Below are 49,829 nucleotides of genomic sequence, written 5' to 3' on the forward strand. Positions count from 1 at the left end.
CTCTTAGTCCACCATCTTCGTGAAAAAGACGGTACAGGCTTGCTCTCGACATGCCGACCTCGGTGCACATCTGTTCAACATCTAGCGCTTGAGACAAAGGGTGCGAGAAAATGAATTGCTCAGCACGAATGCGCTTTGCCTTAAGGGTGTGGGGATCACTTGCCTGAAGCGCCTTTTGATCACTCGTCGCATTGACGAGAAGCGAAGAGAACAGGTCGACTGCGGCGGAGGCCTGTCCATCTTGTTCGTGCGTGATTTCATTTGCCAAATGATGAAAATTCGCAAGCATCAATCTTCCGACTGACGTTTTGCTATCGAAATGTGTCATTGGTCGCATCTGATGACCGGCAGACTGCAAGTCTGACTTCTTGAATGCGAGATAGGTGATCTTCGATTGATCACCAATGGAGTAACGTGTCGCTGAAAGGTCCATCACAGTAAGTGAGCCGGGTCGAATACTCGTCCGTTCACCGTTAACAATCGCTGTCGAGTTCCCTTCGTTTTGATAGCGGACAACAAAGCAGTCGAATTCGTGATTGTTGCCTACCAGTTCGGCAGGGGACATATTTATCTGACAGAATACGGCGCCATCCAGTTGGCGGGAAGCTACACTCAACTCCAGTTCCTGATTCGCGACCAAGGGTCGTCCGTCACGCCAGAAATCGGCCATGAAGTCGCTCCAGGCATCACGACGGAGATTTTCCGGAAGCTCAACAATGTTCAGGTCTGGGGTGAGACTGGACGACTTCAACCCCGCCGTTGAGTTTAAATCCATCAACTTTTTCCCGTCACGCTCTTACAAAAAGTCCTTTCAAAATAGGACGATAGTACACACTGGTTTTTGAGCAGCACCCAATTGCAGGAAACCATCCTGAATTGCGAAGTCAGGACTTCGGTTGCGCCAACTCCCAACTCTCCTCTTCTTGCCTGTTGCTTGGTTGCGAAGGCAGAGCTCGCTCCAAATCTGTGTAACTCCGTGGCACAAGCAACCCTGAGCCGTCAAGCACTCGCAATCGCGCCCAGCGATGACTTTCTGGGCCACGATTGAGGCTTACTCGGGAAACATCTCAAACGTTCACTTGGCCCCTTCGCGGGCTGCTGAAAGGCAGCAGGGCTTTGCTGATTGGGAACTCTCGACACACGTTCGATCGCAGGCTTTTTAGCGAAAATGTCGATCCACCCGGCGCAAAAGGTGGCCAAACTTTCCATTCGAGGGATCGACACATTCTAGCGACCGCTCGCCTGATGTAGGCGGCCCACGGTTTTTGAGACTGTATGACAACGAACTTGAGACACGCAGATGATTTTCGAACCGCAAGTACTTGTTAGTTTTATCAAATCAGCGTCGTTGTAGGCCTTCTCGGCGCTCACCCTTTGTACAATGTGTTTGGCTACAGCTGAGAAAAGGAAGTTGTCGAGTGTGTTTTGGCATTAACAGACTGGTCCAAGGCCTCAGACTTTCCCTGTTGACGACATCCAGCGTAGCCGCAGCGCGGGTAACGCAGACCCACACTCATCAGGCACAGGGTGCCTGGCTTCCAGTCAGTCGGATTTTGAACGATGCTGCCGTCAGTTTCGATGAGATGAACGGGCTGACTTTCACCGGATCTTTCGCCCTATCGCTCGCTGCGCTCACAGGGCCCGGTCTGACCGGATCAGTGCGCGAGAGGCGGCGTTCAATCGCTGTGCCTTCTACGCTTCCAAGTTGAGAGTAACTTTACCCTCCTCAAATCCAAACTATACGCACTCAGGAGATGAATTATATGATGAAGCGGATATTGCTTGCCGCAGTACTAAGCCTCGCTGGCCTTAGCGCCAACGCGGCAACACTGGATATCAAAGCGAAACAAATTGGCAGCGACGTCTATTTTTTTGGAACCGGATCGATTGACCTGACCGGGCTAGGAACACCTGCTCAAATTGGCCTGGGTTTCAACGAGAGTCGCCCCGGTCGACAGGCATTCGGTGTTATCAATGGCGCATTGGTTGATCGCTACACAGTTACAGATCTGTTCACGAGTTTCACGCCGCTGAGTAATGTGCGTTTCGATCTGGAAAGCTATTCGCCGACCGAAACGGGAGACGCTTTCTACATAAACGGACCCCGCCCATTTACCCGCAACTATATCCGCATTACACGGGGATACTCGTCGCTTGATCCGTTCAGTTTCACCTGGGTTGCATCCGACAGCATCCTGGCCGATCTTGATCTCAACTTCGGAACGCTCGCCGAATTCGGGAACAACACGATCACCCTTACCGGCACGCCCGTTACACCTGTACCGATTCCTGCTTCTTTCGGCTTTTTGGCAGTCGCGCTCATGGCATTTTGGCCGTTTCACAGAAGGTTTCGCGAAGCACTCGGCTAGAAGTCTTGCGGTGTGTGGAACACCACAAGTTGCTTTTGGACTTCAGGTGACAGGGGCATAGCATCACCCCCAGAGACGTGTTTCACTCCGCCCACACATTTGAGTGGATCCTTCTCGTGTCCAGTTGCTACCGTTCTGAAATGCTTGAGCTGATCTGCGGTGGCAATGAAGTCTGGGCGGGATGTCTGCGAAGGCATCCCGCTAAGCAATCAAGTCTCAAATTGCTTTGGCATTGTAAGGCCGATCTGCCAAACACTTGCCCTAGTAGCTAGCTCACACACAAAAGCGGCCTGACTTGGTGACCCTCACTCGGCTTGCCCCACGCTCGAGTTCAGTTGGATCTGCAAGCCAGAAGTGTCCACGCGTGCTTGTGGCTTTCCATCACCTCTCATTCGTTGCGATTGCGGTGAATGTCGGCTTTGCGGAGTGAAGCGAAGACGAACGAACGACCAAAATGAAATCGCCGGAATTCCAAACAAAAACGTAACAAATACAGGATCCTAACCGCGCTTCTTTTGGCCGCTCCAGCGCTGGAGCAGCAACTACCTCTGCTTGCTGGCTCCAAGTTGCTGTTCGCTCAGGACTTTTTTTTCAGAAGATATGATCGCAACCGCCCAGCTTGTTCCTCGGATGCGGGGGTATGGATCATCAATTTGAGATCGGATCGACCCTCTACCGAAAAGGTCGAAAAATCCATCTCGATCGTGCCAAGCTCTTGATGAAACAGCCGCTTGGTCCCTTCGCCGCGTCCGGTGATTTCGTTTTCGCTCCAAAGGCTCTTGAACTCCGGACTGGCCACCGACAGGTCCTCTACAAGCTTTGCGATATCCACATTCGCGCCTGCGCGCGCAGCATCTGCCCGAAACCTCGCAACTACGTAGCGGGCAACACTGTTCCAATCTTCCCGATTGCTGGTGTGGCCGGTCCGAGAAAACAATATCCGCAGAACATTGCGCTGTTCGGGCCTGAGCTTTCCGTAGTCTGTCAGGATGAGCGCTGCCGCCCGGTTCCAGGCATGAACGTTCCAGGTGGCATCTAGTATGATGGCGGGACAGTCGACGATAGCGTCGAGGACGCGTTGCAGCCGCGGTGTGATTGCCTTCTCGGGCCTGTGCCGCACCTCGGGAACATGTCCGAAGGCGAGGATATGCAGATGCTCCCTTTCAGCCTCTGTGAGCATCAGCCCGGCTGCGATGCGGTCAAGTACGTTGGCCGAAGGTGCACCGCCCCGCCCTTGCTCAAGCCACGTGTACCAAGTCGGGCTGATGTTCGCCCGCAGCGCCACTTCTTCACGGCGCAGGCCTGGCGTGCGCCGTCGGCCGACGGGAAAACCGAATGCTGCGGGATCCAGACGCGCGCGCCGGTTCTTCAAAAACTGTCCGAGACTTTTTTCATTCTGAGGCATGATGATCCGGTTATTAATTATACCAGGATAAAGTCACTACTTTAACATGATAAGATTTTGTTCGAAATGCCTCTCCGGACAACAATGGAGAGTTTAGAATGCGCGTATTTCTGACAGGAGCCAGCGGATTCATTGGATCTCGGATATTGCCAGAGCTGCTTGCCCATGGGCATGACGTGATTGGCATGACAAGGTCCGACGCTGGTGCCAAATTGGTTGCAGCAGCAGGCGCGACACCTTTTCTTGCCTCGCTGGAGGACCCCGCCAGCGTCGCCGCCGGTGCCGAGGAAGCTGACGCGGTGATCCACACGGCGTTCGACCACGATTTCACGAAGTTCGCTCAAAACTGCGAGAAGGATAGGCGGGCCATTTTGGCACTCGGGGCGGCACTTAAGGGCTCTCACCGACCATTGATGGTCACGTCCGGCACCGGAATGGGAGACCCAGGAGACGGCGGCCCGGCAACCGAGGCGCATTTCAACGCCCAAAATCCAAATCCGCGTGTGCTCTCGGAACTCGCTGTCGAGCAATTGCTCGACGATGGTGTGAATGTCAGGGTCATGCGTCTGCCGCAGGTCCACGATACGACCCGCCAGGGGCTGGTTTCACCCTATATCCAGATCTCGGTGCAAACAGGATCGGTCGCCTATACCGGCCCTGGCCTCAATCGCTGGCCCGCGGCACATGTCCAGGACGTTGCGGCGCTCTTTGCTTGCGCATTCGACAAAGGCGACCCCGGCACGCGCTATCATGCCGTCGCCGAGGACGGCATCACGATCCGTCAGATCGCAGAAACCCTCGGCGCAAAGTTAAAGCTGCCTGCTGTCTCAATTCCTATGGAGCAATTGGAGACCCATCTTGGCTGGCTTGCACCTTTTGCCGGCCTCGACATGCCAGCCAGCAGCGAATGGACACGTGCGCAGCTGAATTGGAACCCCAACGGCCCGGATCTGATAACAGACCTTCATAACCTGGACATCACGTGATCGTAGTTGCCCGGAGAATAGACACCCTGCCCGGGAATTCCGCGAGCGTTAGGCACCTGGGCAGCTTTTCTCGCGACGCAAGTGCGAGTTGCCTTTGACCTTGGTCTGAGCCAGTGTCCGAAATGGGTCAGGAAGAGATTGTCAGGATTAAGTCACTGCGACGATAGTGCGAATGTTCATGCAACCTGGATGCTCGATCGCTAGCGTTCCTTTGCTGACTTTCCGGCGAGCCAATGCGAATTGGCGACCGTGGAAAGATGAAGGAACCGCGCACCGTCTGACGCGCGGGCATGAAAACGCCGAATTTGCGCCGATTGACCCAAGTACTCTCAGCAGCGTTCTGAATTTCAAATGCGGATGACTGCAAGCAGCTCGCTCCGGATAGCTGGATTGCAACACGCAGTGCCGATAAACTCCCGGCAATCGAAGATCTCGGCTCTCCCGATTTTGTCAGAATATTCCCATGTTAAGAAGCTCACTTGCTTCCCTTAAGTAAAGCAGTTTAAATCGAGATGCTGGCCATCCGGCGTCCCGTGACAACAGGCCTCGAGAACTTATTTTCGCCAGCGCACTTGTTTGTAGAGATTATCAACGGATCCCTTCCGAAGGAGTGGTCAGGTGTATTTTAATAGCGGCAACGCATTACGATCCTTTTGCCTTTTTTTCACATTCCTGCTTTTCACGGTCTCTGCACAAGCCGAAAAGCGTGTTGCACTGATCGTCGGCAATGGGTCGTATACTTGGGCAGGAACGCTCGAAAACCCGGTCAACGACGCCCGGAAACTGGGCGACATCCTAAGGGGTCTCGATTTTGAAGTTCAGCTAGAGGAAAATCTGCAGCGCTCCACATTTGTGGAAGCGATCCGGACGTTTTCCAAGTCCCTTGAAGGGGCCGATGTTGCACTGTTTTTTTATGCCGGACACGGTATTCAGGTGGCCGGTGAAAACTATCTGGTACCTGCTGATGCCAATCTCCAGGAAGAAAGCGATATCAATGTTGAGCTGATCGCCGTCAAGTCGCTTTTGAAACAGATGGAAGGCTCGGCGAAAACCAAGATCATTCTGCTCGACGCCTGCCGAAATAACCCCTTCACAACGGGTCTCGCCCGCTCGATGGGCACGAGATCGGTCGAAGTCGGACAAGGCCTTGCGCGGGTTGATTCCGGACCTGGCACGTTGATCGCCTACGCAACGGAGCCGGGAAATGTCGCGCTTGATGGAACGGACGGAAACAGCCCTTTCACCAAAGCACTTCTGAACCATATCTCCACACCCAATCTGGACGTTGCCCGTATGCTGCGGCGGGTCAGGACGGATGTGATTGAAACCACCGAAGGCGCCCAGATCCCATGGGAAAACTCATCTTTGCTCCTGGATTTCACCTTCAAGCCAGCCAGTCAGGACGCGGTGGAACTTGCGTCGAGCGAAGAAGCCCTATGGGAAGCGGTCAGATATGGAGACAATCCGGATGAAGTCCGCCTTTACCTGGAACGTTTTCCAAACGGCCAATTTGCAGTGAGCGCATTGGAGCTGCTGAACAATACCCTTGGACACAAACATCCCTCCATTTCGGACAACCAGGACGCCAAGGCCCTTCAGTCAACGTCGTCACCGGTGAAGACGTGCCTGACGGTTGAGAACACTGACCTCGGGCTTGGCGTGCCCGATGGCGTGGTGCAAGCCTGTTATGACGCGGTTGCGCTGTTTCCCAACTCTGCAATGCTCCGATTGCTTTACGGCAAGGTTCTCGATCGCTCGGGCAACGAACCGGAGGCTGCGCGCCAATACAGGCAATCAGCGGAACTCAACAATACGAATGCCATGATTGAACTGGCCATTGCCTATGACCTTGGAAAGGGCGTCGAATGGCAGCCGGAAGAAACGCTGCGGCTGCTAAACAAGTCCGCCCGCCGGGGCAACGCCGAAGCCATGACCCATCTCGCGCATTTGTATACTGAAGGAAATCTCGTCGACTATGATGAAATCAAGGCATTCCAGTGGTTTCAAAAGGCGGCCGAGGCCGGAAATCCGGAGGCGGCGTTTTATGTCGCCGGAGCCTATGACAGGGGCGAAGGCGTTGCACAGAACGATATCAAAGCGCGCTTCTGGTACCAAAGCGCCCTGACATCGGACGACGACGGATTGGCGGCGACCAACCTTGCATGGATGTATCTTGAAGGGCGCGGTGGAGACAAAGACACCGAGCGGGCCCGCGAGCTGTTGGAACAGGCCGCAGCGGCAGACGATGTGATTGCGATGCGGGAACTGGCCCGTCAATACCTCGCCGGTACGTTCCAGAGCGATCAGAAGGAAATCGCCGTCGACTGGCTCATGAAGGCGCTCAAGTCCGGCGGCAGGATCGAGGCAGAGTACTGGTTTCTGACCAATTCCGGCGACTACCCGCGTTCCTTCAACAAAGCGGTTCAACGCCGGCTGAAGGAGGCCGGAACCTATCACGGCAAAATTGACGGCAAAATCGGGGACCAATCGCTTCAGGCGCTTTTCCAATACGCGGATCGGTGACGCACTCAACAGCCATGACGGTGGTGGGGTGGTGCCGCGCTTGCCATGTCTGGCCTTTTGGTCCGTCGCATGTGGCAAACCCGAACAAACGGCATGATGCCGGATGACCAACACGACCTATTTCGGTCGGCATATTGCACAAAAAGATTTGATACCGGGCGCGCAAAAAACTTTTCAAGGGAGGCTTAAGACAATGAGCGCATTTCATACATATCGAGATTCCTACGGTGAGCGTTGGCAGTATGATCCAGAGACGGTCGAGCGCGTCATAATGGCCTACGAGTTTATGAGCGCGTTGCCTTCCAAGTCGGATTTGCGCCACGAGAAGCTTGGACTACTGAGCGGCACAATGCCGGTAATCGATTGCGACGTTAAGAAAGTAAAGGAGCTGGCAAAGAACGAGTTCAAAGATTCTTTGAACTTCTTTCATGTAACCCGCAAATCAAGTGGGCGTAGAGCTTTCGATGATCTTGTTTATTATCTGTCATCAACAAGGCAGATGCGCGGCATACATCAAGATTATGTCGCTACGATACAGAAGTACCAGAAAATGGCCATCGATCGAACAACCCGAAACGCGGAAATGGCGAAATTTGCCCGAGACACCGGTTTTACAATCGTGATGATCTACGCCAATTGCTGCGGGGCGTCCTTGGTTGGCGCTGGTGCTGCAGCGATTGGAGCAGGTGGCAAAGGCGTTGCCAAGTATCAGGATACCGGCAAGTTTGACGCGGCCGCGATTGAGTCACTCGGTCAGCTAGTCGGATTTGGCTGGGGTGCTGCGGCCAGTGTAGGGAATGTAGAAGGCATAGGTAAGGGCATTATGGTCGGCCTTGGCATGATTCAGGGGGCAGCATTTACGGTTGGCGCGGGATCTGTTGAAAAAATGCCCGCCTCTGAAACTCTCACCAAGATCGGCCTTGATGTACTGGCAGGTCTTGTCGGCGAGGGAGTGAGCCACTATGCGGGGAAGAGCCTTCAACAATACAGAGAGGCCTATCAACAGGCCAAGAAGACAATCGACCCTGATCAGATGGAACAGATTGTCGGTACGACGAGCGGCGTTTTGATAGATACCGCCAAGGGCCAGGTGGAACGAGCCGTGTCAGCAAAAAAGAAACAAAACCGGGCCAACCCCGCACTCATCGCTGCAAGGAGCAATGCTCAACGCGACGTAATAATGAACGTAATGCGAAAGTGCTGATTATCACGAGCAGGAATCATCAGGCGGATATCAAAGGCTTCAATCGTTCCAAAGCCAGCTTTGACTCTCGCAACAGGATCCGCGTGAATGTGGTTCGTTCAGGCGCGGACCTAACTGCAGACGCCGCCACTCTGGGACGCTGCCAGCAGCGTTCTGTTTCCGGGCTCGAAAGAACCACAATTCATCACGGGAACAATGCTCAATCTGGATGCCGGCTCCTACCGCAAGGCTAAAACGGTACCAAACCAAAGCACTAAAGGCAGGATATGCTTTTTTTGCGTTGCAGGCATTGATGCAGGATGCAGCAAACAACTGCTCTCAGTCTATCCCAGCGCTTCGCTGTGTCCTGATTAAATGTCAGCTTTCGGGCAGTCGCAATTAATAGCTTGATGTCCGATTTGGGAGCGCAAAGCGGTCATCGACTTCAATCGCAGCGCGGAAAACACGGCGACAGCAACGGCCAGACGCGATTTGGCTGAAAATGAGGGCAGATTGGCGGGGTTGACCAAAAATTAACTGTTACTCTACCGGTAAGCAACGCTGCGTGGTTGCTCTCTATTGTTTGAAGAATGCGCGGTTTCGATTCACTGCGAAGCCGCCTGGTCTATTTCGTTCGAAGATTAATGGAGAGGCGGTTTCAACGAAACTTTAAAGATCCAGATTCGGACCTGAGGCGTGTCAGGCCGATGATCCGTTGAACCTGATCAAAAGGCGTTTTGCTTTAAATCTTCGCAAGAATTTACTTAGGGGTAAAAATTCAAATGCAGAAATTACTTCTAGTGGCTGCGGTTTCAATTCTGATACCGACGATTTCACAAGCGGCCCCCGTCGACCTTTCCGGCTGGACGGAAAACGGACGACCGAACAACAATGCGGGTACCTGGACTGTGCAAGGTGTCAATAATGACTCTGTCGTGCAGTCAAGCAATGGCAATCCTACGGTCTTCTTTGACCCCACCGCCAATTCCCAAGGTACCTCGCTTGGGGGCAGCATCACGGTCGAAACAACCGGTGACGATGATTTCATCGGCTTCGTCCTGGGTTATCAGAGCAATGAGATAAATAGTACGAACGCTGACTTTTGGCTCATCGACTGGAAACAGAATGACCAGAGCCCGGCTGTAGACGGGTTGGCTTTAAGTAAAGTCAGTGGCGATCTCACGACGACGTCAGGTTCGTCAAACGGAGGTTGGTGGAATCACGCCGGCCCGATTTCCGAAGTGCAGAGAGCCGCGAATCTGGGCAGCACTGGATGGAACGACAATCAGACCTATCTATTTGATATCATTTTCACATCGGCATTGATCGAAGTGAAGGTCGATGGTGTGACCGAACTGAGTTATGCAGGCTCTTTCACGGACGGCTCATTCGGATTTTACAATTTCTCCCAAAGCCAGGTGCGATATGCCGGGATAACGCAAGATGTCGTAACAACCCCAGTGCCATTGCCAGCTGCCTTGCCGTTGCTTGCGGGCGGGTTGGGGATACTCGGGTTCGCCGGTTGGCGCCGGCGCAAGTCAGTCTGAGCGAGCGCTCGCTCCATGAATTAGAAAGCGGCTTACGAGCCGCTTTTTGCACTTTGGTTCGCTAAATGCGCGTTTCGAACGAACAGAATCAGGAAAGATCGTGCCGATCCCGGCGCTGAGAGATCCATTTCGCGAGCGGACGGAAAATCAAACTTTACGCGCAACGACGAACCTGCTGTGCGGCTCCGGATAGGTGCCAGTCTCGATAATGTCGAAGCCAGCCCGGCCGATCATCAATTCAACCGACTCGAAAGAATGAATGCGCACATAGGGTGCCTTTCCAAACAACTGCATCAACTTGATCAACGGCAGAAACAGCCAGGCCTTGCTTTTCAGACAGACGGTTTTCGAGATAAACAGGCCACCCGGCTTCAACAGGCTGTTGACACGGGCCAATACACTCTCCGGGTCTTCGACGAGATGGAGATAGTTGTATCCCAGGATGGCATCATAACCTCCGTTCTTGTCGACCTCCTCGCCGAAGGCATCGGCAACGGCGAAACTCAATCCCGCCGGAGCCTCTCCTTTTTCGCGTGCGGCCTGAAGTTTTTCGTCGGCAATGCCGATCATACCCGGAGCAAAATCGGTTCCCAGGTAAGATCCGACATCACCTGCCAGCAACAGCGCCGTCGACCCGGTTCCACACCCAAGCTCGAGCACATTGTCGTTTGGTCCAAGATGCTCGAGCGTGCGTTCAAGTGTCTTTTCGTAGGCCGCCTGGTTCTTGATCGGCTGCGCGGAATACTTGCGCGCCAGACGGTCCCAGAACACCGTATTCAGGTTTTCATTTTGCGTCATCGTCATGGTCATTGGTCTTGCTTTCAAACAGTCTCGATGGGGTGATAAGGGCCGGCAACCTCGTGCAAGTCAGAGTTCCCGCAACTTGCCTTGCGGCCTACAATGGCCCGGCTCAGGTTTCGTGTCCAAACACCTGTGCCGACCCTCAGGTTTTGCGCATCAGTCAAACCTTCGTTCTTGAGCCATTCCAAGACACTTGAAGATGAAAGCTGTTGCGTACGCCATTTCAGGTGCACATATGCGCCGAACAGGGATTTCCGTGTCAGCACAAGAAGGAGCGTGCCCCCCGGCTTCAGCACTCTGAGCGCTTCGGCAAGCGCTGTTTCTGGGTCCGGCAGGTGTTCAATCGTATGCGCGCACATCACAAGATCGAACTCTTCGTCCCTGAAGGGAAGCGTCCGGATATCGGCCAGTTCCAGGCGGCATGGCACGCCTTCGGCCTGCAATGCCCTCTCCGCCAAAGTCAGCATACGGGGGGAAATATCCACGACTGACAAGTCGAATGGACGCTTCATTTCAACAGCGAAGGCCTTGGAAAGCGCTCCGCTTCCTGCACCGCAATCGAGCACCTTGATGCCAGGTGCTGGCCCCATCTGCTGCAAGTCAGGCATAATCCGGCGCACCAGGCTGCGATAGGCGGATGGGAAGCCCAGCCGCGACACCTTTCGGTCCCAACCGGGGGCAATCGCATCGTATCTGCGCTGCAGCTGATGTATCGGATAGGCCTTTCTGTTGACTGATATGTTCCAGGTTCCAAACCAACGATCGAAAACCGGAATGCGCTGGTCACGCGCGTCTAGCGTCATTTCCGTTTCCCGTTCCTTCTTCGCAGTCCAACCTGTTGCAGGAGCGATCGACCGATATCCAGGCCGCCCGCGGGTGAAGAAATCATCTCCAGAACCGAAAGCGTCATGTTGAACAATTGCAGCAAAATCCAGTGTGGGCTCATCGGCAGCACTCCTTCCACCGCGTAGTTAAGCCTTAAAAATTCGAATGGGAATTGCCGAAATTTCACTGGCTGATATACAAATTTGTATGAATTGGAAGAGCATCTCCTTTGACTGGAATCAGGCGCGCGCCTTTCTGGTAACGGCGGAAGAAGGGTCGCTGTCGGCGGCTGCCCGCGCACTCGGGCTGACGCAGCCAACGCTGAGCCGTCAGGTCGCAGCGCTGGAGGAAGCACTCGGCGTCACGCTTTTCGAGCGTGTTTCCAAAAGTCTGATCCTGACAGACGCCGGAATTGAGCTTGCCGAACATGTGCGTGCGATGGGAGAGGCCGCCAGCCGGATTTCGCTGACCGCATCCGGGCAATCCCAGCAGATCGAAGGACTGGTGACGATTTCAGCAACGGATCTCACCGCTGCTCTGATCTTGCCGGAAATACTGCGTGACCTGCGGGCCAAGGCGCCTTCCATCGAGCTCAAGATCCTGTGCACCAACAGTCTCAGCGATTTGCGCCGGCGCGAGGCCGACATCGCGATCCGTCACATTGAACCTGACCATCCGGACCTTTACGCACGCAAACTGCGCGAGGCACCTGCCAGGATTTATGCGGCCCGATCCTATCTAGAAAAGTTCGGCCGGAAACTGTCAAAGAAAGACGCACCCGGCCTCGATTTTGTCGGTTATGACAACAATGCCGAACTGGTCGGTTACCTGCGCGCCTTTGGCCTTGATGTGAGCGAAGCCAACATAAAGCTGGGGTCACCGAGCGGGATTGTCGCCTGGCAATATGTGCGCGAGGGCTTCGGTCTGTCGATCATGGCGGACGAAATCGCAGCAAGATGCCCTGAAATCCAAAGGGCCTTTGACGATGTCGAGCCGGTCACCTTTCCGATCTGGCTGGTGACCCACCGGGAACTTCACACAAGCCGCAGGATAAGAATGGTCTTCGATCATCTGGCCGATGGCTTGCTGAAGGTGAAGCGTGAGGCCGGTGCCGGATGCCGCTAAGAACTCAAGCGCCAGTTACGACACGATGAAGGCCCGACGATGCAGGCAAGGTATCACGCGGGTGAATATCCGCGAAAATCTCAATCACGTTGTTCTCCGGATCCCGAAAGAACAAGGTACGGTGCGGAAAGTCCTGGTTGGTAGGTGGTTCTATGACATCAATGCCTTTGTCGGTCAGCGCCTGATAGGCCAGATCAACATCGGCCGGTGGGACCCGGAAACTCAGCTGAATACCGGCAGAACCGTCCGATTTCCGCGGACCGTCGTAGGCGCGACCGCGCGGGCGAAGCGCCAGGAACAAAGTACCGACCCTGAAGGCGATGAAATGCCCCTCCTCCTCCTGTTCGATTTCGAAATTGAAAATGTCGATGAAGAAAGCTCTCATTTTCTTCCAATCGTCACAAAGCACGATCACGTAGTCGATGCTGCGGATCGCGCGAAGCCCGCTTCGGTCATTTATGGTCAAATCTCCCATCACGTTCAGACGAAAACTGCCTTGCCGGGTGGAAGCCCTCAACTCAGACCTTCTCACGCGGAGGGATAGAAATTCTCGGTCTAGATGCCGGGCGCTTCATGTTAAACGGACCTGGGAAAACGAATGACTTACAGGCTTCCATCACTGAACACGTTGCGAGCCTTTGAGGCTGCCGCCCGGCATCTCAGCTTCAAGACCGCCGCCGACGAACTGGGCGTTACTGCCGGCGCCGTGAGCCAGCAGGTGAAGAAGCTCGAAAACTCGCTGGGTGTGCTGTTGTTCCGCCGTCTGCCGAACGGTCTTTTACTGACAAGTGAAGGTGAAACCTATTTGCCGGCAATAACGCAGGTTTTTGAGGACCTGACGCACGCGACCGAACAGATCGCACCGGACATAAACAGCCGGAAATTTCGGGTCGGCCTGTGTCCGGCCGTGCGTGGTCTTCTTCCGGCAAACTGGCCACATCACAATGAGAACCTGCGCCGACACGTGCGCGAATGCATCGAGACCTCAGACATCGATTTGCTATTCGACAATGAACTGGATTGCCTGATCAGACCCGGAGGCGGACCGTATCGTGACCTCACGCTCGTTGTCGTCACATGCCCGCAGCGCGCTCACGACCTGCACTTTGTCTGCAGGCCAGGGACCGCCGAATGCGCACAATCCAGGGCGATTTTGGCCGATCTAGCGCAGCATTTGGCCTGTTGCGGGAAGTAGGATCGCGGTCGTCCGGACATCTTCGAAGCCTCGCATCACCGGGGCACGCTGGCGCATCGGACGAAAAACCTTGGTCGCGCCAGGGTGCAGCAAGCACGTCAATCGTCATCATCGTCTTTGTCCAGGTCAGTCGGCGTATAAGTATTGCCCTCGCCGCGCAGAAACGCACTTCCAACCGGCGATGACAGGAGATCTACAAAACTGTCGTCCTTGTTGAGAACCACCCCGATCGCAACATAGGAGGGACTTGGATCTTCGTTGTATTCCTCGTCGGAAAGTTCATCGACATCGGCCCTGATGCGCCAACCCGTATCGGGGTATTTGTCACTTTCCTCATGTTCGGGCGGTTCGCGGTACAGGAACCCGATGCGCGCGCGACCCTCAAGGACCGCGTCATCCACAAAGCAACGGGCAAACCAGCGGTTAAAGCCACTCTTGAAGCGTTCCTTTTGGGCCGGGTCCTCCCAATCGACGCTGATAATGTGAAAGAGGCTGAAATCGATGTTGGCGCCGCATTCCAAACCTGGAATGTCCGCCGGATCGTTGTCCAGGGTTCCAGTCAACCGATCTTCCTCTCTTCTTTCCACCTTCACCCACATGCGCTCCGCGCCATAGGTTTCTGTCGGCGGAACAGCCCTGAAGATCAGTTGCACCAGCTGGCCGGGCGCAATCTCGGAGAGCTCCTCTTCACTCGGCAGGTAAAACGTGTAGGGCGCTTCCCGCTGGTTGGGCCGGGGATCAAGCAATTCGTAGACGTCAGCAGCCATTTTTCCGAAGGTCCCAGAACATTGACGGGCGACATCCCGTCCTTCCTTGCCCAGACCGGCCCTGTCTCACCGCGGCTTGGCAAACGATGCGTCTTCGGTGCCCTTCAGGCAGGCCACGATCCAGGGGTAACTGTCGGTCACGTAGTAGGCATAGGCACCGTTGACGGTCATGCCGTTGCACTCATCCAGATCACCAGCTCCCGTGAATTCGTAGTTGGAGCGGTAGAGGCCATTATAGGCGCCTCCCGGGTTACCATCACCTGACGGCCGGTTTCCGGTTTTCAGTGTATATCCGGGGATAGGTTTGTGTACTGTCTCCCCAATCACAATCACACGCTACGACACTAACAAACAGCTTAGTTTCGAACCCCGTCTTTTGAAACCTCTTTAGTGAACGAATAGCGCTTTATCTCAGCATCCAGTTGAGCACGAGGCGCCAGTCGGTCATGCGGATCGGTGTGCCGTGTGTGCCGGTGTCGAAAAGCGTGAACTTGATCGGATACCCCGGAGCGCGGGATTTGATCTGCTTGTAGAAATTGGCCTGCGTCTCCCAATTGTAGACACGGTCCAGAGTCCCCTGCCCCATGTAGATGGGAACATTGCGCGAGAGCGCGCCAGAGCCAAGGAAATTCGGATCCTTCGGCGAGCCCAGGAGCATGATGCCGCTCAGAAGCCGGGAGTAATTGGCGTTGCGCACCAGGTTCCAGCAGATGATCCCGCCCATCGAGCCGCAGGCGACAACCACTTTTGCTCCGGGAGAAAGCTGTTTCTGATACTGGATCAACGCGGCAACATCCGCGGTCCCGCGCTTGTCGAAATTCTTGATGTCGACAGTGAGGTAGGCGCCGCCGTTGCGCACCATCAGGTTCTGGACCCGGTTGAAGTTGCCGCCGAATGAGACGTCGTTCATGCCCTGGAAACGGTTGCCTCCCTGGCCGTGAATGTAGATGACGATCGCCCTGGCACCGCCTTTCCACTTGCCCGTTCCCATATAGGAGATCGTGCGGCCATTCGCCTGCAGTTCGGCGCTGCCCCTACCGCGCTTCGGCTTGTAGGAGACATAATTGCCGAACACCTTGCGTTCATCGACCTCGTCGCGGTCCCGCAAGTCGCGCTGCTTGGAGTATTCGACGACGATAAAGTCGCCGTCATAAAGCGTTTCGGTGATCTTCTTGTACTTGAACAGGCGATCCTTGTACGGCTTCAGGACATCCGCCTGAGCCACGCCGGAAAATGCAACGGCGGCTCCCACCATCAATCCGCCGACCAGCGGGGCCAGGCGAACAGACATCAATCGTTGCAGCATTAAGCGTCCTTTGTTCCGAAAAGGCGTTTCAACATGGTGAGCATTAACCTACGCGTCGCGCATTTCCAGCGCAATTGCCTGCACGGCAAAAACCGGCTCCCGTTCACATGTGACGACACAAGACCCTTTTCGTCCGCAAGCATGCGACTGTCCGTTGCCGGCATCGATGAATGGCCGCAAGGCCAGGGTGCCGTTTTATGCCAATGGAAGAACTACCGAGAAAACCCCGAAGGTTATCCACACTGCCTCTGACAGGCTGAATAACTTCCTCGCAAATTGCGAATTTAAGGAATTGGTAACCATAAAAACCCAAGACTTTTCAAGAGATAGGTCCGAAAGAGACCGAACCGCAAGACGATGCACGGCAAGTTCAGGAGAACCCAGATGCCAGTCATTTCCTTCGCAAACGCAAAAGGCGGCGCCGGCAAGACCACAGCTGCGCTGTTGCTGGCGACAGAAGTCGCGGCACGGGGAAAGCGCGTGACCATCTTCGATGCCGATCCGCAAAAGTGGATTACGAAGTGGTACGAGCTGCCGGAGAATAACCCCGGCATTTCGGTCGTCAGCGAAATGTCACCGGCCTCCGTTACCGAACAGATCACCCACGCGGCCGAGTACTCGGATTATGTGATTGTCGACCTGGAAGGCACGGAGAACCTCATTGTTGCCAATGCGCTTTCGGTCTCGGATCTGGTCGTCATCCCAATCCAGGGGTCTTCGATGGACGCACGCGGCGGCGCCAAGATCCTGACCCTGATCAAGAAGCTTGAAAAAATCGTGCGGCAGGACATCAAACACTGTGTTGTCCTGACACGCACGAATGCCGCCGTGACCACCCGCGCCATGAAGGCCGTCCAGGACTTCCTCGCGGCTCAGAACATCGATGTCCTTATGACACCGATCGTCGAGCGGGCCGCCTTCCGCGACCTGTTCGAATTCGGCGGCGGATTATCGACACTCGACGCGTCGGTCGTTTCGGGCGTTGCCAAGGCACGGGAAAATGCATCGCTTTATGCAGCCGAGATCCTGGAACGCGCCATCAAGGTTCCCAGAAAACGCTGGTACAACATTTTCAAACGCGCCAGCTGACCCTTAGCTAGCCGCGTTTCCTGAAGCCGGGCACTGCCCGGCTTTTTGCGTTCCCCGCTTGTTTGCTACAAACGCCCGATTAAAGTGAGATGATTCCAGATGCCGGAAATCAACCGGCTGCCGACTTGGGAGGAAATCATGTTCTTGTCTCAGCTCCGTGCAGCCCTGGCCTGCGCCGCCTGTATATTGCTGGCAGGCTGCTTCGGCGAAGACGGAGACGTTGCGCTCGGCACACTTGAACGGGACAGGGTCGCACTGACCGCAACCGCCAACGAAGTGCTGATAGATCTGCCGGTTCCGCAGGGCACATTTGTTCAAAGAGGCACCGTTCTTGCGCAATTGAACCCGGCCGAACAACAGGCCATCGTCAACCAGGCCCGCGCCGAAGTGCAAAAGGCCGGCGCCAACCTGGACAAGCTGGAAAACGGTGCGCGCGAAGAGGAAATCGCCAAAGCGCGCGCAAGCGTCGCCGGAGCCAATGCGGAGCTGGTTGATGCCGAGGCCTCGTTCCAGCGCTACAACGACCTGACCGGACGCGGGACAACCAGCCAGGCCCAGCTTGACAGCGCCAGGGCAAGCCGTGATGCCGCCGTGGCAAGCCTTGAGAGCGCCGAAGAAGAGCTGAAAGAACTCGTCACCGGGTCCCGCCCCGAGGATATTGCAATCGCAAAGGCAGAGCTTTCCGCTGCACAAGCCAGTCTCGCCACGCAAGAGACGATCCTCTCCGACCTGACAATCGTCGCCTCCCGCGACGGGGTTCTCGACAGCCTGCCCTGGAATCTTGGCGAACGGGTCACCGTTGGAAGCCCCGTAGTGGTGCTGCTTGCAGGCGATGCGCCCTATGCGCGGGTCTACGTTCCTGAACCGCACCGGGTGAAAATCAAGGAAGGCGACAGGCTCGAAGTCAGGGTCGATGGGCTCGACGGTGCCATCGAAGGCCGCGTCCGATGGATCAGCTCGGACCCATCCTTCACGCCTTACTATGCGCTCAATCAGTCGGAACGTGCTCGTCTCATGTATGTTGCCGAAATTCAGCTTCCCGAAAGCGCCTCTGATCTTCCGAACGGGGTGCCCGCGCAGGTGGTTCTGCCGTGAGCCGTCACGACGCGGATATCGTCGTGCGCGCCGAAGGGCTGGTCAAATCATTCAAGGGCTTTCGCGCGGTAGACGGGCTCGACCTGACCATCGAACGCGGCATGATCTACGGATTTCTGGGGCCTAATGGCTGTGGCAAAACCACGGCCATGCGGATGCTGACGGGGCTGCTCACCCCGACGGAGGGCTCTGTCGAAGTGCTCGGCCTGTCGGTTCCCAAAGACGCTGAAACCCTCAAGTACAAAATCGGCTACATGACCCAGGCCTTCTCGCTCTATGGCGACCTGACCGTTCAGGAAAACCTCGATTTCATGTCGACGATCTATGGACTAACGGGCCAAAGACGGAAGGACCGGGTTCGGGAAGTCATGAGGCGATATGAACTTACGGACCTCAAGGACAGGTTTGCTGGCAAGATGAGCGGCGGGCAGAGACAGCGTCTCGCCCTCGCCACCGCTGTCCTGCACGAGCCTCAACTGTTGTTTTTGGACGAACCGACATCCGCCGTGGATCCTGAGTCGCGGCGCCATTTCTGGGAGCAGCTTTTCGACCTGGTCGATGACGGGACGTCGATCGTCGTCACGACCCACTTCATGGACGAGGCCGAGCGATGTCACAAGATCGCGATCCTGGAAGCGGGGCAAAAGCGGGCGGACGGTGCTCCGAAGGACCTGATGGCGGCCATGGGTGCAAATGTCATCGAAATCGAAGGCCCGAACCTGCGGGACATCCGCCGTCAACTGCTCGGTTCAAAGGGCATTATGGCAGCAGCACAGCTTGGGGCGCGGTTACGGGTGCTCGTGGCAGACGACATTGCGGATCCGGAAGCATTTTTGAAAGCAAAGCCGGAAACCGACGGCGCTACACTGATCGAACGCGTGCGGCCAAACCTTGAAGACGTTTTCGTCACCGCGACGGGGGAAGGCCGCCAATGAGATCGCTGTCGCGCATATCGGCGATCTTTTTCAAGGAGCTGGCCCAGCTGCGCCGCGACCGGATGACCTTCGGCATGGTGATCATGATCCCGCTGATCCAGCTGATCCTGTTCGGGTACGCTATCAATACAAACATTCGCGACATCCCGGTCGCCGTCGTCGACCAGAGCCAGACAGGCCTCAGCCGTATTCTGATCCAGATGGTCGAGGCGACGCGGGTCGTCAAAGTGACCGAACGCCTGTCGACACCGGAAGAAGCGGAAGCAGCGATCAAGGCGGCACGTGTCAGAGCCGCCTTCATCCTGCCTGAAGATCTTTCCAAGCGCATCGTGCGGTCGCCCGCCGTCGGTCTCGGAACCCCGCCGTCAACAGACGAGGAGACAAGCCGGCCTGTGGCTCAATGGATCGTCGACGGATCAGATACGATGATCGCAGGTGCTATCAAGTCCTTGCGGTCAATGCCACTTTCGGAACTTAACCGCCAGGCGCCGAACCGGTCGACACCGACATTCGAAGTCGCCCTCTTTTTCAATCCAGAACAGATAACGGCAATTAACATCGTTCCCGGTCTGGTCGGTATCATTCTCACGATGACAATGATCATGTTCACGTCCGCCGCGATCGTTCGCGAGCGTGAACGCGGCAACATGGAAATGCTGATCAACACACCGGTGCGGCCGATGGAGCTGATGATCGGCAAGATCATCCCCTACATCTTCATCGGTCTGTTGCAGACTGTGATCATACTTGGCCTCGGACACATTCTGTTCAATGTGCCGTTCGGGTCAAAAACCTTCGACCTCCTGGTTGGAACGCTGCTTTTCATCGGCGCCAGCCTGTCGCTGGGGCTGGTCCTGTCGACCATTGCACAGAGCCAGCTGCAGGCAACCCAGATGACCGTCTTCGTGCTGCTGCCCTCAATCCTTTTGTCCGGTTTCATGTTTCCCTATGAAGGCATGCCGGTGATCGCGCAATACATCGCCGAAGCGTTTCCGGCGACCCATTTCATGCGCATGGTCCGGGGTTTTGTCCTGCGCGATGCAGGCCTCATCGAGCTGCACAAGGACGTTCTGTGGATGATCGGTTTCTTTGTGCTCGGCATGTTCGTTGCCGCGATGCGTTTCAAGAAACGGCTGGATTGAACACCACAGACTATGCCGTTTCACGGTGGCATAGGACGCTCCAAGGCAAATCTCCAGCTACCGAACACAAGTTGCGATAGCATCCTGATCAGTGCCGAGGAACGCAAAACCTCATCCTGAGGAGCCGCTGAAGCGGCGTCTCGAAGGATCGGCCGCGAGTTTCGAAAGCTGCGGCCCATCCTTCGTGGCTTCGCTTTGCTACGCACCTCAGGATGAGGGTTGGGTTGCCAGTACAGCTGAGCGACACACTTGCCCTGTTGGTGTCGCCGCCCCCTATTTCGGTTGCGGCCCCGTGTCCACGCGAGGGTTTGCGGTTCTCAGAACGGGTGTCTGCTCCGAGACGTTCTCGCGGCTTTCGCGCCAGACTACGAAGATGCCCGACAGGATGATGACAGACGAGCCTATGGCGACATAACGATCCGGTGTTTCGGCGAAAAACAATGCGCCGAACAAGGTCGCCCAGAGGATCTGGCTGTATTGAAGCGGTGCAACGAAGGCCGCCGGTGCGGCCCGGTAAGCGCCCAGAATGCAAAGCTGGGCGAGTACCGAGAGGAAACCGACAATCGCCATGAGACCGAGATCCGGAAGTGTTACCGGCACATAGACAATGGGCAAAGTCATCGACATCACCAGCATCGACAGGAGCATCGGAAAAAGGATCAGTACGGCGGGGCGTTCCTTACCGCCGAGCTTTCTGGCCAATATGGACGACATGGCGCTCGCCGCAGCGGCGATCAGGCCCGCAATGTGTCCTGGCGTCAATTCTGTCACACCGGGCCGGAGGACAATCAGGACTCCGATGAGACCGACCAGAACCGCCCCCCAGCGCTGCATTCTGACTGTTTCGCCGAGAAGCGGGACCGACAGGGCTGTCACGAGAAGCGGCGTTGCAAAGAGCAGGGAATAAACTTCCGCCAGAGGCAGAACCGTAAAGGCGTAGAAAGCGCAAGACATGGCGATGATGCTCAATCCCGCACGGCACAGGACCAGAACCGGGAAATGCGGACGGAAATTGTCGATCGCCTTGTCGGCAAGCATGATGATCGACATTGGCACAAACGCGAACAACATCGAAAAGAAGATGATCTGGAAGACCTGATAAGTCGCACCGAGGGACTTGATGACGGCGTCATGGGTCGAGAACAGAGCGAAGGCGCCGAGCGCTGCGAGGAGGCCCTTGAGCGTAGCTGTCATAGCTGAAGCCTTGTACGGGTTTTCAGATCTGCATGCATGTCGCGCAATTGCCGCACCCTGAACCGCCCGCACGTGGGAATGTGCCTTCAGTTCAGCAACTCACCGGTCAAGCGATGCGCGCAACACTGTCATTACCAGAAAGAGGCCCTTCACCAAAGACCTGCCCCAGACCGGCGAGGGCGTTAATTCACATCAGAAAACCATCAACGCCGGGTTCCGGGCGTAATTCAGACGAATACCCGGGCCAACGTTGCAACGGCCAGCGCCGTGGCAGCCCGCTTCGGCCCGTCAAATTCAGAAGCAGCCTGTCCTGGTACCGTCAGGCTGACACGATTGAGATCGGTTGCCTCGAGCTGATCCAGATCAGCCGACTTGGCCGCCTCTTCCGCAGATACGCGGATCTCGTCCAGCATCCGGACCAGACCCTGCCAAATATGAAGGGGTGGCGCCTCGTTTGTTTCGCACCAGCGAATAATTTCGTCCGTCGATACGTCCAAAGCGGCTGCGGCCTCTTCCATCGAGAGGCCGATATACCTTACCATATCACTGAAATTACTCATATTTTAACCCCAGACGAGAAACGCCGGAACACATCCGACTTCCTATAGTGCGCTGCAATATGGCGAAATTCCAGCATTTTACGCGAATTTAGTTAAATCCTGCTCCGGCGAAGCAATTTCACGCGGAAAAACACGTGTGATTCTCGTCGCGGTTCTTGGCAATTCTCGCGAGCATCAACAGCGGCAAATCATCGTCAGGATTGGTTGATCCGTCAATTGTCTGAAATTGTTCAAAAAAATCGATATCGGTGGAAAACGGACCGCCTCTGCTATGTAAGGTGCGGTTAATGCTAGGTTTATCCGACCAAATCAATCAACCAGACAATGCCGCCGGAACTCTTAGATGAAGTTCAAGGGAAAATCCTTTATCGCAATCGTTCTGTCACCGGAACTGCCCTTTGACGACTGGCTCAGGGAAGTCGACAGAATCATTGCGCGCTCTCCAGGGTTTTTTATCGACCGTCCGATCATTCTCGATGTGCGGGGCAGCAATATCGCGATTGAGGATCTGGAGCAGCTTCTTGCGGATCTGCGTGAAAGATCGATACGTGTGATGGGCATAGACGGCGTGGCCGGAACCCGTCTGAAAGACGGAATGCCGCCGAGTTTTGGCGGCGGGCGCCTGACTTCGGATGTGGACGTGCCCGGACCAGCCGCGCAGCCAAATGGCGGTGGTGACGATACTTCGACCGACGCCAAAACCTCAAAGGCCGCGAACGGAAACGCCAGTTCCCCGGAGAAATCGGTTGAAGGAAACGACCAGGCCGCGAACGGCCATTCTTTTGCCAAGTCTCTCGAAGAGCTTGAGAATCAGCAGGCAAAGGAAGGAAACTCATCAATCGTGATCTCAGAACCCGTTCGCTCCGGCCAGAGCATTCTCCATCCGGACGGTGACGTGACCGTGATCGGATCCGTCAGTTCCGGTGCGGAGATCATCGCCGGCGGTTCCATTCACATCTATGGCGCGCTCCGCGGGCGCGCCCTTGCCGGCGTCGCGGGCAAGGGCAACGCGAGAATATTCTGCACCAAGCTTGATGCCGAGCTGGTTTCCATCAACGGGCTTTACAAGGTCGCGGACGATTTCGACGGAACCTTGCGCAATTCTCCGGCGCAAATCCGCTTCGAAAACGAAACGCTGGTCTTTGAAGAATTGAACTAACCAAGTTTCACGTGCAAAGCGTTGGGACTTAAGACAGATACAGGACGGACACCATGAGCAACGCCACAGTCGTTGTGGTCACGTCGGGCAAAGGCGGGGTCGGCAAGACCACTACTACCGCTGCAATTGCCTCGGCGCTTGCCAAAGAAGGCTATCAGGTCTGCGCGATCGATTTCGATGTCGGACTGCGCAATCTCGACCTGATCATGGGCGCCGAGCGCCGCGTCGTGTTCGACCTTGTCAACGTGGTTCGTGGCGAAGCATCGATCAAGCAGGCCCTGGTCCGCGACAAGAAACTCAGCAATCTCTTTCTGCTGCCGGCGTCGCAAACGAGGGACAAGGATGCCTTGACGGAGGAAGGCGTCGCCAGCGTGATCAGCGAATTGCGCACATATTTCGATTGGGTCATCTGCGACAGCCCGGCCGGGATCGAGCGTGGAGCCACACTGGCAATGCGCCACGCCGACGAGGCGATCATCGTTTCAAACCCGGAAGTGTCCTCGGTCAGGGACTGCGACCGCATCATCGGTCTGCTCGACGCAAAGACAAAGATTGCGGAAGACGGCGGCAGGATGCCAAAGCACCTGATGATCACGCGCTATGACTCCGACCGCGCCAAGACAGGCGACATGCTGGCGACTGAAGATGTTGTCGACATTCTCTCCGTTCCGCTTATTGGCGTCGTTCCTGAGAGCAAAGACGTCCTGAAGGCGTCAAACGTCGGCCTTCCCGTAACCCTTTCCGATGAGACCTCGCCGCCGGCTAAAGCTTATATGGAGGCCGTCCGCCGCCTGCTTGGGGAGAACATCCCGGTTACGATCCCGGAAGAGAAAAAGAGCTTCTTCGGCAAGCTCTTCAAAGGGAGGGCGGCATGAACATCCTGAGCCTCTTTGGCAAAAGAGGCGAAAGCGCCTCGGTTGCCAAAAACCGGCTGCAAATCCTTCTTGCACACGAAAGAGCCGATGACGGTTCCGATGCGGTGCTTATCTCAAGTCTCCGCGAAGACATTCTCGCAGTCGTTGCCAAACGTGTCGAAATCAACCCGGATTCCGTTCGTCTGGAAATGGACAGGTCAGGCGATGTGACAACGCTCGGCATCGATATCGAGTTGCCGGCCGCGAAAGCATCCTAGGCCCGCATCTGCATCGCTCCAAGCGCCAAAGCCGCCGGATCTTCCGGCGGCTTTTTGGTTCTCGGTTTTAACGAGCAAGATTGCTAGAGTGCTGAAAGCAGTCCGGTTCAGATATGGGAGCCTTCAATGTTTCGGCGAAATTTCGTTGTGCCGCTTGCGGTGTCCTTCTTCGCACTTCCCGGTTCGAACTCGCTTGCCGCGGAGGCTGCGAACATAAGCGGCTGCCTCGACGCCGTCGGAACCTATATGACCAGCCGTTCTTCGGTGATCGACGGGAACACCAGGATCGACCGCGGCCTGATTGCGCTGACCAATGGCGGTCACGCCCTGGTCACCGATTCAGCCGAGGGCGGTGTCAACGGCTATCAGCCCTTCTCCAGCGGCAGTGGCGCCTGGCGATGCTTGGGCAATGAGGCCGGCGAGAACAAGATCAAGATCGTGACATTCGACTTTACGACCACGCCGGATGCTGAGACTGACCGCTACATTGCGCGTGTCACTGTCTCGGCGACAGCCGATCCGGCGTCGAACTCCATTTCAGGAAATTCGCTGGTTGAGTTTCTTGCAATCGATGCCGCGCCCGATACAGCAGAAATCGTTCGCCCTTCGGTCTCCTACGACTTTACCGGCGTCAAGCTTGAGGTCAGCGAATAAGGCCGACCTGTTTCACCATCGTAATCCTGAGGGAGGCAGCACGCTGCCTTAAGCGGCTATGTCGTTGCGGACCATGTTCTCACCCCAGCTTTTTTGATCAGGTCCGGCAATCGCCAGATCACCGGGATCGAAATGAGTGTCGCCAGGATGACGTAGTAGACCGGTGCGTAGTCGTCACCGGTCCGGTTGACCAGATAAGTCGCCAGTATCGGCGTCGTTCCGCCGAAAACCGCCATGCAGATGTTGTAGCCAAGCGCTACCGTGCTGCACCTCAGGTGTGGCGCAGCGGTAAGTGTCAGCGCAGTGACTGACAGCGCCCAACCTGCCGTGCTCGCGAGGGTCAGTCCGAATTGGCCCAGGAAGACTGAAGCGGTATCGGGACGGTGCATCAGCCACCAGCATGGCGCAGCGAGCACCAGGGTTGCGATTGCGGCAACGAGCAAGACCGGGCGCAGACCGAACCTGTCCGCAGCCCAGCCGCAAACCGGAACGAACAATGCCATCACAATCAGATTGACCGTGGTGATATCCAGCGCCTTTGTTGATGAAAATCCGGCTTCGGAACTTAAGTAAGAAACCGCATAAACGAAGATCACGAAATAGATGACGGCCGTCGGGATCAACAACAGGACCATCTGTCCGATCAGACGCCAGTGATCGCGCAGGCTTTGCCAGACCGGTGATGTGTCTTCATCCGGATCGTCTGCGCGCGCGGTTTCTGTCAGGCTCAGGCGCAGGATCGCGCTGAAGACGGCAACAACGCCGCCCAGTGCAAAGGGTATGCGCCATCCCCAATCGGTCATCTGTTCGGCGCTAAGGAACGAGCTGAAGCCGGCCGGCACGGCGGATCCGAGAACGCACCCCCACATCATGGCAAAGGCAACCCAGGCGCCGGTCATTGCCCTGCGGTTTTCCCCCGACTGCTCGACCAGCAAAACGCCGGACGCCGTATATTCGCCGGCTACCGAAACGCCCTGGACGACCCGAATGGCCACAAGGAGAACCGCGGCTGTCACGCCAACCTGCTCGTAGGTCGGCAGCGACGCGATGGCAAAAGAGCCCCCCCCCATCAACAGGACTGAAATCATCAATGCAGACTTGCGTCCGATGCGATCCCCAATATGGCCGAATATCACGCTGCCTAGAGGGCGTGCGGCATAGCCGACAGCAAGGACGGCAAAGGCCGACAGCAGGGAAGCCAACTTGTCATCGGATGGAAAAAACAGGGTCGCCAGTGTCGGCGCGAGAAATCCATAGACCGTAAAGTCATACCACTCGAGAACGTTGCCGCTTGATGCAGCGGCAATCGCCTTGGGTGTCAGCTTCGTTTTCGGCTCAGACATGACACCCTCTCTTCGTCATTCGATCGCGACGGTTTTCGTTGGTCTTGAGCTTAGAGACTTTCGCGCGGAAATTGAAACACCAAACACGGCTTTTGCAGATTGTATCAAGGATGAAAGCAGCACCAATGATGTGCTCCATCGAAGCAGCGCCTTTTGGAAAGCTGCGCCTGTTTTTCGTTCAACGCTGCGGGCCGAGAAGCGTCATGTCCTTTTCAGCCAGGAGAAGATTGGAATAAAGATTGGCGATCCACTGACGGCCGGACGCCGTGACTTTCAGATATTCAATCGCTTTTTGAACATAGGGAGCAACGCTGTTCCGATAGAACTGCGGATACCGATGCACAAGGTCCGCCGGCGTTTCGTAGCCGAGTTGCTTGTTGAGGCCGGCTTCCTCGAACTCGTAGTAAAGCGCATTCGCCTTGCGGATGTAGTGCGGGTCGCCAAGCTGTCCGATAAAATCTGCCGCGCGCAGCAGATTGGCCTCCTCGCAGGCAGGCTCATCATCGTCGGGAAAGCGGCCCGGAAACCGCGTTCCTTCAATGGCTTCCGCGATGCGCGCAGGATCGAGCAAGTCTGTGCCTGCGAGCCTTTGAAACACATAAAGCTTTGACCTGTCGACATGATACGGCGTTAGCGCTGCATCCGAGGCTCCGCGCGCCAGTTTTACCTTCCTGCCATCGCTATCGACAACAAAACCGTCCTCATCATCACCCGGTAAAATGCCGCGTACGTAGCCGATATCGTGTGTGAGACAGGCGGCAATCATATGTGCGTAGTCCGTCGGCGCCATGTGCATGTGAAGCGCGCGCCCCCGAAGAATGTCATGCCCGGCCAGGGTGACCAGCATCGTATGCTCGATATTGTGATAGAGCGCATCGCTGTTGCCAATGCATTCCAAAGCGATCCGGGCAAATGAGGGAACCAGTTCCGCCAGTTCCGGATCGGACTGGCCGAAACGACGCTGTACGTAGGCTGTCAGGAAGTCACCGAGCGCATCGGCCGCTAGTTCCGGCACCGTAATCATTATTCAAAAAGTTCCCGAGCTGGTCGTGGAATTAAAAACAAATTCTGCCTGATTGTACAAACTTGCGAAGTTTTGTGTCAGGCAAATGTCGTCAGGTATTTGAAAGAGCTGCCAATGATCGTTGCAAAGTCATTGGACGACATAGCGGAACATCCGGCTTACCCCGCCTTTTCCGCCGACAGGACGATGCAGCTCGGGTTGTCGAGATACCACGCCCAGCCGACCACGTGATGGCGCTGGTCCGGCGGGAAGCGCAGCGGATGCCAGCGGATGTTCGATAGTCCGGCAAGTTCCAGCGCCTGTTCGTGTTGCAACCGGCTCCATTGCCAGATCGGCACCTCGAAATCCTTGATAACAAGCGCATGGGCGGGCGGGTCGATGGTCCGATATCGAAATCCGATGCGTGCTTCCATGTCGTCGGGCGCGCTGGTGAAATCGTAATCCGGGTTGATTGTATAGGTGACAAAGCGTCCGCCCGGCGCAAGGTTCCGGCCGATCAGGGCGCACATGCGGTTGAGTTCATCCACGCTTTGCGCGTAGTGAAACAGATACATCGCCGTGACGATGTCGGCCGGCGGTGTCATTTCGAACATGTCATCCGCTGCGCTGACCTGCGCATAGGTGATCCGGTCCGGGAAGGCTTCGGGCTGGCCGACGGCATTCTGTTCCTTCGCCCGATCCAGCATTTCTTCCGAAACATCAAGCCCCAGAACCTCAGCCGCGCCGCCATGCGCCAGAACGCGCGTCAGGCGGCCATCGCCACAAGCAAGATCCAGAACGCGCTTGCCTTTGACGGATCCCAGCTCGTTGAGAAAACTGGTCCATTCCAGCAGCCTGTAAGGATTGTCGGCGACCGATTGCTGCAGATACGGCGAGGGATTCTTGTCATAGTCTGCCATTGCGGTTCCCTTGTCCGAGAGGGCAACTGGTCCCACAACTTAAACATCTGTGCGTGGGGCATCCAGTCTGGAGACCAAGAGCCAGCAAAGGCAAGGCATTACGCTTTTGAGATTGTCTTGTTTACACCTCTCAAAACCGGACGCTTCGCCAGTGTGTTTCCTATCCGGGCGAGGACCCGATCTGCCTTGCCATTTCCGACGTCTGTTTCCAACCGGACTTCTCGTAAAGTAGCCGTCCCTGATCAGTGGCATGAAGAATGGCATAGGAAAGACCGCGAGAGCGCAGTTCCGTTTCCACGGCACGCATGAGATCACTTGCAATCCCCTGACCGCGCCAGCCCGGCTCGACAAAGAGATTGAGGATATATCCTCTTTTGCTGCTTTGCGGGTGAAGCGGATGCGGCGGCCAGTCGAGCGTCATTCCGCCGATACCGCCAATGGCTGTTCCGTCACTTTCCGCGATAAAGCCAAAATAGGAGCCGTCTTCGAGTGAGGCCCGCTGCCATGCACGGTATGGGCCGGCCATCTCGGCCAACACCTCTTCCAGGTGCCCGGACGTGCGGAACATTTCTTCCCTGTGGCGGCAGACAAGATCGCAGTCGGATTTCACCACAGGCCGAATGGTTACAGTCATCTCGCGCCCTCCGGCGGTTCGACGCCTACGCCTCGTATACGATCTCGCGCGTCTCGCGGAAAGTCACATCGGGGAATTTCTCGGTAACATGACCGACTTCCCAGGCGTTCTTGAATAGAAACACGGGCTTGTCGTCCCGATCGTTGGCGACAGAGATGCGGTGCGCCTCGATGATTTTCTGCAGCGTCTGGCTGTCGGTCTCGATCCAGCGAGCCGTGTTATAGGGAACGGCCTCAAAGCCGATCTCGGTGCCGTATTCCGCCTTCAGGCGATCAACGACAACATCGAGCTGAAGCGCTCCGACCACGCCGACGATCCAGTTGGAGCCGAGATCCGGTTTGAAGATCTGGACTAGACCTTCCTCCGCGAGATCCTGCAGGCCCTGACGCATCTGCTTGACGCGCATGGTGTCGGAAAGGCGCACGCGGCGCAGGATTTCCGGCGCAAAGGCCGGAAGGCCAGTTACGTGAATGTTCTCGCCTTCGGTCAATGTGTCGCCGACGCGCAGCTGGCCGTGGTTCGGGACGCCGATGACATCGCCCGGATAGGCCAGATCGGCGATCTCGCGTTCCTCGGCGAAAAAGAAGATCGGTGCGGAAACGGCGATCTGCTTGTTCGCGCGCACATGCTTCAGTTTCATACCGCGTTTGAAGGTGCCCGAGCACAGACGTACGAAGGCGATGCGGTCCCGGTGCTTGGGATCCATGTTGGCCTGCACCTTGAAGACGAAGCCGGTGACCTTGTCTTCTTCCGGCATGATCGTGCGCCCGCCGGTGGCAGGCTGCGAGTGGGGCGCAGGAGCATTGTCGGCAATGAAATCGAGCACTTCCTCGATGCCGTAATCGCGCAGCGCCGACCCGAAAAAGACCGGTGTCAGGTGGCCTTCGAGAAAGCTCTCCTTGTCAAACTCCGCGTAGCCTTCCGCGCCGAGTTCCACATTCTCGGTGAGTTCTTCCATGATCCGGTCGAACACGGTTCCGGTCAGAGTCTCGTCTTCCAGGCCCGACACTTCTTTTGTTTGCGCATAAGGCCCGCCGCGCTCACCCTCAGACGTGTGAAACTTCTTTTGCTGCCAGTCATAGACGCCGAAGAAGTCAGAGCCCATGCCGACCGGCCAGGTCTGCGGCGAGACGTCAAGCGCCAGGGCTTCCTGAACCTCATCGAGGATTTCCAGGGCGTGGCGGCCTTCCCGGTCGATCTTGTTGACGAAGGTGATGATAGGAATGTCGCGCAGGCGGCAGACTTCGAAAAGTTTGCGCGTCTGGGTCTCGATGCCCTTGGCGGCGTCAATCACCATGATCGCCGCGTCAACGGCCGTCAGCGTGCGATAGGTATCTTCAGAAAAGTCCTCGTGACCCGGCGTGTCGAGCAGATTGTAGATGATGCCCTTGCGTTCGAAGGTCATGACAGAGGACGAGACGGAAATCCCGCGTTCCTGCTCGATCTTCATCCAGTCGGAGCGGGCCCGGCGGCGCTCACCGCGCGCCCTCACCTGCCCGGCCGCCCGAATCGCACCACCCGACAGGAGCAGTTTTTCGGTCAGGGTCGTCTTGCCCGCATCCGGGTGGGAAATGATCGCAAACGTGCGCCGTGCTTGAAACGGCGCCGCGCCATTGAGGCCAGCCATGAAAGTCTCCTGGTCCGTTGTTCCGGCAGGGGCTGCGCAATCGCGACGGTTGAAACCGGTGCGCAACAACACTCTCAAGGGCCGGACGGATTGATGTTTCGTTGGCGCAAGGTCATAGAGGGAATATGAGGAAAATTCCAGAGTGAAGTGAAACCTGCTTCCAGACTTTCTCTATATGGGTCGAAAGGTAAGATTTTGCGCTGCCAAGAACAAAGGATGTTCGTGGAGCATCATCCTGTTCAGAATTGACATGTCGAAAATCTCTACATGAGATGGATCGAAGACGTGCCGCTACGAGCTTGGAAGCATTCCTCTCACAAGTGGCCCATCCTTCGAGACGCCGCAGAGGCGGCTCCTCAGGATGAGGGTGTCTGCTGTAGAAACGGCGAGTTCTCGGTTCGCGAACACCGCGAAGAGTGTTTTCGCCGATTTGTCTTAATCCAAAAAACACCCTCATCCTGAGGAAGATCGCAAGATCTGTCTCGAAGGATGGGCAACACACTCGACAAAACTGGCCGGTCCTTTGAGATCCAAAACAGCTCACCAGTTTGAGATTTGTTCAGTCGCCGAATTTTCCAATGCAGTGCTTTTGTTTCAGCAATGCGGAACCAGATCATTCGCCGGCTCGGGAAGCTGCTAAGCTGGATTGAGCGAATCAAATCTGAATGCCGCACAGAGGATAAATCGCTTGAGCCACAAGAAATGCCTGATCATCGGCCTGCTGATGATCGCCGGAACCGCCGCCATACTCTTTGCGATGGGCCGCATTCCGATCTGTGACTGTGGTTATGTCCTGTTCTGGACGCCGGCAGATGATCTGGCCGGCTCGTCCCAGCACATCGCCGACTGGTACACGTTCTCGCATATCATCCACGGCTTCATCTTCTACTGGGTGCTTTGGCTCCTATTCCGGCGCAACTCGGTTTGCGAACGCGCACTCGGGGCGATTTTTCTAGAAGCGGCGTGGGAGGTTGCCGAAAACAGCCCGTGGATCATCGACCGCTACCGGGAGGCAACGATTGCCGTCGGCTACACCGGTGACAGCGTTCTGAACTCCGTCTTCGACATCATCTGGATGCTGGCCGGTTTCTTCTTTGCCTGGCGCGTGCCGGTCTGGGTGACAATCCTCGTCGCCATAGTCTTTGAACTGCTGGCGCTTTGGGTGATCCGGGACAATCTCACTTTGAATGTGATTATGCTTCTTTATCCCATCGAGGCCATCAAGACCTGGCAAGGCGGATAACAACCAACGCACACTTTGTCATCCCGGACGCATAGGAGATCGGGGAGCCGGTGCCCCTCAGTTGGGGTGCCGAAACACTGCTAGGCCTGCGCCTCTCCGATCCCGGCTCGCGCTGCGCTTGGCCGGGATGACGATGGAAAAGCGGTGCCAACATGGCGGTTGAGAAAGTAATCGTAAGGAGTTCACTCCCAATCTCGTCATCCCGGACGCAGCGAAGAGGAGATCCGGGAACCAGTAACCCTAGGCTACAATGGCTTCGACACAGGCCAGGTGTTTCCTGGTTTCGCAGGAATGACAAGATTGCGAGGTTTTCTGGAAGATGAGACGATGAGAATTCGCCTCGACTTTCATTTTTACCGACTGCCAACTGGGCCAGAGCATTAATGCGGAACCACGCTGCATCACACCAATGATGTTCAGCTCTTCGCCCCTTTCTCTTTTACGTCATCCCGGACGTAGTGAAATGAAGATCCGGGATCGGGGAGCCGGTGCACCTCAATAGGGGCGCAGAAACGCTGCTAGGCCTGCGCCTCTCCGATCCCGGCTCGCGCTACGCTTGGCCGGGATGACGATGGCAAAGTGGGTTCAACATGGCGGTTGAGAAAGTATTCGTAAGGAATTCACTCCCAATCTCGTCATCCCGGACGTAGTGAAACGAAGATCCGGGACCGGGGAGCCGGTGCCCCTCAGTTATGGTGCAGAAACGCTGCTAGGCCTGCGCTTCTCCGATCCCGGCTCGCGCTGCGCTTGGCCGGGATGACGATGGATGGGTTATTTGACTTAAAAATCCCCGCTCAGGGCTGCGGAGACAAAGTGGCCCGGGAGCGAGCCATCTGGCAAGATACCTATAACTGAAACAGTTTGTGCTTCTTGAGCAACTCGATCAGCACCTGGCGGGCGTCGCGGCGGTGGTTGCGGTGCCGTTCGCGGGCTTGCGCCGCGTCTCCCAGCCGGATCGCGTCGTAAACGGCGCGGTGGTCCTCATTCGACTTGACCGGCAAGGGACGAATGAAAAGGGTCATGGCGCGGGCGCGCCTCACCTGGTTTGCCATCATCGACACGATCGTCTGCACGCGCGAATTACCGCCGAGGCGCACCAGTTCTTCGTGAAACGCATTATCGGCGACTGCCCATGCTTCCCTGTCCTGCCGGGCAAGGGCGTCTTCCATCGCCTCGATTGACTGTTGGAGCGCGGCAAGATCGTCTTCCGAATAGCCCTTGTCCGCCGCCTCTTCCGCAGCAAGGCTTTCAAGCTCCGTCAGGACGGCATAAATGTCTTCCATGTCCTTTAATGAGAGCGTCGCGATCCGCACACCCTTGCGTGGCCGTACTTCCAGCAGGCCCTGCTGCGCCAGCATCAATGTCGCTTCGCGAACAGGCGTGCGTGACATGCCGAGACGATCGGCCAGTTCGCTCTCAAGATGATCGGAGCCGGCTGCCAGTTCACCGTCGAAGATCAGCTGACGGATCTGCTCCATCGCCTGTGTCGTGATCGTCTTGGGTTTCGGCGCCTCAAGCACGTTCAAACTCCCGGATTTTCTGCCCCAAGCGGTCAGACTGATAAATCGCCTTTTCGATTGCAATCACCTTGAGATAGTCCCTCGCCGCGTTTTCCAAGGGTTTGCCATCAAGCAAACCGTCAACGACGTGACATATCAGATTCTTGACGCAGTCACCGCCAAAGCCCTCCCATTGCCGTGACGCGAGCAGAACCTTGTCGTCCTGCGCGCCGAAATGCCTCAAACGGACAGAACCGTCTCCCGCGAGCGAGAGCGTTCCGCGCGTTCCCTCAACCAGAGCCTCGCCGAGTGTCGTGCGGCAGTTTTCAGCGGAATGGTCGAGCAAGCGATTCCCGTCGAAAAGCGCCCGGACCCCGTCCGGATAGTCGAAAATGAAATAGCCCGCATCTTCACCGGCAATGACGGGGTTCATTTTTCTCAAGTCCGCATAAACAGCCTCAGGCTCGCCGATCAGGTAGCGAAACGTATCGATCCAGTGCACGCCGGTCTCGTGAATAAGCAGCTGCGGCATCGTCTGGAAATAAGGCTGGCGGTCCAGATACGCGTCAGGCCCCTGCCCGTCACCCGTACGCAACCGAAAAGTAACCTGCTGGAGATCGCCAATCAGCTGCTCATCGATCGCCTGCTTTAGCGTTCTGTACCAGGGCTGAAACCGGAAGTTTTCGTGGACGACCAGCACGACGCCCGCTGCCTCGGCAAGCTCGGTGGCGTGTTTCGCCTCTTCCAGCGAATTGCAGAACGGTTTCTGGCAAATGACCGCCCTGACGCCAAATTCGATCGCTGCCTTGATCGCGGCGAGATGTGTCGGTGGCGGTGTGATGATATCGAGCAGATCAGGCGTTGCCATCCTGAGCATCGTGTCCAGCTCATCAAAAGATGACAGACCCGTTGCCCGTGCCTTTTCCAGGTCCCGATCGCAAGCACCGACCAACCTGACGCGCTGCAGCTTTCGCCACGCTTCGTAATGAAACCGGGCGAAATAACCGGCTCCCAGACAGGCAACACGCAAAGTTTCGCGCCCCTCCAGCATAGGTTCTTCTCCCCTTCTATTGAGATGCGCAACCGCCATCCGTTGATGCGGGCAGGACCCATTCGGCCGCCGCCCTTTTCTTTTTGTGATAGTGGACATCGGTCGAGTTGACAAGGGATTGATTTACGTATACGCAAACAAATGTGCAATTTGATACGATCACTAATCCGATCGTGGGAGGAGACCCAAATGCTTGATAAGAAATCCCTGCAACGCCTTTTTTTGAGTGCCGCAATCGTTGTCGCCGGCGCTGGCAGCGCCCTTGCTGCCGAGACGCTCAGGTTCAGTCACACCGACAATCCGGGCGGTTCCCGCCAGGCGGCGGCTGAGCTGTTTGCCGAGAAGGTTGCCGAATACACAGACGGTCGCTACGAAGTTCAGATCTTCCCGTCAGGGCAGCTGGCAAACGACCCGAAGGCCATCGAACTGCTTCAACTGGGCGGTATCGACTTCACCGTTTCCGCAACAGGAAGCTATGCAACGCACCTCCCGACCCTGAACCTCACAGCCATGCCATTCCTTGTCGATACGTACGAGCAGGGCTGGGAGCTTTATGACAATTCCGAGTGGCTGCAGGGCGAATTCGAAAAGCTGCCCGAAAAAGGTTTCCGCGTCCTGTCGACCTGGGAAGCAGGCTTCCGCAGTTTCACCACCAATGAGCCGCTCGCGTCTCCGACGGATGCGGAATCGATGAAAATGCGCGTTTTCCCGAACGACATGATCCGCTGGTCCATGGAAGCAATCGGCTTCCAGACTGTGGTCATGCCGATCACGGATGTTTACCTGTCGATCCAGCAGGGTATCGTCAACGGTCAGGAAAACCCGGTCGACACGATCAAGTCTCTGCGCTTCTACGAAGTTGCGCCGAACATTACTCTGACACGTCACGTCTACAGCCCGCTGCCGCTGACAATCGCGGAAAAAACCTGGCAGGGCTTTTCCGACGAAGACAAGGAAGCCGTTCTGAAAGCAGCAGCAGAATCAGCCGCCTTCAGCCGTGATCTCGTCAAGAGTTCGGTCGACAGCCAGTTGACGGAAATGGAAGAAGCCGGCGCAAAGGTCAGCGTTCCTGAAATCGGCCCATTCCGTGAAGCGGTACAACCGGTCTACGCCAAGGCGAAGGATGTTTATGGCGCAGAAGCCGTCGACAACATTCTTTCTGATGCCGCGGCGATTAGAGAGGCGCTCCCGGCACAGAACTGATCGAGCAACGTGAGCGTCAACTGGCCGGAGCCCTGAGGGTTCCGGCCCTTTTCAAAAAGAGAAGACCGTTGGATTACCGAGATCATTATCCGGCTGTGCTGCGCTGGCTCAGCCACCTGGTGGACGTGTGCCTCATGATTGGTGGCTTTTCGATCGTCACACTGGTGTTCTGCAATGCCTCCTTGAGAGGATTTGCTGGCTTTGACCTTGCCTGGTCGCTTGAGGTGACGAGCTTTCTGCTGCTGTGGAGCACATTTATCGGCTGCGCTGCTGCCGTTGCGCGCGGCGCGCATATGCGGGTCACCGAAATAGTGGAACGGCTGATGCCATACAAGGGTCAGCGGATCCTGTCGATCGCGATCGATGTGATCATCGCGATCCTTCTGATCAGTCTGATTTACACCGGATACAACATTTCGGTTCACACCTGGGCGCAGAAAACCACCGTTCTTTATTGGCCTGTCGGACTTCTTTACGCCTCCATGCCCGTCGGCATGACCCTGACCCTGATTTTCCATCTCTTCAACATGGTGTTCGACATCAAAAACCCCGTTGTTCCCCATGCTGCCCACTCTGACGGTGGAGAGGCCCTCTCATGATCCTGCTTTTCGTCGTGGCGGTCTTTCTGACCACAGTCTTTCTTGGAATTCCCCTCGTCTGGGCCATCTTGTTGACGGCAGTGCTGCCGATTATCGTCTTCGATCTTGGCTATCCGCTGCAGGCACTGTTCCTCAACTTTATCGGCGGTGTCGAACCCAACCACTTTCTTGCAATCCCGCTCTTCATCGTTGCCGGTGAAATGATGAGCCGTGGGGGCGTGGGCCTTCGCATTATCGGTTTCGCACGCGCCGCATTCGGTTTCATGGCGGGTGGCCTCGGCATGGTTGTCGTCGGTGCATCGATGATCTTCGGCGGTATATCCGGTTCGGCGATCGCCGACAGTGCCGCCATCGGCTCGGTCATGATCAAGAACATGTCGAGGGAAGGTTACAACACCGCGTTCGCGGCCGGGCTTGTCGCAGCCGCCGGCACGATCGGCATCATTATACCTCCCTCTATCCCAATGCTGATCTACGGCTTCGTCGGCAACGTCTCGGTCGCGGACCTGTTTCTTGCGGGCATGGTTCCCGGCATCCTGTTCGGCGCCATGTTCATGGCGGTGTGCTACTATGTCGGAAAGACCACCAACTGCGATCCGGGCGGCCGGACGACAACTCTGAAGGAACTCACCAGTTCCTTCATCGGCACCGCACCGGCTCTGTTCATGCCGGTTCTGATTCTTGGCGGCATCTTCACGGGCTGGGTCACACCGACCGAGGCAGCAGCGCTGGCGGTGGTCTACGGGCTCTTTGTCACAACTGTCGTCTATCGCGATTTCAAGCTGAAGGATCTGCCACGACTTCTGGTCGATTCGTTCGTCACAAGTTCCGTAGTCATGGTCGTCATTGGAGCGACAACCGTGCTCGGCTGGCTGATCACGCTGGAACAGATGCCCCAGATCCTGGTCGGCTTTGTGCAGGAGTTTTCAAGCGGACCCTGGATGTTCCTGCTCCTGGTCAACATCGTTCTTCTGATCCTCGGCCTTGTGCTCGATCCGGTGCCAGCAATCCTTTTGACGGCGCCGCTGTTCCTGCCGACCGCCAAGGCCTTTGGCGTCGATCCGGTCCATCTTGGCGTGATCATGACCTGCAACGTCGCGGTCGGCTTGTTCACGCCACCAGTCGGCGCAACGCTCTACGTCGCCTCAAGGATCTCAGGTGTCGGTGTTTTGTCGATCGCCCGCAAAATGGCGCATCTCTACCTTGCAGCCATCGCCGCCCTTCTGGCAGTTACCTATATCCCGTTCGTTTCGATGGGAATGGTTCATCTGTTCCGGTAAGGAGACTAAAAGGTGTTTGCAGTCACGGTGCAATTCAAGATCAAGGACGGCATGATGGATACCTTCATGCCGCTCATGCTCGAAAACGCAAAAGCGTCTCTTGAGCATGAACCGGCTTGCCGGCAATTCGATGTGTGCAGCGAGCCGGACCGGCCCGGAGAGATATTCCTCTATGAACTCTACGATGATGCTGCCGCATTCCAGACCCACCTGAAAACACAGCATTTTCTGGCCTTTGACGCGCAAGTCTCTACGATGATTGCCGAAAAGACCGTTGCGACCTATTCGAAGGTGAGTTCATGACGCCGTGGGAAGTCTTTGCCGTCAAATATGCCGACCGGAATGCGAGAACCCGGAAGGACAGCTTTCTGTTCGACGACGATCATCACCTTCCCCACGACATGGACTATTTCATCTGGGTCCTGCGCCGGGGTGATGACATTGTCCTGGTCGACACCGGCTATGATCAGGAAGAAGGTGACCGGCGCGGCCGTCCGATCCGGCTGAACCCGGTTGAAGCACTTGCTCCGCTCGGTATTGCCCCGGAGGCCGTCTCCACGATCATTGTCACGCATCTACACTATGATCACGCGGGTGGCTTGAAGCATTTTCCGAATGCCACAATCCATCTGCAGGCAGCCGAAATGGCATACGCGACCGGTCCGTGTATGTGTCATGGCACCTTGCAGGCCCCCTTTACCGCCGATCACATTTGCGAAGCCGTGCAACGGCTCTATTCCGGCCGCGTGGTCTTTCACGAAGGCGACGGCGAAGTTCGCGAAGGTGTCACGGTCCACCATACCGGTGGGCACAGCAAAGGGCTTCAGGCGGTGCGCGTTCTAACGGCGGCCGGTTGGATGTGCCTGGCATCCGACACGTCCCACTACTACGAGAATTTTTTGGAAGCCAAGCCGTTTCCGATTGTCGTCGACCTTGCGGACATGCTGGAAGGGTTCCGCACCATTCGCTCTCTGGCCAGCTCCGACAAGCTTGTCGTGCCGGGGCATGACCCGCTTGTCAGGGAGTATTTCCCGGCACATGGCCCGGACCACATCATTCGTCTCGACCAGGGCCCCAAAAAGTGGATGGAAGCATGAAGCTCGGGGTAATCGCTGACGATTTTACCGGCGCGTCTGATATCGCCCTGACCCTCGCAGAAGGCGGCATGTCGGCGACGCAGTTCGTCGGCATCCCGTCTCAGACACCAAGCGCGGGAATAGATGCCGGCATTGTGGGACTGAAGTCACGGACCGCGCCTGTCGAAGAAGCGGTCAATCAATCGCTGAAAGCATGCGACTGGCTTTTAAACCAGGGCTGCAGTCAGATTGTCTTCAAGGTCTGTTCGACTTTCGATTCCACTGACGAAGGCAATATCGGACCCGTGGCCGCGGCGCTTGCGGACCATCTCGGTGAAACCTCGGTGATGGTGTGCCCCGCCTTTCCCGAAAACGGGCGCACGGTCTATGAGGGACATCTTTTCGTCAAGGACAGACTGCTCAGCGAAAGCGGCATGCAGAACCATCCGCTGACACCAATGCGGGACCCCGACCTCCGGCGCGTTCTGTCGCGTCAAACGGATTGGCCGGTCGCACATGCACCAATTTCCAGCGTCCGCGAAGAAGGCGTCGCCCTCACTTCCCGCATCGCGAGCGCGGGCAAGGCCATGATCATTGCCGACGCCATTGAAAACGCGGATCTCGTTGCCATCGGCCGTGCGGCCAAGGACCGGAAGCTTGTTGTCGGTGGTTCAGGAATAGCACTCGGCCTTCCGGAAAACTTCGGTGTCGAGGACCGGGGAACCGCATGGCGCGGGCTCACCGGCAAGGCGGTGGTGTTTTCCGGCTCGTGCTCCGTTGCAACCCGTGAACAGGTTGCGCGTTTCAAATCAGGCGCACCTTCGCGGGAGATCGCCGTTGAAGACATCATGGATGAAAAACTGTCGCTCCAGGAACTCGTTGAATGGGTTCTACGGCAAGACACGCCTCCGCTGATCTATTCTTCAGCAGAGCCCGAAGTTGTCGCCGCAGCACAGGAAAAATATGGAAAAGAGCAAAGCTCTCAAGCAGTTGAACGCCTGTTTTCAAATCTTTCCGCAGCACTTTCACAATCCGGTGTAACACGGATTGTCGTAGCCGGAGGTGAAACGTCCGGTGCGGTCGTGTCGGGAACAGCGGCTGACACGCTCGAAGTCGGACCTCGGATCGCGGCGGGTGTTCCCGCGCTCAAAGTCGCGGACAAGGACCTTGTCCTCGCCCTGAAATCCGGCAATTTCGGCGGGCCCGATTTTTTCCAGGAAGCACTCTCGGTACTTGAGGGCCGCCCATGAGCGAGCTCTCCACCATGCGCGAAAAAATGGCGCTTTTTGCAAAGTCCATGTTTGACAGAGGTCTGACGCACGGCTCGACAGGCAATCTCTCTGCGCGCTTGTCGGACGGCGGCCTGTTGGTGACGCCGACCGGATCTTCCATGGGGTTTCTCGACCCGGCGCGCATCAGCCATCTCTCGTCGAAAGGTGAGCTTCTGTCAGGCGACCGGCCGACCAAGGAAATGCCGTTGCATGAGGCCTTTTACGAAACGCGTCACGGCACAGGTGCGGTCGTACATCTTCACTCATGTCATTCGGTTGCGCTCTCGCTGCTGCCGGATATCGACCCTGAAAACGTGTTGCCGCCCCTCACCGCCTACGGAATAATGCAACTCGGCAAGGTCCGTTTGCTTCCGTTTTTCGTACCTGGTGATCCCGAAATGGGAGAGGCCGTCCGGGGTCTTGCCGGAAAACGGTCTGCGGTCCTGTTGGCAAATCACGGCCCAGTCGTTGCCGGAAAGGACCTGGAGGCAGCTGTTTATGCAATGGAAGAGCTTGAAGCGACGGCAAAACTGGCATTGCTGTTGCGCGGCGCCGGTGCCACGGGCTTGGAGCCTGCGCAAATCAACCGGATTGTTGAACGATTTGATGTTGACTGGAATTGAGGACTGACCAGATGAGAATTGCCCTGATCAAAGGCGACGGTATCGGCGTTGATGTCGCCGAGGCGGCTATGGCCGTGGTCGAGTCTGCGCTTCAAAAGACCGGATTCGCGCGACCTTCCTATGATGAAATCCATGCGGGTGCCGGCTATTTTTCGGAAACCGGCCTGGACATTGAAGTCGATGGTGAGCATCGCGCGGAAGCGGCGGACGCAATCTTTCTTGGCGCGATCGGATTACCCTCCATACGCCACGAAGACGGGACGGAAGTTTCCCCGCACTTGCGATTGCGGGATTCCTTTGGGCTTTACGCCGGCGTTCGCCCGGTTAAGGCCTATCCAAACGCGCCGCAACGTCTGGCCGACCCGCGCGCGGCGGGCATCGATCTCGTCATATTGCGCGAATCGACCGAAGGTCTCTTTTATTCGGCCGCCACCCACAAACGCAGCCTCGTTGTCAACGACGACGAAGTCCAGGACATTTTGAGGATCACCCGCAAGACCACGACCAAACTGCATCAATTTGCGTTCAACCTTGCGCGTAAGCGCCGCGAGCGTGGCAGGTCCGGCAAGCTCACCTGTGTAGACAAGGCTAACGTTTTCACGTCTCTGGCCTTTTTCCGCCAGCTGTTCGACGAGGTAAAAGCGAATAATGCCGACATTCCGGTTGGTTACAACTATGTCGATGCGCAGGCTCTCGACCTTGTTCGCAAGCCCTGGGAGTTCGATGTCCTGGTCACGGAAAACATGTTCGGCGACATTCTTTCCGACCTTGCCGGCGGACTTGTTGGCGGGATGGGCATGGCGGCCTGCGCTGAAATTGGTGACAGTAATGGCCTCTTTCAGCCTGCCCACGGAAGCGCTCCCGATATCATGGGCCAGGACAAAGCCAACCCGCTGGCGGCAATCCTGAGCGGCGCGCTCATGCTGGACTATCTTGCCGAAAAACTGGATCAACCCGACCTCAGCGACGCTGCGGACCTCATCAACGCGGCTGTCATGTCCGGCTTTCAGAGCAAAGCCCTGAGACCCATGGAATTCGGTGGCGACATGGGAACGCGCGCCGTAACCGAGCAAGTCATGTCCGCGATCGAGGAAAAGCCGCGCCTGCAAAGCTCCGTGGGAGCCTGATTCAGGATTACGAACGCTTTCTTGCCACGCCCGAGCAGCTTTCACGCACGATCAGGTCGCCATGCAGAAGGTGGTTTTGTGTGTCGGGCGGCTTGTTCGCCAGCCGATCCAACAGGATATTCATGGCCTTCTCACCAATGTGTTGCCTCGGCTGGCGTATCGTCGTCAGCGCCGGGGAGAAGTTGCTTGCAAACGGAATGTCGTCAAACCCGAGCACCGAGAAATCTCCGGGCACCCTGTACCCTCTCAGTTGCAGCGCCGAGATGACGCCAACAGCCGTGTTGTCGTTGAAACAGAAAAAGGCGCTCGGCAGATCGTCCTTGATGAACAAACGCTCGACCGCGGCACGCCCGCTTTCGCTCGTGCCATCGCCCTCCACGCGCCAATCCCGGAGACTTTCAGGAGATTCCTTGAGGCCCTGACGATAGCCGGAGTGGCGCAGATCACTGCGTATGTCCGCGCGGCCGCCCGAAATGTACGTGATCCGGCGATGACCGAGCGATATCAGGTATTCCGTCGCCATTTTCGACGCGGCCACGTCATCGACACCGACGTAGCTGACCTCCGTGTTGGATACCGGCCGTTCGGTCGCGACAATCGGAGGCAGCGTTGTCAGGGGTGTCTGAGGTTCTCCAGCCACCGGGATATGTCCCGTCAGGAGCACAAGTCCATCTGCCATTCCCGTTGAAAGGAACCGCAGATAGTTCTGCTCCAGGCCGGTGGTCCCTTCCGTATTGCCGATCAGGACGCCATAGCCGCGGTCGTTGGCTGCCTTTTCAAGTCCCGTCAGAATGCCTGCAAAGTTCGGGTCCGCGATGGACGAGGCCAGGACCAGGACCATCTTGGACCGCTGCATGCGCAGGTTCTGCGCCATGGCGTTCGCCGTATAGCCGGTGCGCGCGATGGCGGCGGTAACTTTCTTGCGTGTGCTCTCCGCGACTTTTTCCGGCGATCGCAAAGCGCGGCTGACGGTTGCGATGGAAACCCCCGCGAGCCTTGCCACGTCTTCGATTGTCGCCGGCCGGTCCAGCGGTTCGCTCATTTTCTGGCCTCGATTATGCTGCACCGCGAGCACAAGGAATGATCATCAAATTCAATACTCTTACAGCTGTATAGAGCCTGATTCGATTCATGAAAAGGTTTACAAACCGAAATGTAAAGGTTTACATCATCTGTGAAAACGTTTACACGAGATTCATGGCGCGATCATGGATGTGACCTTCAGCGCCTGGGAGGAACTTCAGATGGATGTTGCAACGTCCGCTTCGGCGGCGATCGTTGAAGCTGTCAACATCAGCAAGTCTTTTGGTCCGGTGCCTGTCCTGTTCAGCGTGAGCATGGACGTGCGTCCGGGTGAAGTTCATGCGCTTATCGGCGAAAACGGCGCCGGCAAGTCGACCCTGATGAAAATTCTCTCCGGATTTCACGATCCGACGTCCGGCCAGATCCGTGTCGACGGCAAACAGGTCTCCCTGCCCGCGAATGGCGGAGCCGAGAAGCTCGGCATCGTGCTCATCCACCAGGAACTCAATCTCGCAGAGCAGATGACCGTTGAAGAAAACGTCTTTCTGGGGCGTGAAATTCGTCGCGGCGGCTTCCTGGACAAGGTGGCGATGCGAAAGTCCGTCCAGACCTTCTTGGACGAAATCGGCCTCGACATTGCCCCCACAGACCGGATTTCCGATCTCACGATCGCGCAGAAGCAGATGGTCGAGATCGTAAAGGCGGTCAGCCGGAATGCACGGATCCTGATCATGGACGAGCCGACCGCGGTTTTGACGGAAGAAGAAACCGAGGTCTTTTTCCGGCAGGTCGAGAAGCTGAAATCAGGTGGCGTCGGCATTGTCTTCGTTTCGCACAAGCTCAACGAGGTCAAGGCAATCGCCGACCGTGTCACGATCCTTCGCGATGGCCAATGGATCGACACGCGTCCCTCGCAGGACCTTACACCCGACACGATGGCCCAGATGATGGTCGGACGAGAATTGTCCGACCTCTATCCACCCATGCATGAAGCCGACGTTGATGCTGAACTCGTTCTTGAGGTCCAAAATCTCAAGGCACAAGGCATCGACAATGTCAGCTTCGGCCTGCGGAAAGGCGAAATCCTGGGTTTTTCCGGCTTAATCGGTTCCGGCAGAACCGCGGTGTTTGAGGCCGTCTGCGGTCTCAGCCCGGTCGAAAGTGGTTCGATCAGCCTGTTTGGACGTCCTGTCAGCGGGATGAGCGTTGCCGAAGCGCGCGATGCCGGGCTGGCGTATCTCACCAAGGACAGGAAAGAAAAGGGCCTGTTGCTCAGCAAGCTGATGCGGCCCAATCTTACGCTCTTCGCCCTGCCGAAATTCGTGAAGCATTTCGCCATCGACCGGAAAGCTGAGGAAAAAGCGCTCGACCGCGCAATCCGCAGATTTGATGTAAGGGCGCGCGATCCTGGCATCACTGTCGGCAAACTTTCCGGTGGCAATCAGCAGAAGCTGTTGCTTGCCAAGATCATGGAATGCGACCCGCGGATCGTGATCATCGACGAGCCCACCCGAGGGATCGATGTCGGCACCAAGCAGCAGATTTATCACTTTATTGCCGCGCTCGCTGCCGAAGGCGTCTCGGTGGTGGTGATCTCGTCCGAGATGCCTGAGATCATCGGGATCTGCCACCGGGTCGTCGTTATGCGTGAGGGCCATATCACAGGCGTTCTGACGGGCGACCACATCAACGAAAACGAAATCATGCGCTACGCCGCCGGGCTGAAACGGGAGGAACTCCATTGACCATGATGACCGCATCAGATGACGCGGCGGCCAAGACTGCCAGACGGATGTCCGTCGATTTCAAGACGCTCGGGCCCGCGCTCGCGCTGCTCCTGCTCTGCGTGATCGGGTTTCTCTTGAACCCTGCTTTTGTCAGCGAAGGCAATCTGACCAACCTGCTGACGCGCTCCGCCTTTATCGGCATCATCGCAGTCGGCGCCACGTTCGTCATCACCGCCGGGGGGATCGACCTGTCCGTCGGCTCCATGGCGGCAGCGATCTCGGGCGTGATGATCATTGTCATGAACAACACGGTCGAGACCCTCGGGACCGGTGTGCCGACGGTACTGCTCGGCTGCGGTCTCGCGATACTGCTCGGGATCGGCGCCGGCTGGATCAACGGCGCACTGACAACGAAAGGCAAGATCGAGGCCTTTATCGTCACGCTCGGCACCATGGGCATCTACCGTTCGCTCGTCACCTATTTCGCTGACGGTGGCACCCTGTCGCTCAATTTTGACATTCGCGGCACCTATCGCCCGGTCTATTACGACAGTTTCCTCGGCCTGCCCTTCCCGGTCTGGGTATTCATCGGGGTTGCGATCTGCGGCTGGCTGCTGCTCAACCGGACCGCGTTCGGACGTTATTGCACGGCAATCGGCTCCAACGAGGCTGTCGCGAGATACTCCGCCATCAATGTCGACCGGGTGAAGACGCTCACCTACATCATTCAGGGCCTGTGCGTTTCCTTTGCGACGATCATCTACGTCCCTCGCCTCGGTTCGGCCTCCGCGTCGACCGGCGTCCTCTGGGAGCTTGAGGCGATCGCGGCGGTCATCATAGGCGGCACGGTTCTGAAAGGCGGCTATGGAAGGATCGGTGGCACGATCCTGGGCGCGCTGATCCTGACAACAATCGGTAACATTTTGAATTTCACCGACATGATCTCGAACTATCTCAACGGAACGATGCAAGGCCTGATCATTATCGTCGCGGTTCTGCTGCAGCGAAGTGACTGGAAATTCGGCAAGTCCGGAAAGTCCTGACGTTCTGAAATCAACCTGACGGGGCCCGTCCCCCACAACAACCGGCTCGCACCGGACGGGAGAGGTGCGTCCAAATGATAGCATTGGAGGAGGAAACAATGCCCTGGAAATCCGCAATAGGAGCAATGGCGCTGACAGGTCTGCTGGCCCTTGGAGGCACGGCAACGGCAGACGACAAGATCAAGATCGGCGTCAGCTATCCCACACCAACCCATGCCTGGGCAGCCGGTATGAACTGGCATGCCGAGCAGGCGGAAAAGCGCCTTGAAGAGCTTTATCCGGATGTGGACCTTATCCTGGTCAACTCCCCTGACCCCGGTGCGCAGGCCAGCGCTTTGGAAGACCTGGTCTCTGTTCACCAGATCGATGCTCTTGTCGTTCTGCCCTTTGAATCCGAACCTCTGACCGATCCGGTTCTCAATGTGAAGAAGTCCGGCGCCTGGATCACGGTTGTCGACCGCGGTCTAAGCCAGCCCGGCATCGAGGACCTTTACGTTGCGGGAAACAACCCGGAACTCGGACGGGTGTCTGCGCAATACATGAAGGGCCGTCTGAAAGAAGGCGACAACATTGTCATCCTGCGCGGGATACCGACTGTCATCGACAATGAGCGGTTCGATGCCTTCATGGCGGAAATCGAAGGTTCGGGCATCAACGTCCTGGACCACAAACACGCCAACTGGAACCGTGATGACGGTTTTGAGGTCATGCAGGACTTCCTGTCCCGCTTTCCCGACATTGACGCCGTGTGGGCACAGGACGATGACATTGCTGTCGGTGTCGTGGCCGCCCTCAAGCAAGCCGGACGTGACGGCGACGGCATGTTTGTCGTCGGTGGCGCAGGCATGAAGGAAATCATCAAGGGCATCATGGACGGGGACGAACTGATCCCGGTAGACGTTCTTTATCCGCCTGCAATGATCGCAACCGCAATGGATGCAACGGTCAATGCCTTCAAGTCCAACGGACCGGTCGCAGGCCGCTACATCCTGGGTGCGACCCTGATCACCCGTGAGAATGCGGAAAGCTACTATTTCCCGGATTCTCCGTTCTAATCGTCACTTGCAACCTGGCCGGGATCTTTGCGATGGGGTCCCGGCCCTTTTTTTACAAATCCAGTAAGTTTCAGGAGCGCATCATGAAAACAATCAAGGGACCGGCTCTGTTTCTTGCCCAGTTCGCAGGCGACGAGGCACCTTTCAACTCCTGGGCTTCCATCACCAATTGGGCGGCCGATTGCGGTTATGCCGGCGTTCAGATTCCAAGCTGGGACAACCGGCTGTTCGATCTTTCAAAGGCGGCCAGTTCGATGGCCTATTGCGATGAACTTGTCGGAACGGCAAAGGAAAACGGTGTTGAGATCACCGAGCTTTCAACCCATCTTCAGGGACAACTCGTCGCGGTTCATCCAGCCTACGACGCCGCATTTGACGGATTTGCAGCGCCCGAAGTCCGCGGCAATCCGGCAGCACGGCAGGCCTGGGCCGTAGACCAGGTCAAGATGGCGCTGGCCGCAAGCCGCAATCTCGGCATCTCCGCGCATGCGACCTTTTCCGGCGCCCTCGCATGGCCTTATCTCTATCCTTGGCCACAGCGGCCGGCCGGACTGGTCGAGACCGCCTTTGATGAACTTGCCAAACGCTGGCGACCGATCCTGGACTATGCGGACGAGATGGGTGTCGACGTCTGTTACGAAATCCACCCCGGCGAAGACCTTCATGACGGCATAACGTTCGAGATGTTTCTGGAGCGCCTGAACGGTCATAGCCGCTGCAAGATGCTCTACGATCCATCCCATTACGTTCTTCAGTGTCTCGATTATCTCGACAACATCGACATCTACAAGGACAGGATCGGCATGTTCCACGTCAAGGACGCGGAATTCAATCCAACCGGCAGGCAAGGTGTCTATGGCGGCTATAGCTCCTGGGTGGATCGCGCGGGCCGGTTCCGTTCCCTCGGCGACGGACAGGTCGATTTCGGCGCTGTCTTTTCAAAGATGGCGGCGAACGATTTCGACGGTTGGGCTGTCGTCGAATGGGAATGCTGCCTGAAGCATCCCGAAGACGGTGCCCGCGAAGGCTCGGAGTTTGTGCGCAATCACATTATTAGAGTGACGGAAAAAGCCTTTGACGACTTCGCCGACGGCGGTACAGATGATGCGGCCAACCGGCGGATGTTGGGGATCGGTCAGGACTGACAGCAGTCGCAGCCACGTCAGCGCACCGGTTCCTTCAAAGAGTACAAGTCCCTTGACCAGGATCACCTTTGACACAACGACTTGCCAGATACCGGCAGATTGCCTTCGCTTTCGCTCGCCATCTGCCTGTTTGGCCGCGACCAGTGAAATGACTGAGAGACTCGACGCGGCGATTGCCCGCAAACGTGTTTCCCTATAGAAATGTAATCGATTACACAAAGAGTGCCCTTCGGGTTTCGGGGCGATGAGGAGAAGTGACATGGCCATAGAAGGAAAAGACAACCCGCAGGTGCGCCCGATCCGGCTCGGCATGGTTGGCGGTGGCAAAGATGCTTTCATCGGCGCTGTTCACAGGATCGCCTCCAGGATTGACGGGCGCTATGAACTTGTGGCCGGGGCGCTTTCGTCAACGCCTGAAAAAGCACGGGAATCCGGCCATGCCCTGGGGCTCAAGGAGGACCGCATCTATGCAGACTTCGAGGAGATGGCGAAGCGGGAAGCACGGTTGAAGGACGGGATCGAAGCGGTTGCCATTGTCACGCCCAACCATGTGCACTATCCGGCCGCAAAAGCCTTCCTGAAACGCGGTATCCACGTCATTTGCGACAAGCCACTGACGTCGACACTCGCAGACGCCAAGAAACTGGTTAAGGCAGCTGAAAATTCCAGCGCCCTCTTCTTTCTGACGCACAACTACACCGGTTATCCCATGGTCCGGCAGGCGCGTGAGATGGTCCAGGCTGGCGATCTTGGCGCTATTCGCGTTGTTCAGGTGGAATATCCACAGGACTGGCTGACGGTTGAGCAGAACAACAAGCAGGCCAATTGGCGCACAGACCCTGCCCGCTCCGGAGCAGGTGGTTCAACTGGCGACATCGGGACACATGCTTATAATCTCGCGAGCTTCATAACCGGTCAAACTGCCGAAAGCCTGGCTGCGGATCTGCAGTCATTCGTTCCCGGGCGGCAGGTCGATGACAACGGACACGTGATGCTGCGATATGCCAGCGGCGCGCGTGGCATGCTCTGGTGTTCGCAGGTCGCCCCCGGCAACGAAAACAATCTGAAAATCCGCGTCTATGGCGACAAGGGTGGTCTTGAGTGGCATCAGGAGAACCCGAACTACCTCTATTTCACACCCTTTGGGGAGCCGATGCGCGTCCTCACCCGCGGTGGCGCGGGCATGCTTGGATCGATCGGGCCCGCGACCCGAATCCCGCCGGGACATCCGGAAGGATACCTCGAAGGCTTTGCCAACCTTTACAAGGATGCCGCCGATGCCATCAGGGCGCATCAGAGCGGCGGCGATACCAGCTCGCTTGTCCCCGGGATCAGCGACGGGCTTGCAGGCGTTCAGTTCGTCGATGCCTGCGTCAGGTCTTCTGCGAAAAACGCTGCGTGGGTGAAGCTCGGCGGTTAACGGCTATCTTTGTTCCAGCGTCGGGCGATGTCCGGCGCTGCCATTCAATGATGCGTTTGATAACCTTCCCTGCTGCAGATTTGTGGACTGCAAAAGCGTGTCTCAGTGTCAGCTCCCGGTCTTTCAGACTGTCCTTTGGCGACCTGACACATCCACTCTCCCGTCAAGAAGACCAAAATCACACTGATTCATTTCGATCCAAAGTTGCACCCTCTCTTTGCGGCAATTTAATTCGGGGCGAATGTGACCATTTTCTAAAAATACAACCCGGCTGCAACCTGATTAAAATTAAACTGATGAAGTTAATAGAAAAAATGTAGAACAAAGACTTACAAAGCATCCAAAGATTGGCCGTTGCAGGTTAAGCGCTTGTTAAATAATAATTCTCCGTGACGGAGCATATTCCGCAAGCAGGGCAGTGCAATTCCCCCTTTAAAAACATACTCTTCACTGCTTGTCATAAATACGGATTTTTATTTAAATTACTTCGGCCAGACTTTTTTCAAAATATTGCATTTTTTTCGCCGCAATTGACCAGATTTTTCGTCAAAATCTCACGAATACATTAACGCCACAAGAACAAATCACCCAACTAATCGCTTGGACACAAACCGAAAAAATGCCGGGTAAACACGCGGCGTTCGAGGCTTTTTATGGCCGTTCAGGGGGGACCAAGCATGCCGACATCACGTTCAGCCACAATTCCTGCACCCGTGTTTGAATTAGCGGGAGACACAGCCTTCTCTGGCGAGAGAGGCGACTATCTTGATGCGGGCAATGCGGCAGCGCTGTCGCTGGCAGCCGGCACCATCGCGCTGACCTTCAATGCGGACAAGGTCTCCGGACAACAGGCGCTCTTTTCCAAGGACGGCAGCGGCTATGACGAGGGCGGGCACCTGACCGTCTGGCTCAAGAACGGCCAGAT

Annotated in this window: 48 protein-coding genes (1 of these 48 only partly in view); 30 read left to right on the forward strand and 18 right to left on the reverse strand. The window is 56.6% G+C overall.

The genetic code is table 11. The features are described 5' to 3' along the window. A protein-coding gene (locus Q0915_RS14535; protein WP_299472245.1) for an AraC family transcriptional regulator crosses the window boundary here: on the reverse strand, positions 1-775 show its 5' portion. Its footprint begins 350 nt before the window's first position; only the first 775 of its 1,125 coding nucleotides appear in the window; its start codon is at positions 773-775; the stop codon falls past the left edge of the window. Positions 776-1,766: 991 nt separating this feature from the next. Between Q0915_RS14535 and Q0915_RS14540 the strand changes: the two genes are divergently transcribed. Further along, positions 1,767-2,369 carry a hypothetical protein gene (locus Q0915_RS14540; protein ID WP_299472246.1) on the forward strand — a complete coding sequence of 201 codons (603 nt, stop codon included), beginning with the start codon at positions 1,767-1,769 and terminating at the stop codon, positions 2,367-2,369. A gap of 577 nt (positions 2,370-2,946) precedes the next feature. Here the strand turns inward: Q0915_RS14540 and Q0915_RS14545 are convergent. After that, positions 2,947-3,774, reverse strand: a complete 828-nt coding sequence (locus Q0915_RS14545; protein ID WP_299472247.1) for a helix-turn-helix transcriptional regulator — start codon at positions 3,772-3,774, stop codon at positions 2,947-2,949. 98 nt (positions 3,775-3,872) lie between these two features. Here Q0915_RS14545 and Q0915_RS14550 point away from each other — a divergent pair, with 98 nt between their 5' ends. The 4 genes from Q0915_RS14550 (at position 3,873) to Q0915_RS14565 (ending at position 10,013) form a co-directional block, all read left to right on the forward strand. Beyond that, positions 3,873-4,760 carry an SDR family oxidoreductase gene (locus Q0915_RS14550; RefSeq protein ID WP_299472248.1) on the forward strand — a complete coding sequence of 296 codons (888 nt, stop codon included), beginning with the start codon at positions 3,873-3,875 and terminating at the stop codon, positions 4,758-4,760. Between the two features lie 618 nt (positions 4,761-5,378). Then, on the forward strand, positions 5,379-7,283 hold the full coding sequence (locus Q0915_RS14555; protein WP_299472249.1) for a caspase family protein: 1,905 nt from the start codon (positions 5,379-5,381) through the stop codon (positions 7,281-7,283). Between the two features lie 103 nt (positions 7,284-7,386). Continuing rightward, entirely contained in the window at positions 7,387-8,487 is a 1,101-nt protein-coding gene (locus Q0915_RS14560) for a hypothetical protein (RefSeq protein ID WP_299472250.1), read from the forward strand. Between the two features lie 761 nt (positions 8,488-9,248). Continuing rightward, complete coding sequence (locus Q0915_RS14565; RefSeq protein WP_299472251.1) at positions 9,249-10,013, forward strand: PEP-CTERM sorting domain-containing protein; 765 nt, start codon at positions 9,249-9,251, stop codon at positions 10,011-10,013. A gap of 147 nt (positions 10,014-10,160) precedes the next feature. Here Q0915_RS14565 and Q0915_RS14570 read toward each other — a convergent pair whose 3' ends face one another. Beyond that, the gene (locus Q0915_RS14570) at positions 10,161-10,817 is read right to left on the reverse strand and encodes a class I SAM-dependent methyltransferase (protein ID WP_299472252.1); all 657 of its coding nucleotides are present in this window, start codon (positions 10,815-10,817) and stop codon (positions 10,161-10,163) included. A gap of 17 nt (positions 10,818-10,834) precedes the next feature. After that, positions 10,835-11,617, reverse strand: a complete 783-nt coding sequence (locus tag Q0915_RS14575; RefSeq protein WP_299472253.1) for a class I SAM-dependent methyltransferase — start codon at positions 11,615-11,617, stop codon at positions 10,835-10,837. A 229-nt stretch (positions 11,618-11,846) separates the two neighbouring features. Between Q0915_RS14575 and Q0915_RS14580 the strand changes: the two genes are divergently transcribed. Continuing rightward, positions 11,847-12,764 carry a LysR family transcriptional regulator gene (locus Q0915_RS14580; protein ID WP_299472254.1) on the forward strand — a complete coding sequence of 306 codons (918 nt, stop codon included), beginning with the start codon at positions 11,847-11,849 and terminating at the stop codon, positions 12,762-12,764. A gap of 4 nt (positions 12,765-12,768) precedes the next feature. Here the strand turns inward: Q0915_RS14580 and Q0915_RS14585 are convergent, their stop codons facing one another. Then, entirely contained in the window at positions 12,769-13,230 is a 462-nt protein-coding gene (locus Q0915_RS14585) for a VOC family protein (protein WP_299472255.1), read from the reverse strand. A 132-nt stretch (positions 13,231-13,362) separates the two neighbouring features. Between Q0915_RS14585 and Q0915_RS14590 the strand changes: the two genes are divergently transcribed. Further along, positions 13,363-13,959 carry a LysR family transcriptional regulator gene (locus tag Q0915_RS14590; RefSeq protein WP_299472256.1) on the forward strand — a complete coding sequence of 199 codons (597 nt, stop codon included), beginning with the start codon at positions 13,363-13,365 and terminating at the stop codon, positions 13,957-13,959. Between the two features lie 98 nt (positions 13,960-14,057). On the opposite strand, the gene Q0915_RS14595 is transcribed toward Q0915_RS14590, so the two are convergent. From Q0915_RS14595 to Q0915_RS14605, 3 genes are all read right to left on the reverse strand, one after another. Further along, the gene (locus Q0915_RS14595) at positions 14,058-14,726 is read right to left on the reverse strand and encodes a DUF2185 domain-containing protein (RefSeq protein ID WP_299472257.1); all 669 of its coding nucleotides are present in this window, start codon (positions 14,724-14,726) and stop codon (positions 14,058-14,060) included. Between the two features lie 66 nt (positions 14,727-14,792). Further along, entirely contained in the window at positions 14,793-15,053 is a 261-nt protein-coding gene (locus Q0915_RS14600; protein WP_299472258.1) for a YHYH protein, read from the reverse strand. Positions 15,054-15,132: 79 nt separating this feature from the next. Further along, positions 15,133-16,032, reverse strand: a complete 900-nt coding sequence (locus Q0915_RS14605) for an alpha/beta hydrolase (protein ID WP_299544299.1) — start codon at positions 16,030-16,032, stop codon at positions 15,133-15,135. A gap of 384 nt (positions 16,033-16,416) precedes the next feature. Between Q0915_RS14605 and Q0915_RS14610 the strand changes: the two genes are divergently transcribed. The 4 genes from Q0915_RS14610 (at position 16,417) to Q0915_RS14625 (ending at position 20,293) form a co-directional block, all read left to right on the forward strand. Beyond that, positions 16,417-17,121, forward strand: a complete 705-nt coding sequence (locus Q0915_RS14610) for a ParA family protein (RefSeq protein ID WP_299472260.1) — start codon at positions 16,417-16,419, stop codon at positions 17,119-17,121. Positions 17,122-17,259: 138 nt separating this feature from the next. Then, positions 17,260-18,216, forward strand: a complete 957-nt coding sequence (locus Q0915_RS14615; RefSeq protein WP_299472261.1) for an HlyD family efflux transporter periplasmic adaptor subunit — start codon at positions 17,260-17,262, stop codon at positions 18,214-18,216. Continuing rightward, the gene (locus Q0915_RS14620; RefSeq protein WP_299472262.1) at positions 18,213-19,151 is read left to right on the forward strand and encodes an ABC transporter ATP-binding protein; all 939 of its coding nucleotides are present in this window, start codon (positions 18,213-18,215) and stop codon (positions 19,149-19,151) included. Before Q0915_RS14615 ends, Q0915_RS14620 begins: the two co-directional genes overlap by 4 nt. Then, positions 19,148-20,293 (forward strand): ABC transporter permease, encoded by a 1,146-nt coding sequence (locus tag Q0915_RS14625; protein ID WP_299472263.1) that lies wholly within the window; start codon positions 19,148-19,150, stop codon positions 20,291-20,293. The genes Q0915_RS14620 and Q0915_RS14625 overlap by 4 nt, the downstream gene beginning before the upstream one ends. Before the next feature lie 273 nt (positions 20,294-20,566). On the opposite strand, the gene Q0915_RS14630 is transcribed toward Q0915_RS14625, so the two are convergent. Together Q0915_RS14630 and Q0915_RS14635 are read right to left on the reverse strand one after the other, a co-directional pair. Further along, a complete protein-coding gene (locus Q0915_RS14630; RefSeq protein ID WP_299472264.1) occupies positions 20,567-21,487 on the reverse strand; it encodes a DMT family transporter in 921 nt (306 codons plus the stop codon). 227 nt (positions 21,488-21,714) lie between these two features. Further along, positions 21,715-22,047 (reverse strand): hypothetical protein, encoded by a 333-nt coding sequence (locus Q0915_RS14635; protein ID WP_299472265.1) that lies wholly within the window; start codon positions 22,045-22,047, stop codon positions 21,715-21,717. 343 nt (positions 22,048-22,390) lie between these two features. On the opposite strand from Q0915_RS14635, the gene minC reads away from it, so the two are divergent. The 4 genes from minC to Q0915_RS14655 all read left to right on the forward strand — a co-directional run bounded on the left by minC (position 22,391) and on the right by Q0915_RS14655 (position 24,992). Next, positions 22,391-23,206 (forward strand): septum site-determining protein MinC, encoded by an 816-nt coding sequence (gene minC / locus Q0915_RS14640; protein ID WP_299472266.1) that lies wholly within the window; start codon positions 22,391-22,393, stop codon positions 23,204-23,206. A gap of 53 nt (positions 23,207-23,259) precedes the next feature. Continuing rightward, the gene (gene minD / locus Q0915_RS14645; protein ID WP_299472267.1) at positions 23,260-24,081 is read left to right on the forward strand and encodes a septum site-determining protein MinD; all 822 of its coding nucleotides are present in this window, start codon (positions 23,260-23,262) and stop codon (positions 24,079-24,081) included. Continuing rightward, a complete protein-coding gene (gene minE, locus Q0915_RS14650; protein WP_299472268.1) occupies positions 24,078-24,338 on the forward strand; it encodes a cell division topological specificity factor MinE in 261 nt (86 codons plus the stop codon). Before minD ends, minE begins: the two co-directional genes overlap by 4 nt. A 126-nt stretch (positions 24,339-24,464) precedes the next feature. Beyond that, positions 24,465-24,992, forward strand: coding sequence for a hypothetical protein (locus Q0915_RS14655; protein ID WP_299472269.1), 528 nt, complete (start codon positions 24,465-24,467; stop codon positions 24,990-24,992). Positions 24,993-25,048: 56 nt separating this feature from the next. On the opposite strand, the gene Q0915_RS14660 is transcribed toward Q0915_RS14655, so the two are convergent. The 5 genes from Q0915_RS14660 to Q0915_RS14680 all read right to left on the reverse strand — a co-directional run bounded on the left by Q0915_RS14660 (position 25,049) and on the right by Q0915_RS14680 (position 30,519). Then, positions 25,049-26,335, reverse strand: a complete 1,287-nt coding sequence (locus tag Q0915_RS14660) for an MFS transporter (RefSeq protein WP_299472270.1) — start codon at positions 26,333-26,335, stop codon at positions 25,049-25,051. A gap of 178 nt (positions 26,336-26,513) precedes the next feature. Continuing rightward, complete coding sequence (locus Q0915_RS14665) at positions 26,514-27,359, reverse strand: metal-dependent phosphohydrolase (RefSeq protein WP_299472271.1); 846 nt, start codon at positions 27,357-27,359, stop codon at positions 26,514-26,516. A 158-nt stretch (positions 27,360-27,517) separates the two neighbouring features. Continuing rightward, positions 27,518-28,258: a class I SAM-dependent methyltransferase gene (locus tag Q0915_RS14670; protein ID WP_299472272.1), complete on the reverse strand. Its 741-nt coding sequence runs from the start codon at positions 28,256-28,258 to the stop codon at positions 27,518-27,520. A 160-nt stretch (positions 28,259-28,418) separates the two neighbouring features. Continuing rightward, positions 28,419-28,892, reverse strand: a complete 474-nt coding sequence (locus tag Q0915_RS14675; RefSeq protein ID WP_299472273.1) for a GNAT family N-acetyltransferase — start codon at positions 28,890-28,892, stop codon at positions 28,419-28,421. A gap of 25 nt (positions 28,893-28,917) precedes the next feature. Then, the gene (locus Q0915_RS14680; protein ID WP_299472274.1) at positions 28,918-30,519 is read right to left on the reverse strand and encodes a peptide chain release factor 3; all 1,602 of its coding nucleotides are present in this window, start codon (positions 30,517-30,519) and stop codon (positions 28,918-28,920) included. Between the two features lie 688 nt (positions 30,520-31,207). On the opposite strand from Q0915_RS14680, the gene Q0915_RS14685 reads away from it, so the two are divergent. Beyond that, positions 31,208-31,762: a DUF2585 domain-containing protein gene (locus Q0915_RS14685; RefSeq protein WP_299472275.1), complete on the forward strand. Its 555-nt coding sequence runs from the start codon at positions 31,208-31,210 to the stop codon at positions 31,760-31,762. Between the two features lie 845 nt (positions 31,763-32,607). On the opposite strand, the gene Q0915_RS14690 is transcribed toward Q0915_RS14685, so the two are convergent. Then, positions 32,608-33,282 carry a GntR family transcriptional regulator gene (locus Q0915_RS14690; RefSeq protein ID WP_299472276.1) on the reverse strand — a complete coding sequence of 225 codons (675 nt, stop codon included), beginning with the start codon at positions 33,280-33,282 and terminating at the stop codon, positions 32,608-32,610. Then, entirely contained in the window at positions 33,275-34,312 is a 1,038-nt protein-coding gene (locus Q0915_RS14695) for a Gfo/Idh/MocA family oxidoreductase (protein ID WP_299472277.1), read from the reverse strand. The genes Q0915_RS14690 and Q0915_RS14695 overlap by 8 nt, the downstream gene beginning before the upstream one ends. A gap of 189 nt (positions 34,313-34,501) precedes the next feature. On the opposite strand from Q0915_RS14695, the gene Q0915_RS14700 reads away from it, so the two are divergent. The 8 genes from Q0915_RS14700 (at position 34,502) to Q0915_RS14735 (ending at position 41,491) form a co-directional block, all read left to right on the forward strand. Further along, positions 34,502-35,515 carry a TRAP transporter substrate-binding protein gene (locus Q0915_RS14700; protein WP_299472278.1) on the forward strand — a complete coding sequence of 338 codons (1,014 nt, stop codon included), beginning with the start codon at positions 34,502-34,504 and terminating at the stop codon, positions 35,513-35,515. A gap of 68 nt (positions 35,516-35,583) precedes the next feature. Beyond that, on the forward strand, positions 35,584-36,114 hold the full coding sequence (locus tag Q0915_RS14705; RefSeq protein ID WP_299472279.1) for a TRAP transporter small permease: 531 nt from the start codon (positions 35,584-35,586) through the stop codon (positions 36,112-36,114). Next, complete coding sequence (locus tag Q0915_RS14710) at positions 36,111-37,394, forward strand: TRAP transporter large permease (protein ID WP_299472280.1); 1,284 nt, start codon at positions 36,111-36,113, stop codon at positions 37,392-37,394. Before Q0915_RS14705 ends, Q0915_RS14710 begins: the two co-directional genes overlap by 4 nt. Positions 37,395-37,406: 12 nt before the next feature. Further along, positions 37,407-37,697 (forward strand): putative quinol monooxygenase, encoded by a 291-nt coding sequence (locus Q0915_RS14715; RefSeq protein WP_299472281.1) that lies wholly within the window; start codon positions 37,407-37,409, stop codon positions 37,695-37,697. After that, a complete protein-coding gene (locus Q0915_RS14720; protein WP_299472282.1) occupies positions 37,694-38,491 on the forward strand; it encodes an N-acyl homoserine lactonase family protein in 798 nt (265 codons plus the stop codon). The genes Q0915_RS14715 and Q0915_RS14720 overlap by 4 nt, the downstream gene beginning before the upstream one ends. Next, positions 38,488-39,720: a 3-oxo-tetronate kinase gene (gene otnK / locus Q0915_RS14725; protein ID WP_299472283.1), complete on the forward strand. Its 1,233-nt coding sequence runs from the start codon at positions 38,488-38,490 to the stop codon at positions 39,718-39,720. The genes Q0915_RS14720 and otnK overlap by 4 nt, the downstream gene beginning before the upstream one ends. Then, the gene (gene otnC, locus Q0915_RS14730; RefSeq protein WP_299472284.1) at positions 39,717-40,364 is read left to right on the forward strand and encodes a 3-oxo-tetronate 4-phosphate decarboxylase; all 648 of its coding nucleotides are present in this window, start codon (positions 39,717-39,719) and stop codon (positions 40,362-40,364) included. Before otnK ends, otnC begins: the two co-directional genes overlap by 4 nt. Positions 40,365-40,375: 11 nt before the next feature. Beyond that, entirely contained in the window at positions 40,376-41,491 is a 1,116-nt protein-coding gene (locus tag Q0915_RS14735; RefSeq protein WP_299472285.1) for an isocitrate/isopropylmalate family dehydrogenase, read from the forward strand. 7 nt (positions 41,492-41,498) lie between these two features. Here Q0915_RS14735 and Q0915_RS14740 read toward each other — a convergent pair whose 3' ends face one another. Continuing rightward, positions 41,499-42,533 (reverse strand): LacI family DNA-binding transcriptional regulator, encoded by a 1,035-nt coding sequence (locus tag Q0915_RS14740; protein WP_299472286.1) that lies wholly within the window; start codon positions 42,531-42,533, stop codon positions 41,499-41,501. Positions 42,534-42,735: 202 nt separating this feature from the next. Here Q0915_RS14740 and Q0915_RS14745 point away from each other — a divergent pair, with 202 nt between their 5' ends. The 6 genes from Q0915_RS14745 to Q0915_RS14770 form a co-directional block, all read left to right on the forward strand. Beyond that, positions 42,736-44,259: a sugar ABC transporter ATP-binding protein gene (locus tag Q0915_RS14745; protein WP_299472336.1), complete on the forward strand. Its 1,524-nt coding sequence runs from the start codon at positions 42,736-42,738 to the stop codon at positions 44,257-44,259. 2 nt (positions 44,260-44,261) lie between these two features. Continuing rightward, a complete protein-coding gene (locus Q0915_RS14750) occupies positions 44,262-45,284 on the forward strand; it encodes an ABC transporter permease (RefSeq protein ID WP_299472337.1) in 1,023 nt (340 codons plus the stop codon). 98 nt (positions 45,285-45,382) lie between these two features. Beyond that, entirely contained in the window at positions 45,383-46,339 is a 957-nt protein-coding gene (locus Q0915_RS14755; RefSeq protein WP_299472287.1) for a substrate-binding domain-containing protein, read from the forward strand. A gap of 83 nt (positions 46,340-46,422) precedes the next feature. Beyond that, positions 46,423-47,484, forward strand: a complete 1,062-nt coding sequence (locus Q0915_RS14760; protein WP_299472288.1) for a sugar phosphate isomerase/epimerase — start codon at positions 46,423-46,425, stop codon at positions 47,482-47,484. 259 nt (positions 47,485-47,743) lie between these two features. Next, positions 47,744-48,904, forward strand: coding sequence for a Gfo/Idh/MocA family oxidoreductase (locus Q0915_RS14765; RefSeq protein ID WP_299472289.1), 1,161 nt, complete (start codon positions 47,744-47,746; stop codon positions 48,902-48,904). 677 nt (positions 48,905-49,581) lie between these two features. After that, a partial coding sequence (locus Q0915_RS14770; RefSeq protein WP_299544303.1) for a hypothetical protein occupies positions 49,582-49,829 on the forward strand: 248 nt, incomplete at its 3' end.

It is taken from the genome of uncultured Roseibium sp., from assembly GCF_947494555.1.
Lineage (GTDB): Bacteria > Pseudomonadota > Alphaproteobacteria > Rhizobiales > Stappiaceae > Roseibium.

What these genes read in the sequence shown, in the direction of transcription:
- Q0915_RS14540 (WP_299472246.1), top strand. Translation starts at nt 1,767, where the DNA reads ATGAAGCGGATATTGCTTGCCGCAGTACTAAGCCTCGCTGGCCTTAGC.
- Q0915_RS14545 (WP_299472247.1), bottom strand. Translation starts at nt 3,774, where the DNA reads ATGCCTCAGAATGAAAAAAGTCTCGGACAGTTTTTGAAGAACCGGCGC.
- Q0915_RS14550 (WP_299472248.1), top strand. Translation starts at nt 3,873, where the DNA reads ATGCGCGTATTTCTGACAGGAGCCAGCGGATTCATTGGATCTCGGATA.
- Q0915_RS14560 (WP_299472250.1), top strand. Translation starts at nt 7,387, where the DNA reads ATGACCAACACGACCTATTTCGGTCGGCATATTGCACAAAAAGATTTG.
- Q0915_RS14565 (WP_299472251.1), top strand. Translation starts at nt 9,249, where the DNA reads ATGCAGAAATTACTTCTAGTGGCTGCGGTTTCAATTCTGATACCGACG.
- Q0915_RS14570 (WP_299472252.1), bottom strand. Translation starts at nt 10,817, where the DNA reads ATGACGATGACGCAAAATGAAAACCTGAATACGGTGTTCTGGGACCGT.
- Q0915_RS14575 (WP_299472253.1), bottom strand. Translation starts at nt 11,617, where the DNA reads ATGACGCTAGACGCGCGTGACCAGCGCATTCCGGTTTTCGATCGTTGG.
- Q0915_RS14580 (WP_299472254.1), top strand. Translation starts at nt 11,847, where the DNA reads ATGAATTGGAAGAGCATCTCCTTTGACTGGAATCAGGCGCGCGCCTTT.
- Q0915_RS14590 (WP_299472256.1), top strand. Translation starts at nt 13,363, where the DNA reads ATGACTTACAGGCTTCCATCACTGAACACGTTGCGAGCCTTTGAGGCT.
- Q0915_RS14595 (WP_299472257.1), bottom strand. Translation starts at nt 14,726, where the DNA reads ATGGCTGCTGACGTCTACGAATTGCTTGATCCCCGGCCCAACCAGCGG.
- Q0915_RS14605 (WP_299544299.1), bottom strand. Translation starts at nt 16,032, where the DNA reads ATGCTGCAACGATTGATGTCTGTTCGCCTGGCCCCGCTGGTCGGCGGA.
- Q0915_RS14610 (WP_299472260.1), top strand. Translation starts at nt 16,417, where the DNA reads ATGCCAGTCATTTCCTTCGCAAACGCAAAAGGCGGCGCCGGCAAGACC.
- Q0915_RS14615 (WP_299472261.1), top strand. Translation starts at nt 17,260, where the DNA reads ATGTTCTTGTCTCAGCTCCGTGCAGCCCTGGCCTGCGCCGCCTGTATA.
- Q0915_RS14625 (WP_299472263.1), top strand. Translation starts at nt 19,148, where the DNA reads ATGAGATCGCTGTCGCGCATATCGGCGATCTTTTTCAAGGAGCTGGCC.
- Q0915_RS14630 (WP_299472264.1), bottom strand. Translation starts at nt 21,487, where the DNA reads ATGACAGCTACGCTCAAGGGCCTCCTCGCAGCGCTCGGCGCCTTCGCT.
- Q0915_RS14635 (WP_299472265.1), bottom strand. Translation starts at nt 22,047, where the DNA reads ATGAGTAATTTCAGTGATATGGTAAGGTATATCGGCCTCTCGATGGAA.
- minC (WP_299472266.1), top strand. Translation starts at nt 22,391, where the DNA reads ATGAAGTTCAAGGGAAAATCCTTTATCGCAATCGTTCTGTCACCGGAA.
- minD (WP_299472267.1), top strand. Translation starts at nt 23,260, where the DNA reads ATGAGCAACGCCACAGTCGTTGTGGTCACGTCGGGCAAAGGCGGGGTC.
- minE (WP_299472268.1), top strand. Translation starts at nt 24,078, where the DNA reads ATGAACATCCTGAGCCTCTTTGGCAAAAGAGGCGAAAGCGCCTCGGTT.
- Q0915_RS14655 (WP_299472269.1), top strand. Translation starts at nt 24,465, where the DNA reads ATGTTTCGGCGAAATTTCGTTGTGCCGCTTGCGGTGTCCTTCTTCGCA.
- Q0915_RS14660 (WP_299472270.1), bottom strand. Translation starts at nt 26,335, where the DNA reads ATGTCTGAGCCGAAAACGAAGCTGACACCCAAGGCGATTGCCGCTGCA.
- Q0915_RS14665 (WP_299472271.1), bottom strand. Translation starts at nt 27,359, where the DNA reads ATGATTACGGTGCCGGAACTAGCGGCCGATGCGCTCGGTGACTTCCTG.
- Q0915_RS14670 (WP_299472272.1), bottom strand. Translation starts at nt 28,258, where the DNA reads ATGGCAGACTATGACAAGAATCCCTCGCCGTATCTGCAGCAATCGGTC.
- Q0915_RS14675 (WP_299472273.1), bottom strand. Translation starts at nt 28,892, where the DNA reads ATGACTGTAACCATTCGGCCTGTGGTGAAATCCGACTGCGATCTTGTC.
- Q0915_RS14680 (WP_299472274.1), bottom strand. Translation starts at nt 30,519, where the DNA reads ATGGCTGGCCTCAATGGCGCGGCGCCGTTTCAAGCACGGCGCACGTTT.
- Q0915_RS14695 (WP_299472277.1), bottom strand. Translation starts at nt 34,312, where the DNA reads ATGCTGGAGGGGCGCGAAACTTTGCGTGTTGCCTGTCTGGGAGCCGGT.
- Q0915_RS14700 (WP_299472278.1), top strand. Translation starts at nt 34,502, where the DNA reads ATGCTTGATAAGAAATCCCTGCAACGCCTTTTTTTGAGTGCCGCAATC.
- Q0915_RS14710 (WP_299472280.1), top strand. Translation starts at nt 36,111, where the DNA reads ATGATCCTGCTTTTCGTCGTGGCGGTCTTTCTGACCACAGTCTTTCTT.
- Q0915_RS14720 (WP_299472282.1), top strand. Translation starts at nt 37,694, where the DNA reads ATGACGCCGTGGGAAGTCTTTGCCGTCAAATATGCCGACCGGAATGCG.
- otnK (WP_299472283.1), top strand. Translation starts at nt 38,488, where the DNA reads ATGAAGCTCGGGGTAATCGCTGACGATTTTACCGGCGCGTCTGATATC.
- otnC (WP_299472284.1), top strand. Translation starts at nt 39,717, where the DNA reads ATGAGCGAGCTCTCCACCATGCGCGAAAAAATGGCGCTTTTTGCAAAG.
- Q0915_RS14735 (WP_299472285.1), top strand. Translation starts at nt 40,376, where the DNA reads ATGAGAATTGCCCTGATCAAAGGCGACGGTATCGGCGTTGATGTCGCC.
- Q0915_RS14740 (WP_299472286.1), bottom strand. Translation starts at nt 42,533, where the DNA reads ATGAGCGAACCGCTGGACCGGCCGGCGACAATCGAAGACGTGGCAAGG.
- Q0915_RS14745 (WP_299472336.1), top strand. Translation starts at nt 42,736, where the DNA reads ATGGATGTTGCAACGTCCGCTTCGGCGGCGATCGTTGAAGCTGTCAAC.
- Q0915_RS14750 (WP_299472337.1), top strand. Translation starts at nt 44,262, where the DNA reads ATGATGACCGCATCAGATGACGCGGCGGCCAAGACTGCCAGACGGATG.
- Q0915_RS14755 (WP_299472287.1), top strand. Translation starts at nt 45,383, where the DNA reads ATGCCCTGGAAATCCGCAATAGGAGCAATGGCGCTGACAGGTCTGCTG.
- Q0915_RS14760 (WP_299472288.1), top strand. Translation starts at nt 46,423, where the DNA reads ATGAAAACAATCAAGGGACCGGCTCTGTTTCTTGCCCAGTTCGCAGGC.
- Q0915_RS14765 (WP_299472289.1), top strand. Translation starts at nt 47,744, where the DNA reads ATGGCCATAGAAGGAAAAGACAACCCGCAGGTGCGCCCGATCCGGCTC.